Origin of the sequence: Desulfoluna spongiiphila (assembly GCF_900101345.1) — a bacterium.
GTDB classification, from domain to species: Bacteria; Desulfobacterota; Desulfobacteria; order Desulfobacterales; family Desulfolunaceae; genus Desulfoluna; species Desulfoluna spongiiphila.
This window is the reverse complement of the sequence record NZ_FMUX01000008.1, coordinates 1-57,671: the sequence shown is the minus strand read 5'-3', so window position 1 is coordinate 57,671 and position 57,671 is coordinate 1. Positions and strand designations below refer to the sequence as shown.

Here is a 57,671-nt window from a genome sequence, read left to right as displayed (position 1 = left end):
TTGCTGTTTTAATCCATCGTGCTCATTGCTCGATGAACGCTTGTAGTCACCGGAGAGGGCTGAGAAGCATGACAGGCAGGAAAATGGGTTCGCGTATTGACAGGAGGTTTTAAAGGCGGAAGTTCGGTTGTATCAACTGGATAGACTGTTTTTTGGGACCACAAAAGCCGTTAAGGCTCGGTTTGCCTCCGGCGAATGGTTATTTGAAAAAACCGCTTGTTTTCACTCCTGGCTACACCATGACAAGCGACAAAAACGGTTTGATAAAAATACAGAGGTCTCGCCTATCTCTACTTTTTTAAACCTGTTTGTGACGTTTTTCAAGACCATTGCAGCTGGCAGGGCGCCGTAGGTTTTTCAGGTGTCACCACCTCACCCCATCGGAAATCACCACCGCCACCCCTGCCGCCACCGCTTTTTCCATCTCCTCAGGCTCATCCACGGTCCAGGCGTTTACCCGCTTTCCCATGAGCCTTGCGGCTTTCATCCAGAGCGTTTCTCTGGCGCCGGGCCGTGGGAACAGGGAAATTTCGGGGTGGAGGGTGTCGGCCCCCACCAGAAAGCCCTTGATGCCGGAGCGGTTCAGCAGTGTGTTGATCTTGAACCGCCACCTCTTTTTGTCTTCGATCTGTACCGTGCGATCGTTGAGGCGAAAAAGATAGGCTGTCTCGATGGTATGGTGGAAAAAACGGGTGGTGATAAGGGTGTTGATATCAAAGGAGGAGAGTATGACCTGATCGTCGATGCCGTGATGGCGGATGACGTTGACGGCTTTTCGGGCGGTGTGGCAGAGATAGGGATGGCTGGATTTGATTTCGACGTTGAAGATGCTTTTTGGCTTTGATTTCATAAACCGACAGGCGTCGTGGAACGAAGGGACCTTGATCCCCTGCCCCTGGGCAGCGGCCCTTAAGCCTTCCAGGTCTTTCTCCCAGGGGAAAAAACCAAGCCGGGCCTTGCAAAACCAGCGGTTGATGACAATGAGCTTGCCGTCGGCCGTGGACTCCACGTCGATTTCGATGCCGCGGGCACCCCGCTTAAAGGCTTCCTCAAAGGCGGCAAGGGTATTTTCGGTGACCTCGGCGTTTCTGACGCCGCGGTGGCCCAGCACCATGGGGCCGCCTGGGGTTTCTTCTACCAGTGTATCGATGAGGGGGCTTCTCAAAATTCTTCACCTTTTTCGGTTGGGCCACGGTCCGTGGGAGATGGCCGGGTGTCTGCTCCTACTCCGTTGACCTTTTCATGGTGTTTACATGCATCTCAAGCAAAGGGTATCCGTCTTTGGTGAGGCTCATGATGGATTTGTCGAGGATCCACATCTCCACGATTCCCCAGGTAAAGGCGACCAGAGAGATACCGCACAACCTGGGGTCCAGGCCGGCTTTGAACTCACCGGCCCCTGCAAGATCGCTAAACACCTGACTCACGTTGGCAACCCCCTCTTCCGTTTCGAGCTTCTGGGCGGCCATAAGGGACTGGATCTCATCGGTGTATTCCACCTTGTACTTCAAGACGCGATAGAGTTTTGCATACTGGGTGTTGGTCTCCAGGAGTTCAAGGTAGGTACGGAGAGCACGCAGCACCGTCTCCCAGGAGGGGGTCTCCTCGTCGGTGATCTTAAAACGCTGGTCGTCGATGGTCCCTTTAATCCAGTCACAGCATTGGGACAAGATATCGTCTTTTCCCTTGAAGTGCCAGTAGATGGCCCCCCGGGAGACGCCCGCCTCGGTGGCGATGTCGCCCAGGGTGGTCTGGGAGTACCCTTTCATATCAAAAAGGGTCAAGGCGGCATCCATGATGCCGAGTCTGGTTTTTTCCGCGTCTTCCTTGGTTTTACGTGCCATGCAACGGTCTCCTGATGTTTTTGGCGTTGTATCATATTCGGCGAATCATTTCATCCGTCAACAGGCGACTTTTGTCTGGCCGGGGACCACGGTGCCCATGTCCCCGACCCCTTTGGCTACAACAGGGTCACCACCACACCCAGGTGACCGGCCACGATGTAGTCTTCGTTGACAATGGGGCTGTTGTGGATTTCATCGCCGAAGTACTCTGCCTTGACGCCCCCCACCATTTTCAATCTGGCTGCCAGGGGTACCTCAAATGCCATGGCGACAAAACCGCTTACGTCGGCCTCTGCTTTGTATGCCTTCCGATCGTCGGTGGCCTCGTTTTCCCGCACACCGTAATAGTAGTCCACCTGTTTGCCGCTGCGCCAGGTGCTACCCACCGAAGGAATCAGGGTGAACCGATCGGTTCGAACGGGAACCATGTACGCCAGGGAGGCTTCCCCGCCGTTGTAGGTGTCCGATGCGTCCAGGCTGCCGCTGAGCTTGATGCCGCCCACGGGGCTCCAGTACGTGATGCGTGCGCCGGCTTCGATGGCCTCTTTTCGCTCGGCCATGCCTTCAAGGTAGGGGCTGTCCGATGCCTCGTACCCGTTGAGGCCGCGGGCCAGGAACACATCAAAACGGCATTGCTCGATGTTTATGATCTTCACCCCTGCTTTGATGCCTTCCACAAAAAAGCGGCGGTCTTCTCCAAAAATCAGCGGCATGGGCAGATAACGCTTGTCGTTTTCCAGGCCCTTATAAAGTCGGGAGGAGGCGGCTCCCCCAAATCCGATACTGAGTTCCCGGCCGTTCTCGGCCGCGGTGGCTCCTCCGGCCCACAATAAAATCATCAGAACAACAAGGGCGCCTCGGACAGTGTGCTTCGTTACAGCTTGCATTGCAAAATCTTCCTTTGGTGGTGTGTAGGATACATTCTTCGGTGTATGTAAAATAAGCGGGCTCGTTATATACATTCGTGTATGTATGTGTCAAGATCTCTCTTTGATCAAGATCCCGCCATGGCCTGCCGTCGGTTGACAAATAGGTTTAGTGACTATACAGTCAGGCCATGGAATCAGACTATATTTATGCAAAGTTCGCAGCCTTCGATACCATCTTTCACAAAGTGATGAACAAGATGAAGCGCATCGAACAAAAACCCCGCTATTTCGGGACGGATATTCTTCTGTACCCGTCCGAAATCCACACCATTGATGCCATCGGGAAGAATCCCGGCATCAATGTCACGGACCTTGCTGTCCTGCAGGGCGTCACAAAGGGCGCTGTCTCCCAGGTGATCCGCAAACTGGTGGACAAAGAGATGGTGGTCCGGATGAAAGATGAAAAATCGGACCGCGAGGTCCTGCTCATGCTCTCCCCTGCCGGCAAAATCGCCTACACGTCCCATCAAAAGTTTCACTCCCGTATCGACCCCATCCTTCTGGAACTCATTGAAGAGGCCGACGAAGAGAAGATTGCCTTTATGGTATCTGTCTTTAAAGCCATCGAGCGGTTTTGCGACCAGGTCCTCGAAGAATAACAACCCCTTCGTACGTGTTCCGGGCTTTCGGTTAGAACGTGCGATGCACGGGCCGACAGCCCCCTGCATTCATTAAAGCCGCACGGCCGTGCGGCGCTCCATGTGACGTGTCATTGCCGAGGATGTGCTCTGGCTTTCAGGCCGCGCCATGGCTGCTGCCTTCTTGCGGTGTGCCGACATCACTCGGGCGGTGCGGGCGATCAAGACCCCTTGCAAACAAGCCTCTTGTCTCTCTCATAAAAAAGATCCCGTAAGGGGTGGACACCCTGCTCCGCTGCGGCATGGCCGTCTCCGCCCATAGAAGCCGCACCAGAACGCAGTGCTTCGGTCGAGCCTTTGCCCCCGCGAACCAATCCGTTTGAAAAAAGTGTGTGAAATTGTATTGACAGCTTTGTTTAGGTGCTATACCTTTTGGTTAAAGTTTAGCACCTAAACCATAACATCAAGGAGCAAAGCCATGAGCGAAAGCGTATGCCCTTTCTGGGTCGGATACCTTCTCTTAAACCCACTGCGGAAAAAGCTTCAGAATCCGGAGACCCTTTTAACCCCGTATGTGAAGCCCGGCATGACCGTGGGAGACATCGGCAGTGCCATGGGATTCTTTTCCCTTCCCATGGCCGACATGGTGGGGCCCAGCGGGCGGGTGGTCTGTGTGGATATCCAGTCGAAAATGCTCAAAAAGTTAAAAAAGAGGGCCGCCAAGGCCGGGGTGGACGCTGTGATGGAGTACCGGGTCTGCTCCCGGACGTCCCTTCACCTGGAGACCCCCGGACAACCCTATGATTTCCTGCTTGCATCGGCTGTGGTCCATGAAGTCCCCGACGCGAAGGCTCTTTTTGAGGAGTCGTTTCGAGTGCTGAAACCGGGCGGGCGGCTGTTGCTCTCCGAGCCCGCCGGACATGTTTCGCAGGCAACCTTTGATCATGAGGTCTTTGTAGCAGAAGAAAGCGGATTTCATGTGATTAAAGCACTTTCAGAGCGGCGAACCCTCGGCGTCGTGCTTGAGAAACCGGCCTGAGTTTTTTTTACTTTTATTGTTTAGTACCTAAACCCATACGGGCGAAAAGAGCACCACAGCCTCTGCAATTTCAGCAATAGATATGGCAGGCGCTTTTTCCCCACAACCCACAGGAGATAAATATGAACCTGATCACAGAGTACAAACGTCCGCTTTATACCGCAGCCTTGCTGCTGCTGGCCCTTTTTACCTTTATCTCCCCTGCGTCAGCGTCAGGCCTCGATTTTCTGTTCGGTCGCAAGGCAGCCCCGGGAACGGAACTCCACGCCCTGGGGACCCAGGCCATGGAGCATAACGGTGGAGAGGCCACGTACTTTACCAACGGAAAAGGCCGCGTCCTTGAGGTGCGTGCGCGGCACACCAAGGAGGGCTTCCTTCGGGTGTCTGTCAACCGGACCTACATTCCGGAAAATTACGACGGCAGCCGGACCGCAGAATCCCTCTATCATCGACTGGCCCGCCTGGCCGAGGCCGACGGTGCGGTGAAGGCGGGACGCTATACCCTCATCGATGATAAAAATGGTTGGGAAGCGTATCGCTACGGCGACATGGTGGCCAAAGCCCTCGACAGCGAATAGCTTGCGCCCAGCGGGCCGGGGCGCGTTTTACGACGCCCCGGCCCCTTGGCATTGCCTGCCGCCATCGTACCGACGGGTATCCCTCCTTACCTGTTACGGTTACCTGATCGTGGGCAGTATTCATTGTAACGCACTGTAAGGACAGCCTGATTCGACGCCAGGAACTGGGTCGTTTTTCTGTTTGATTTTTCATAATATGGAATCATAAATAAATATTACCATATTGTGTTGAACTCTCGTCATCCACGTGCCATAGTACCGTCGTTTCAAGGGGCATCGCCCCCTCTGCCCGAACCGTTGAATCCTTCGCCGAGTGGCGTTGTGGCACCGGGTAAAAAACATGACACCCCATAGAAAACCAGGAGGATGACGATGAATGGTAAAGCCCTTATATTGAAAGCTCTCAACCACGAAGACGTTCCCCGCACGCCCTGGGTCCCCTACACCGGAGCCCAGATTGCGAACCTTAAAGGGTATGCTGCCGATGAGATGTTTCAGGACGTCGATAAACTCGTTGAGTGCCTCTTGGAAGCCGAGGCACAGTATGCCCCGGACGGGCTCCCTGTGATGTTCGACCTGCAGGTGGAGGCCGAGATCCTCGGGTGCGATCTGAAGTGGTACCCCAACACCCCGCCCACCGTCAGCAGCCATCCTTTGGCCAACGAATTTACCATCCCCACCCGCCGCCTGACCAGAGAGGATGGCCGAATTCCCATCATCATGGAGGCCACCCGGCGCCTCAAGCAGATGAAGCCCGATATTGCCCTGTACGGACTGGTCTGCGGCCCCTTTACCCTGGCGTCTCACCTGCGCGGCACCAATATTTTCATGGACATGTACACCGCCCCGGACCAGGTCAAGGAGCTGATCAACTACTGTGAAGAGGTGGTAAGCGAATACTCGGGATTTCTCGCGGAGGCGGGATGCGACGTCATCGGTGCGGTGGATCCCCTGGTCTCCCAGATCTCCCCCGCCTCTTTCGAGCAGTTCCTGAGCGAGCCCTTTGCCGCCTATTTCAAGAAATTGCGGGACCTGCAGATCCCTTCCACCTTCTTTGTGTGCGGAGACGCCACCAAAAACATCCCGGCCATGTGCGAAACCCGGCCCGATGCCATTGCCATCGACGAAAACGTGGACATCGTGGAAGCCAAGAAGGTGACCGATGAGCACGGGGTCCTGATCTCCGGCAACCTCCAGCTCACCATCACCATGCTCTTCGGGTCCCAGCAGGACAACCAGAAGGCGGCCATCGATCTTATGGATACCCTGGGCACCAGGGATTTTATCCTGGCCCCGGGGTGCGACGTGCCCTTTAACGTGCCCCCGGAGAATATCGTGGGCATCGGCATGGCCGTCAACAACAAAGAAGCGGTGAGAAAAGCCCTTGAGACCTACGTGAAAAAAGAGGATCTTCCGGAGATCGAGCTCCCCGATTACGAAAACCTTGACCACGTCCTCATCGAGGTGGTCACCATCGACGCCCAGACCTGCGCGGCCTGCGGCTACATGCTCGCCTCGGCCCAGGACGGCTCAGCGTGCTTCGGGGACAAGGTCAAGGTGGTGGAACGCTCCATCATGTATCCTGAAAATGTCTCGTTTATGGGAAAGGTGGGCCTTGAAAATGCACCGGCCATGCTCATCAACGGGGAGATCAAGCACGTCTCCCTGATCCCCACAAGCGAAACCCTTGAAGCGGAAATCAAGGCTGCCATGAAGTAAAGGGGCATCGATCCTGTTGAGGGGGGCTGCGGCAGCAGATCCCCCCTTATTCATCCAGGCGTTTTAACCCGAATATTTCATAAGAAAACGATTGGACCAAAGCAATAAAGCGTTATTCCATGCAGTTACCGTGAAATATCCGGGTTAAGGCCTCCACATCCAATACGGCCCTTCCGGAGTTCATCCCCGGAGGGTAGCTCCCCTTCCTGAATCCCTCAATCAAGAATGCCGCCTCATGGCCGACGGTCGATGGGTCGCAGTCCCTCAGTGATGAATAGATGCTGTGCACGTTGGCGCATGGTTCCCGGGAATCCAGCCGTTCCTGCAACCGGGGGATGTGTTCCTTTTTCAGCCAGGTATCCGGTACCCCTGCAACGGCAAAGGTCGGGCAGGGGTCGTTTTTTTTGATCCGTAAAAACTCCAGAAAGGCAACGGGATCCCCGTGGGCCCATTCAAAGGCATCTTCGGTGTGTTTGGACTCTGTTTTTGCAGCACACGATGCGAGCATCACCGTGAGGAGAAGAGCCGGAAGGATCAGGGAACGGCGCTTGGATAGGGACATGGTGTTTTCCTGTGTGCGTTTTTGTGTAGAACAGTTTAGTGTTGTGGGTACGCAAAGGGCCTGACACCCATGGGACACAGTCGCCCTGCCAATGCAGGCAAGGTCCAATGGACCATAGATTACAGGGAAATACAACGCCAAAGGAATGGCTTTAAAGGAACCCGTTCATGGATACGCTCAAAGGGTACATACTGACGCGCGAAGGCGTGGACACGCGTGATGCTCACTGCCTCCGGTATGTCGGAACCAGTGCCCGGGGACCCTTTGAGATCACCATCACCACCCATCGCCCCCTGTTTTTTATCCACCGGGGAATCCCGCTTCCTTCGGAGCTGCCGCCATATGAACGGCGCGCCGTGGAGCTGACCGATTTCCAGGGCCATCCGGTGGATGCCCTCTACTTTGGGAGCCGAAACGCACACTACAAAGCCCGCAAGCTCTGTGAAGAGTCAAGCGTCCAGACCTTTGAAGCGGATGTCTACCCGGAGGACCGTTATCTTATGGAGCGGTTTGTTTACGGGGGCGTCGAAATCCATGGTCCCTCACGGGTTCAGGACGGGTTGATCCGGTTTACCGATCCCACAATCCGCAAAGCAGACGCGATGCCGTCTTTTTCCGTTCTCTCCCTGGACATCGAAACAGGCCAACGCGGCGAGCTGTACTCCGTGGCCTGTCACTTTACGGCCCCGGTGACCAGGGGCGATGACGGGCTCCCGGTCTCCGAGGGCATCGTCCTGATGCTGGACGGGCAGTCCCGGCAGCAGGGAGCCGCTGCACACACCCAATGGGACAGGCTCCCGGGGTGCCCGTGCGAGGCCCTTCCCGGCGGGGGGCTGATGTACCGGTTTCCAACGGAAAAGGCCCTTCTTCAGAGCTTTTTCAGGGTGCTGAAAGGGTTTGACCCGGATATCCTCATCGGCTGGCACGTCATCGGGTTTGACCTGCTCTTCCTTGAAGGCAAGTGCAAAAAACTGGGGATTCCTTTTCTGATCGGGCGAAACCGGAAGCCGCCCAGGATACGGGAGATCCGCAAAGGCATATACCGGGTCGAGGCCTGCGGCAGGGTCGTCATCGACGGCCCCCCTGCCCTTCGGGGAGCCTTTTATTCCTTTGACAACTTCCGGCTGGAGACCGTGGCCTCAGAACTTCTCGGCACGGGAAAAGACATCGGCGACGGGGTCGACAAGGTGGCGGAGATCGAGCGCCGTTTCCGGGAAGACAAGGTGGCCCTTGCCCGTTACAACCTGTTGGACTGTACCCTGGTTACGGATATCTTCGAGAAGACGGGGCTCATTGATCACCTGTTAAAGCGGGCCATCATCAGCGGCCTTCCCATGGACAGGGTGGGCATGTCCGTGGCTGCCTTCGATTATTTTATGCTGCCCCAGATTCACCGCAAAGGGCTGGTGGCGGCCAACGTCCGGGACGTGGAGAGCGCCGGCCACGCCAAAGGGGGCTTTGTTTTCTCCAAGGAGGCGGGTTTCTACGAGCATGTGGTGGTGCTGGATTTCAAAAGCCTGTATCCGTCCATTATCAGGACCTTTCACATCGATCCCCTATCGCGTCTCCGGGCGGAGACGGCACCTTCGGGCACCCCGCCGGGAATCTTTTTTTCCCGGTCTGAGCATGTGCTCCCCGGGTACATCCAGACCCTCATGGAAAACAGGGAGCAGGCAAAAAAGGCCGGTGATCCGCACCTCTCCCAGGCCATCAAGATCTTGATGAACAGCTTCTACGGTGTCATGGGGACCCCGGGCTGTCGTTTTTACCACCCTGACCTCCCCTCTGCGGTGACGGGCACGGGCCAGTGGGTCCTGAAGACCACCCGGCGGTATCTGGAAGAGCAGGGTTATGAGGTGATCTACGGGGACACCGATTCGGTATTCGTCTGCCTGAAGGCCTCGGAAATAGCCGAGGGCGAGGTCGCCCCCCGGAATCTGGTGGCCGAGCTAAACACCTTCATGGCCCGAAAGATCGAAGAGGAGTTCGGGGTGGTCTCCCGGCTGGAGCTGGAGTTCGAAAAGCACTTTACCCGGTTTTTCCTTCCCTCCTTACGGGGCGGCGGGGAGAGCGCAAAAAAACGCTACGCCGGTACGGTGCTTACAGGCGGAAAAGAGGAGCTTGTCATCACCGGCCTGGAATTTGTGCGGTCTGACTGGACCCGTTTTGCGCGGGATCTCCAGTTTGAGCTGTTCCAGCGGATTTTTAGCGACGACGAGGTGGAGGCCTGGATCAAGCAGAAGGTGACGGACCTAAAAAACCACGTTTATGACGCGGACCTTATCTACCGCAAGCGCCTGACCAAACCTCCCGGAGAGTACACGAAAACCATCCCGCCCCACGTGAAAGCCGCCCTCCTGCTGGGTGATGCCGGTGCCAATGCCCGGGAGAGCCGCTACGTCATGACCTTACGTGGCCCCATCCCCGTAGAACTCCCCCACCCCGACCTGGACTACCCCCACTACATCGAAAAACAGCTGGTCCCCATCTTCGATGCGGTGATGATGTTCTTCGGTACCTCCTACAATGAAATCATCCACGGTCGGCAGCTCAGCCTGTTCGACTGAGTTCTCTATATACTCCAATGCCTCCGGGCGATTTTTTCGAACATCATCACAATACCGGAGGCAACCGTGTAGATGGTATCGATGCCGCCGTTCTTATCAGCGGAGGCGTCAAAGAAAAGGTGCAGGTCCGAGTCCATCCCCTCATCGGGTTTCCAGTAGCAGACAAGGATGGGCAACCTTGGAAGGGGCCGAAGCACAAGGGAGATGTCGGATTGGAATCGCTCGTCGATGGCTTCTCCATTGAAGAGAACGATCAGCTCTTCAAACAGATCGGGATATGTGTCGGCAAGGGCTTTAAAGGGAAGCTCCGAGCGTTGCACAAAGAGCCCGTTTTTTTCTCTGCCATCTTTTAGCTCCCGTAAGGGGAGCCAGTCTCCTGTGAGTTCGGCTCCTTCGCAGGAGAGAATGTACTTGAATACCATAGAGGAAATCATCGGATTAAGGTGGATATCCGAGAAGAGGTTTCCCGCGTTATCCACCGAAAGGGGCTTGCCGAAAATTCGCAGGGTGAGCTTGCCGTTTTCATAGACACCGCCCACCCGCTCGGCTGCTGCGTTGAGGTCCAATGAGGCCAGTCGCGATTTCAAGGCCTTGAAGTGTTCTTCCCGTTGTTCGTCCAGGTTTTTTCCGCCGCCCTTCTCCTTCTCTCCCCCACCATCAGGGGCAGGCTTCGCATGGGGACAGCGATCCAGGGGCTTCTGGCCCAGAAAGACCTTGGAGGCAAAGGCCAGGCAGGTGGATTCGTTGCAGTCCCGGCAGTTTGTCCTGGGCAGGAGCTTGAAAATTTCCATGGCGTTGCTGAATTGACTCATGGCACCCTCCTTATGGGATGTGTTTCTCGGCAGATACGGAGCCGTTGAAGTTGCCCTCGCTTTTATCCAATTCCATAGAAGAGACGCCATGAAAAAACATCCCCCATTTGGGGGAGACGCAACAAAAAAGAGTGTTTACTGGTGAATTCAACATAGCCTCCGGCGGCCCTGCCGGGGGCTAAACTTTTGCCTGATTTATTACAAACAGGTTTTAAAAACAGACTCCGTTTAATCTGAATCAATAGCGAATGTGATTTTCCCTGAGGACCGAAGGGGAAAGCGCATTCACGACTTGTTTTCAACGTGTTTTCCCTAAGGGTCCAGACAAAAAATAAATAGGCACATCACACATGAATGCCGATGTGGTTTAAGGCCGCCGGAAATAAATAATCATACAATATCTTGTCAGAATTTCGCTGGGATTTGACCCGAGGAACGAGGGGAAAAGCCCAGGGGAAACCAGCTTTCAAGGTGGCTCACCTTGCCGCCGGAGGCATCTTTTTTTCTCTGAGGCCTCTGTGACTAACCCGCCTTTAACCATAGAAGGCATGCTTTTTCTGTCGCCCCGGACGGATCAGATTATCTTACGATGCGCGGCCCAGACCGCGGCCTGGGTGCGGTCGCTGACGTTCAGTTTATTGAAAAGATGGGTGACGTGGCTTTTCACGGTGTGGGGGCTGATACCGAGCTCGGCAGAAATTTCCGGGTTGGTGAATCCTTTGCCCAGAAGCGCCAGAACCTCGACTTCCCTCGGGGTTAGGGCGGCCATGAGGGTCGCGTTGGCCTCATCCATGGCGCGGGGAAACTGGGGCGGAGCCTTGGGAGGGGGGACGGTCTTTTGCGGGTCGTGGGCGGTGTCCACGTCAAAGGTAATGGCGTCCACGGGGCGCCCGGCAGCATCCAGCACCGGGTAGGTCACCTGCTCACTGACAGGAGGACCGATGTGGGGACAGCGACTTGGAAGGGCTTTTTGCCTTGAGACCATGGAGGCAAAGGCAAGGCAGGTTGGAAATCCGCAGGCCTTGCAGTTGGTCAGGGGCAGGAGTTTCAAGATATCCGGGACGGCAATGTGTTTGAACACCTTGTGTTTGGGAACGATGGAGTCTCTTGTGGCCTGAATCTCATTTAAACGCGACATCATCTTGTCTCTGAAGGCTCCGGCCTCCTCCCGATCTGCAAAGGGGGTGGCAAAACAGCGGGAGGGATAGAGCACGCAGAAGACCCCGTCCATTTCAAAACGGATCAATGAAGGCGCCTCATGGAGTTCGGCCCCCGGTATGACGGCGTTGATGTAGGGAAAGAGAAAGGCAAGATCTATATCGAAAAAAAAGCCCGCCATCACCGACGCGCGTTTGATGGAACCCGGCTTGGCCATGGGGCCCTCAAGGCAGGTGAAAAAGGTGTGGTATCGGATGCGTTGTTTCGTCACGGTGGGCCGTCCCTTACTCTGTTTCGTCTTGTAACAGGCCGTAGACAACAAGGTCCCGGTAGTGATCGTAGAACTTTTCAGCCCTGCGAAGGGTCCCTTCATTTGTGAATCCAAGTCTTTCGGGGATGGCCCTGCTTTTGCTGTTTGCAACGCCACACCTGATCTCCACCTTCTGGATGTCCCAATAGTGAAATCCGAGGAGGATAAGGTCTTTGACGGCCCGGGTCATGATACCTTTACCGGTGAACTCTTCGCCCATCCAGTACCCGATCTGCCCGATGCCGTTGGTGTGGTCCAACAGGTTGTATCCGAGGACCCCTGCGATGCGCCCTTCATAGAAGATCGTCTCATGCAGGGCCAGCCCCTTGCTGAAGCGATGCAGCTGAAGGTCGAGGAACCGGCGCGTGTCCTCCGGCTTTTGGATGGAGTCGAGCCAGGGAAGCCATGTTTTCAGGTAGTCGCGGTTTGTCTCTGTCAGTTGAAACAACTCGTCGGCGAATTGCGGAACGGACAGCCGGAGTTGAAGGTGCCTGTCGATCTGTCGGTAAAACATTTTTTGGTGTGCTTTCTCTTAAATGAGGTTGTTCTGTTGCCCGGCGGCTGAACAGCAACAAGGCCGACACGAGAAGCCCCTGGCCAACGCCTCGGCCCGCGCCCACAAAGACGGTAACCCATCTGCCGTGATCTGTCATGGACCTTTCCCGCCTGCCCCGTTTGCCCAGAGAGCCAGGGTGCCGATTCCGTACACGACCCCAATGATTAAAGAGAGCACCGAGGAGACAAATACAAACACGATTCTTGTGGTCATGTCGGCCAGGTACGGATGCTCGACAAAGACAATGACAGGGATGCTGCCTATGCCCCGTGTCAGGTAAACACACGAAGTAACCACAAGGGCCGCCTTCGTAAACGGAAGGCGGCGGACATACCCGGCACCGGAAAACGCATAGAGGCCGAACATCAGAAAGATCAGGATAATCGTCAGTGTGAGGCCCATGGGAATCCATGACCCGTTTTCGGCCATGGCGGCCATGTTCTTCCCAGCACCGACGAATCGGTACCAGTCGCCTCCCCCTAAGATAATGGCGACATGCAGCGCGGCGATGGAAACGCTGCACCACCCTGCCACAACAAGGCATGGATTGCCGGGTTTTCTCATGGGTGCCTTCGTGCCTGCCCGAGGGACCTCCCAGGGCAGGCTATTAGATAAAAAAGCTCAGCACATTCACCTCTAATCGATGAGGTGAAGCGTATCGACCAGTTCATTTGTGTCCCCGGGTTGAATGGGGAAGTGGCGGGCCAGGAGCTCGCCGCAACGAAGGATGCCCTTTGTCATTCCCTTCTCGGGCCTGCCCTCTTTAAACCCGCTGATAATGATGTCGCACAGGACCGTCCAGTCTTGCTGAGAGAGTGTGGCGTTGATGGTGTCGTCTCCGACCACGTGGACCATATGCTCGTACAGGGAGACATAGATGAGGATGCCGGTGGCGTGTTCGGTTTTTCTGACTTTCAGGCGTTGAAAGGTTTCACGTGCACGGCGCTCCACTTCTTCCTGCATCTCGCGCCTTGCGATGAGGGGGAGCCTCAATATAGGGAAGTGGCTTGCCAGGGCCATGCCGATAAAAAAGGAGACGGCAAGGACCACAAGAACCGCCGCAAGGGGAAGGCCGAAAGCCGGTGATTCTCCCCATGCGTCCGCAGCAGGTGCCATGCCGTGAAGCCATCCCCAGGTGCACCCGAGCACAAGCAGGGAGAACAGAAACCCGAACAGATCCTCGGCCCGGTCGTAGCGTCCGGAGGCGCTGGCGACCACGGGAACCACCTCGGCGGATGTGGTCTTTTCCACCTCGCCGATGGCGGATTCAATGGTTCGGATTTCGTCGTCTGTAAACAGATGGGTTGCTTTTTTCATGCTGGTCACCATGATCCCGTTGCACCGCCGCCGCCGGAGGAACCACCTCCGAAGCCCCCGCCGCTGCCTGCGCTGGAGAGCATGGCTCGGATGATAAAAAAGAGAATAACACCCAGCACGCCAAGGAGGGCCCAGGCCCATCCCTTTCGCCCTGAACGAAACAGGTTGATGATCATGATCACCACAAGGACAAGGCCCCCTGCCACTGCGGGAAAAACCCACCAGGGACTTTTGGGCTTGGGCAGGGCAAGGCCCCGGGCCATGGCATCAAGGCCACGCACCCCGTCGGCAATCCCGGTGGCGTAATCGCCGCGCTTAAACGCGGGGATGATGAGTTCGTTCATGACCTGTCGGGCCTGATAGTCGTAGCCGCCGCCCCAGTCGGCCCCCAGCTCGATGCGGGCCTTGCGGTCTCCCTGGGAGACGAGCAGCAGGATTCCGTAATTGCGGTCCTGCGAGCCAATGCCCCAGTGGTCGAAGAGATCCGCGGCATACTCTTCGATTCGCATGGTCACGGCATCGTAGCTGGCAAGAGAGGAGATGGTGACCACATAGAGCGGGATCCTCTCTTCTGCAAGGAGGGCCGATGCCGCCTCATCGATTCGGGTCCCTGATTCGGCATCGATCAATCCTGCCTCGTCCACGTAGAAGTGCTCCGAGGTCGGTTTTTCAGGAAAAGAGGCGGCGAAGGCCCATAGGGGCATCAGCAGCAGAATCGCCACCCATGTGAAACATCGTTTTTTGTTCATGGCTGGTTTCCCTTTGGGGATGGTCATAAATGATGCGTCTGACAGTTAGATGAGTAGCAGATATTTATCCGGATAACCACACGATTTTACAGCCATGGTCGTGTCAACGGAATACCGGCTCAGATCGTGGCAGGCGGGACGGTCGCGATTCGCTGCGGTACAGGTCCCTTGGGCAAAGGCCCGTGTGAGCCGTTGGCACCTGCCATTGGCGTGGGACAGAGCCAAGGGCTGAGGGCGCAGAAAGAACCTGTCCCTCTTTGTTGTTGTCACTATTCAGCTCCAAAAAGCAGCCTCCGGCGGCAAGGTGTGCCACCTTGAAAGCAGGTTGCGGATGCGCTTTGCCCCTCGTCCCTCGGGCCAAAGCGCATCCGCCTTTAAAACGAAATGCATTCAAGCAGTTTTTTTAAGACCTGTTTGTTAAACTTTTTAAAAGTTTAGCCCCCGGCAGGTCCGCCGGAGGCATAAGCTGAATAGTTACCCCTCTTTTTTAGATATGAAGTTTTTTCTTGATTTTGCTTCTCAATCGTTCCGGCAGTTTCAGGTAGAGGCCGAGCAGGAGGCAGGCAAGGGTCATGAGCGGGATAAAAACGATGACAGACCAGGACAGGGCCACGGCACCCGTGAGGTGAAGGTCGATAATCAGCTCAATGGCCGGGCAGAAAATCGAAACGCAGGTACACAGATAGATGGGGATGACCACGTATTGGTTTTTGTGCCTGAACCGCCTGTAGATCCGTATTACGGCCAGGGCCATGGCCGTTGCAAGGACGATCAGCGGCACGCCGATGCCCCGTGCCCAGGTTATCTGGCTGTCCATGGCATCGATTCCCGTGACAAGCAGGGCGCTGACAATGCCGAATCCCATGATCGTATGGTTGATGCCGGGGACATACCCAAGGATAAGCAGGGCGTAAAACCAGGCGGATACGACGCCGACAACTCCGTACTGGATGGACATGCTCTGCATATGAAGAAACGAATGAAGAAAGCCAAGGGTAAAAAGAGCACAGGCGACAACCAGGGTCACGCTGAAGAAAATCTGGTTTTTGAGTCGCCTCAGCTTTTTTCCGTAGATGTTTGCGGGGGCGGGAAATGTTTCATCCGCCCTCCCCTTTCCATCGTTTATTCCTTCAATGATAGGTATCTCCTGATCGCATAACGGGCAGCTTCGCACGACCGACTCCACTTCCACCCCGCATCCCGGGCAATATGGCATGATGATCTCCCTTACGGCTGAAGGAAAAAAGCCTGTGCCATGCCTTTTTCCTTCGTGTTGTTGCGTGTTTCGGCAGAAAAGCAAAGGGCCTTTATACCAAAGCGTTTGTCTCTATTTTGACGCGGATGCCCATCTTTCTGATCTTTCGAAAAAAATACCGCTCAATGATTTTATCCTCGGTGAGGCTCCCGAACGTCACATAGACCTTCCCCGCATAGGATACAATACCGATTTTGACTACATTCTGCTTTCCCGGCGGGGGGTAAAATTCAAATCGCTCCACAAAGGGAGCCAGCCCGTCGGGCAGGATGATGTTGCCGAGATTGGAGATGCTGCTCGTGTTGTTTTTTTCGCCGAACTCCCTGAAAATCAGTCGCGTCACCAATTTTTTGACGTACAGGGGCATGAGCCGGACCATCAGGGGCATTTCCGGCTTTACGTTTCGGCAGATGAGCTGCCTTAAATACTGTGTGGTGGCCATCATTCCCATGGCGTGCTTCACCTGCGCCAGGATTTCCTCAAAGGAGAAATGCCCCAGCCGGAAATCCAGGGACGGGGTGATGCTTACAAAAAAATTGCGCATGGTCCTGGAGGGAAAGAGTCGCCGCAGGTTCACCGGTACGTTAAGGACCACCGGACTGGGGTTCTTCTCCCCTGATACCTTAAGATACTGCTGGACGGCATCAAAATAAAGGGCCGTGAAATAATGCGTTACGGTGGCCCCATGGCGTTTGGATACCTCAAGGATCTCTTCGGTTTTCATGATCCCGGTGACAATGGAATATTCACCCTTGGGCAGGAGCTCAAAGGGAAAGAGATACGCCCTGCTCACCTGATGGGGCTGGGGGATATTTTTTTGGTAATAGGCGCGGAAAGAGTCTTCAAATTCTTCCGGGTCCGGCTCATCACCGGCATGGCATATCGTGTCGTCCCGGGCAAAGGAGACTCCGGCGATCCGTGCGTATTCTGCGACGAGTGATTTCAGAAACTCAAGGGCCCCGGTTCCGTCCGTCACGCTGTGGGAGATCTCAAGGCTGATCCGACGATTGAAATAAAGGACCCGAAAAGGAAACACCCCCCGCTTTTTGTACATCAGGAACATGCAGGGATAAAAGATCTCCTCCTCCACCCGGGGCTGCTCGTGGGACCGTTCGAAATAGTACCAGAAAAGGCCCCGTTTAAGGGTGACCTGAAAATAGGGAAACCGCGGGATGACGGCATCCAGGGCGTCCTGCAGCAGGCTCTTGTCCACGGGGGCCACAAGGGTCGCCGAGACCCTGAAGACCGTCGAAATTCGTGTCGAGGTGATGGAGGGGAATAATTTTCCGGCGTTATCCAGTCGATACCACGACTTGTCGGCGTCCTGTCGTTTCATTTTCTCTCGGCTTTGGACCGGGGTGTCAAGCAGGCTCATGGGCTCCCGTGTTGTTGAAAATCTGTTTATGCCCCAGGAGTCTTTTACGGCTCCCGACCGGATTGCCGGTGGCTGGCAATAGCACATTGTCAGTAGTAGGATATGGCTGTTTTGTCAATTGTTCTGACGTAGGCCGTGAGATTTTTTGACTGGCGGTCAGACAGGCCGTGATACCCCGTATACGGATCTGAACTGAAAGGGTATACACACCCCGTAAGCTGTCTATGACCCCGTCAAACGGGGCCCTGCGCTGCCACGTCCCCTTGCCTCATGGGGGCAATCCCTGTATTGGAATATGTCCGTGGTATAAAAAATGCATCATGTCTCCTTTTCTCACCTGATATGTTTTTCGCTCGGTTTGTAGCCGCTGCTACAGACAAGAGCTATCTTCTATACTTAATAGAAGCACCATCATTATCTACAATCCAGGTGGAGTAAGAAAGGGTTGAATCGTGTGTCGTGCTAAACAAATTGCAGGTAATGATATCAACGAACTATCAATAGATTTTAATTTTGAAAACACATATTCGCCAGAGTTTGAGGCCTTTATCGTCAAGGCAAGGAAAAAACGAGCGTCAAAAGGAGATACCCTGTTCCGTCAGGGAGCTGCGGCAGAGGAGCTTTTTCTAATTACCGCCGGACGCGTCAAGCTGAACAAGGTGTTTGAAGATGGCAATGAATTGACGCTTGAGATGCGGAAATCCGGGGATTTTGTCGGGGAAAATATTTTTCTTGCCGGGGCACAGTACCCCGTCACGGCCTATTGCATGGAAGATACGACCACGTGCGGTTTCAGCAAAACCGAGTTTGAACAGCTCATCCTGGATTACCCCAAGATAGGCCTGCAGGTGATCAAAAACATGAGCGAACGAATCTCATGGCTGACCCGGCGCGTGAGGAGCCTGTCCCTGCCCAATATTGAGGATCGTCTTTTTCATGTGCTCTTTAATATTGCCAAAGAGCACGGCACACAGAGTCCCAAGGGGATCATCATCAAATTCCCGCTGACCCATGAAGAGCTGTCGATTTTAACCGGTGCCCATCGGGTGAGCATTACCCGTGCCATGAAGGTGTTGAAACGAACCGGTAAAATCATATCCGAAGATCGTAAACTTATCCTTCCGATGGTCACAGAGACCCCGGGAGTCCACCCATGATCCTTCAGGGATACGTGCGGGTCGTACCGCATCAACGCGCCACAGGGGTCGGAATTGAAGCAAGGCGAAGACAAGGATGATGAAGCAAATCCACGTTCCCGAGCACATCAAAAAAATCTGGCAGGAGATGACCGACCTCATAACCGAAATCACGGGGGCTCCAGTGGCCCTTGTCATGCGGTTTTCCGACCCGTGCATCGATGTGTTTGTCTCAAGCATCGGCACACACAACCCCTATTCTCCCGGGGAGACGCAGGTACTCAACAACTCAGGGCTGTACTGCGAGACCGTCATTAAAACACAGGAGACGCTCATCGTCTGTAATGCCTTAAATGACGAGAGGTGGCAGGCCAGTCCGGCATTTAACCGGGACATGGTCTCTTATCTTGGATACCCGGTGCTGCTTCCCAACGGGGACATTTACGGGACCCTTTGTGTTCTGGACAGGGTCAGCAAGGGCTACTCCGAGTCCGTACGGCATCTTCTTCAGCATTTCTGCAAGTTGATGGAATCCCACCTTGAGCTTCTCTGTGTCAACCACGCCCTGGTGGAAAAAAACCGGGAGATCAACCGGAGCCTCAGCCAGCGCCGGGAGCTCCGAGGGTTTATCACCATGTGTGCCAACTGCAAAAGCATCAAAGATACCCAGGGCAATTGGCAGGACATCGAATCGTTTCATCCCGAGGCCAACTTCAGCCACGGCATCTGCCCTTCATGCCGTCGTGTGTTGTACCCCTATCTAAAATGATTGCTCGTGAAATCTCCGGGCTAAGGCACCGCAAGGACGGCGCAGTTGCAAAGGTCACTGCTTTCAAAGGCCGTCATGTCCCCTGCGCTGAGTCCCGGAACCGGGAAAAGACGAACGGTCAGGGGTTTGTTCAGGCGGAAGGCCATGGTCCCGGTGTCCCTCATCAGGGCTGCGATTTTATGGGCGGGGGTGTCGCCGGGGATGGGGACCGTATCCAGGCCGATACCGCACACCGAGCTGTAGGTTAAAAGAGACCTGATATCAAACTGCGAATGGACGGTCCCCTGCGCAAGGCCGGTGTCTTCCGTCAAGGCAAGCATGAGGCCGGAAAATCCGACAAGATCCACACCCTCAATGGATTTAAACACCCGGGTCAAAAGAGCCGACGCCTCAACGGTACCCGAGGCACCGAAGTAGGCGACCCCCATCTCTTCATAGACCTCTGCCATACTGGCACAGTTTTTTGACGGTGCCGCCGAGCTGTCAAATCCGGAAAAAGCAAAGCCGGCATCGATGCCTGATCGGTGGATGATGCCCTGTATTGCCGAGATGTGGTGTTGGAGTGCGTTGCCCATGGCCCGGTGGTAATTCTTGAATCGGGCGTTGTGTGAGGTGCATTCTGCACCGCTGTTGACCTCTTTTAAAACGCTTACGAGAAGATCCGGTGTTTCGAGCCCGATCACAAAACGGTCCCCGAGCTCTGCGTGATGATAACTCGCAGGAAAGTAGGGAATCAGCGGGTCGCAGTTGAAGTTCACCGTAAAGTTGAAGTTTCCCTCTCCCCGCGGGGTGAGTTTGCTGATTTTGATGACCGCCTCGGCCGACAGGTCAATCAACTCACTGTCTAAGATGCCGAAGTCGTCGAGCCCGACGTTTACGCAGACATTGCAGAGGTCCCCGAACGCCTTCACCAGCTCGGGAAGCATCGCGATTTCCCCTTTGGTCCGGGCCTCGCCGGTGGCAAACCGGACTCTGGGGCCGGTGGCATCGGAGGCGCTCAGCAGGCCGCTGAGATATGTAAGGTCATCCCTGGCACTTTCAAGGCTGTCGGTGTTGAGGTAATCGCCAAAGGGGTTGGTGACGATCCGTATGGATTGGACGGTGTACCCGTTTTCCAAAAACTCCCGGGACAGTTCGGCGCAAAAGCGGGATGCCCTGCCGATCTCTTTTTTCCAGGCGCTTTTGTCACGGTCCAGGGAGAGGAAGGTGGTGATGGTTCGGACTCTGCACAGTGCTTTGTTTTGATACGTCATATGGTGTTTGCTTTTTCTTTTGGGTTATTCCGGGGTGTAATTAAAATCCATGATGAAGGCATGTTCTGATGACTTCGAGGAGGTGTAGAGGTCATTGAGGACCTCCCGCGACGAAAAGATGTCGGGCTGGGTTGCTTTAATGGCCGCCCCGATGAAGTCAAAGGCCCCTGCTCCGGCCTTGGTCTTGCCGCTTAAAACGGTTTTGACAAGGCCAAAGGGGACGTCGGGATCGTACATATTCACCTGGGTCATGTCCGCATCCACGGTTCCGAAAAACGGGTCGCCGGAGTGATGGACCATCTGCTGGGTCTGGATGTATTTGACTGTGTAGCTTCTCCCCTTGGCCTCAAAGCGCTGTGGCACCGCGCACCGCTCAAAGGTGAGACGGCGGAAGTAGCCTGTCTCCGGGTTCTCCCCTTCCACCTTCAACGGGGTAATCTCTCCTTTGTATTCGAGTTGTGCCTTGATGACGATCCCGTCATCCGTGACCCAGTACAGCTTTCTGAAATTCAGCATTTTTCGGTTTTCAGGTTCCAGGGCCACCATGTTCACGCCCTCTTCCCGGGAGATGAGGGTGACCCGGCTCCCGTTGCCCTTCATGTGCTCGTTGTCCGAGGTGTAAAAGGCCGTATCGCCCACTTTGGGCTCCGGGTGGATATAAAACCGTTCGCAGACCGGCTCTTCTTTCATGTTTGAGACCACGTAGCCCTGCAGAAGGGGCATGCAGCCGGTGAGGGAGACCAGGGAAAAAATCGTAAAACTTAAGAAAACAGATCGTAACATGAACTCTCCTGCACAAGGGGGTGGGCAACATAGCTTGTTTCACTTATGGCGAAAGTACCTGAAAAAAACAAGCCTGACCGTCGGACCACGCTGAGCAACCTTGAATGTATCATTACCGTCACAGTGTGTTCCATGGATTAATAAGCAGATTGTTTGATCAATGCCCGAATCGTTGTGGCTGGCGTTCCGATAACAAGCAGTTTGACTTTGGTATTGACCCCTGCAACATTCATCGCCATGATTTCACCCTTCCCGTTCAGCATCGGAGCCCCGCTGGTAGCCGTAAGGTCAAGTGTTGAGTCTTCAAAAACATACGTTATTGAGTGTTCATTAACCGCGACTACACAGGCCGGGTATAGCTTTTTTTCAGGGTTTCTATTGAGTACGTGGGCAAGCATCCAAATTTTTTCAAGTCTGCGCGGTAACCGTTCAGCCAGGGGCAGGACAGGTACTTCAGGGGCATCATCGGTCAAGGGGAAGACAGCCAGATCATGCCCGGCGCCATGTTCATCAAAGGCGTGCGCACCAAATATCGGAAGGACATCGGACGTCTCTACCTGCAAAAATGAAGCCCCTATAGATCGTGCCGAAACTTTTCGAATTAAGCCAGGCACCTCATCCCATGGATACGTTTGCTCAAATCCTCCGGCAGGACCGAATAGATGGTGTGCCGTGACCAGCATGGTGCCGCCAGCTTCAGGCAAGCAGATAACATATGCACTTCCCGCCTCTTAGATCCCTTCTGTGGTATGGAACGTCGGACGCAGTACCGCATTTGTATCAATCTTCCACAGGGTCGTTTCAGCCCCTGAGTTCATGAGTTTCGGAATGACCACGGCAAGAAAGATGAGCACCATCAAAGCCAATGCAATGCATGCCGGTACTTTATAAGTGACGCCACCTTCCTCAGATAATGTTGGGCCGATATCACCCGTAGGACTTTCCATGCGCAGCTTGTGAATTTTTTTCTTTGCATGCCTGTAATATAGAAAATTTGCCGAAACGCCAATACCGATATGAAAGGGAAGGGTTAAGATCGGTGCCAATGCGCTAACGAGAATTCCTGCGCCAATCGAAACAAGCGCCCAAACATAAAGCTTGCGATAGAAAAACCACCATGCAGTTAAAAAAAAGGCTGGCCAGTTCCAGCTTATGACGTATGCCCCTTCATTTTCATCGAACCTCGCAAATAGTTCCATGTATCTCTGTCTGTTTTTATCAACATATTGAGACAGGTCGTTTTGGTAAGTGTGCTGTGATGGGCGCGAGGGCCTTGCAACCGAGTTCGAGTAAGGTTTATCTGTCATATGGTTTGCATGGTTTGGCTGCACGATCCCACACACACTGCATTCAGGAGCATCTTTCTTATCTGCGACGGGTAGCCCAGGTATGGAGCCATCCTGCCTGGTCAATTTGCAATCAGCACCGGCTTCCTCAAGAAGGCGCATCAACATGAGACCCTTTTTATGATCGATATTTTTTTTGATGGTGATGGCGTTCCCTGATAGAAACCACTCCGTTTTTTCAGGTGTGATTTTAAAAAGAACGGCCAGGTTGTCTCTTACCTCCTCATGATCCCACCCGGGAATGACTCTACCGTTTAGCACTACATTGTATACCTCAGTCATCGATTCCATCTCAGTTTGGTTAGAGTTCGATTATCTATTTAGGACAGGTCTGAAAACAAGTACACTTTCGATTCGGAAATTGTTGGCATTCATCGTGTGAGAACTATTTGAAACGGGGATGACCGGAAGAGAGAGCAAGGGCAATGGAGCGCACACCAAAATTCCGAAATAACCATGAATCACATCCACGCTGCAATACGCCATTCAGCTTTTTAGAAATCCGCAAGTCGTTTCAAGGAATACATGCCCTCTATACCCTTTACTCGTTTGGGAACTTTATCCCGTGTGGCATGAATCTTTTCCTTGAATGAGCCGTACGTTGTCTCAACGAACGCTTTCGAACCGATAATCCCTGAATCCGTAAAATACCGGGTTCGAAACCGGAATCGTCTCACCCGGGCAAGCTCAAACCCGTTGGCTGCCTCTTCATCAAAGACCTGTTTCGAAAGGGTCGCTTTTCCTTTTTTTTCTATGGAACCTACCTGGTAGAGAAATGTTCGGTACTCTTTCAGGCGAGTCAGGGGATCAGCCGTTCCGGAATCTTCCAGTCCTAAATCCAATGACAGGAAATCACTGTTGTTTCCCGTTTGAAGATGGTACCCGATGGAGCACCAGCGGTAATCTTCCGGTCGCTTCACAATTCCGGCACGCAGTGGGTTCAAATCTATATAAGCGAGGCAGTGGATCAGTGAGTTTCCCTGCTGCACGATGACACTTTTAAACCGCTCTCCCCAGAGGGTTCCTCTGCGATTTTTCCGTTTGTTGTAATAGTGGGAAAAACGTTGCTTGATGTCTTTGACATAGGCAGACAGGCTGCAGAACCTTTCCCGGTAGTCATTCAGCAATCCTTCCGGAAATTCCATGTCTTTGCCGTAGAGAAGCTGAAATCGTCGTTTCACCTCATCATCAGAAACCATGGATCCGGGGCTGACCTCCACAAGGAGGTGAAAATGGTTGCCCATAACGGCAAATCCCAACACGTCAACGACATAAACCGCCGAGAGTCGCTGGATAATGCTGAGCAGCTTGTCTTTTTCGATTTTTCCAAAGGGCAGACCGTCCAACGCGGTCCGACTGATCACATGGTAAGCGGTTTTTTGGCCTGAATCCGTGACAACCAAACGGGGAATTCGTGGCATAGCACCCTCCTTCCTGAATCTGGCTTTGATATTGAGACTGTTGAATGCGGAAAATCAATGTGTGGATATCGCCATTGGTTTAGCGGGCTACCGATGCGAACATTGTTCCATGGGTGTCGGGTAAAAGTCCAGCATAAAGAGCCTGTCCCTAAAAATACGATGCCCAGACATACGGACGCTCACGTATTATCGTATAGACGGTTTCATATTCCGCGCAGCTTAAATCTCACCGGAAGCGTAACCCAGGTGGGGTTGTCAGCTCCGCTGGCGGAAAATCGCCACTTCTTCACCCCTTTTACGGCGCTGCGGTCCAGCACGCCGTGTCCGCTTGATTTTTTCAGCTTTACCTCCTCCACGTGTCCGTCGCCGTTGACAAGGATATCCAGAAGGACCACTCCCTGGTAGCCACGCCGGATGGCAGCCTTGGGGTATCGGGGCTCCGGTGCGTAGACCGATGTGGGCTGGGCATCGGACTGGACGCCGCCCATGGCGGGGGCTGAGGCGGGCTCCGCTGTCTCTTCGGTGTCCTGGGTGGTGTTTTTTGCAACGGTGGCCTCCTCCGCCTCCCGTGCCCGGGTTTCGTCGGGCACAGGGGCCGGATCTTCAACAACCTCAGGGGGTGCGAGACGGGGGATTTCCTGTGCAGGCTGCTGCACAGGGACTTTCTTCTTTGCCACCTTGGGTTCCACGCGTTTGGGTTGCTTTCTCTTTTTTTCCTTTTTTTTCTTAACAGGCTTCTTGGGCTGTGCCTGTTTTTTTTGGGGGGGCGTCGTTTTCTTCGGGATTGGTTTTACAACCGCTTTGGCGGGTGCCGGTGCCTGCACCGAAGGCACGGTCATGGAAACGGAGATGGTTGTGCCGTGGGTGGGGGCAGACGGCGGGGCAACGGATGCTGTGGGCAAGGGAACCAGGAAAAATAACGCATGCAACAGGGCTGCTGCAAAGGCTGAAAGGGTCAGGCGATTCACGGCTTTGCGACCTCCGCCTGAAGGGCGATGTCACAGACGCCAGCTTCGCGGATGGTGTCCATGACGTGAAAAAGATTCTGGTACGACAACTCCTTGTGTCCGCTGAGGATGACCTGCTTTTTTGTCTTTCCCTCAAAGTACCGGGCTACCCTGGCGCCAAGTTCCGGCAAGGCCACCTCTTCTTTTCCCATGAACACACGGCCGTCTGCCTCCACGGACACGATGAGCTCCGTGGTCTCCTCCATGTGCTCGGCCTGTGCCGATTCCGGAAGCTCAAGCCGGATGCCGTTGTGGTAGCTCATGGAGAGCATGGCGTAGATAAAGAACACAAGCAGGAGAAATACCACGTCAATCAAGGGCAGCATGTCCGGTTTGTTTTTGATGCTGAAATCGCGTTTTACTTTCATCTGAAAACCCTTCTTTTTACAGACACCTCTGAGGTAAGGCGAATATCGCCCTTGTCTAAAGGCTTGCCAGCACGTCCAGCCCACCCCCCTGGTTCATGGGAGCGCTGCATGCTAAGTGAGTGTGCCTTTGTCACCTGCCCCCGGACACCTGCTTTTCTTTTTGGGGTCGGATCTCACCGGCGTTTGCCCTTTTTTCATAGGTAATCTCAAGGGATGTGGCGTATTTTTCGATGGAAAGGGCCGATGCTTCGGCGCAGGCGTTGAAGTAATTGCAGGGAAGAAGGGTCAGGATGCTGATGGAGAGGCCCGCCGCCGTAGTGATAAGGGCCTGGGCAATCCCCCCTGTAACCGCCTGGGGATCCCCGATGCCCTTGGCACCGAGCATATCGAAAGAGTGAATGATCCCCACCACGGTGCCCAGAATGCCGAGCAAAGGCGCCACGGTGACGATGGTTTCGAGAACCCCCATGAACCGGCGCATTTTGCGAAGCTCATCCGATGCCGCCGATTCCATGGCCATGGACATGGAGTAGTCGCGATGCAGGATCCCGTTGATGAGAATACGGATGATGAAGTTGTTGGATCCCCGGACAGCCAGGCGTATATCATCCCAAAGTCCCTTGTCGGCAAGGTCCAGGACCCGGTAGACGAGAGAGCGGTCCTTTTCCCGCCTGATGCGGAGCCAGAAGATGGTTCGTTCAATGATAAGGGTTAACGAAATAAAAGAACATAAGAGCAACGGAAGCATAAGGAATCCGCCGCTTTTCAATAAATGAATCATGTTGCCTGCACCTGTCCCGGAATGAAAAAACACCAAAGCCTCGCAGAAACAGAAACATTTCGGCAAGGCGCTGTGATAACAATGGATCAATCGATACTGACCGTTGCGATATATAGCATAGATCATGTACTAATGCGAGTTGATCCCATCAACAATAAATCTCCGGACCCGGCCCAAAATCATGGGAGGGGGGAGGGACGCCATTGTCCCTCCCCGGCCCCTGATTCCAACCACAGATCAGGAGATACACATGATGCTCCGAGTCAACGGGCGGAGCAACACCCCTTTCCGGCCCTTCCCTTTGCATTCGGCTCAAAAAGAACCGAACCGCCTCCGCAAGGAGGATCTCCCGCCCTCTTAGCAGCTGCCCAATCAAACAGCCAAAGACGGAAAAAAACGGGGGCGGCCTGCCCTGATGCGCCAGGCATGACCTTCATGGGGTTTTGAGGAGGCAACGATGCCACCTCGGTTCCCGCCGGTGTCACAGGTCCGGCGGAAAGTTGTATGCGAGGCAACCAGGCCCCGTCCGGGTCGTGGGGACCACCCGGATTAGTAGGACCAGGTTACCCCGGCAAAAAACTGGCGTCCTGGGATGGGATATCCCTGGATATAGGCTGCGTCTTCGTCAAAAATGTTTTTTACTTCTCCACGAAGGGACAGTGTTCCGAATGTATCGGTACTGATGACGCGTTTGGTTATGGTGAGGTTAGATACCGTGACACTGGCCAGCGTCACTTCCTCTTTTGTTTTAAACTGATGGTCGGTGACTTTCTGGCTACTGAGATACGAGACGCTCAGGTCGGCGAAAAAACCATCGAGATCGGTTAGGGAAATGCCTCCGGAAACCGTCGTGTCAGCGACTTTCTGAAGATCTTTATCTGTTTCGTCATCCTTGAACTCGTACAGATAGGTCACCGCAGCATAAGGTCGAAGCTCCCAAGCTCCGAACAGGTCGCCTATGGTGTAGGATACATCTCCCTCCACACCGCTGATGGTAGCTTCACCCAAGTTTTCCCAGGTGGAATCCCCGTCATCATTAACAGCGGAAACAATTTTGTCTTCGAAATCTGTCGTAAACAGAGTCAGGGCACTCCTCATTCCCCCTGCGTTTACGTCCATTCCTACTTCATACGTGCGGCTTTTTTCCGGGTCGAGGTCCGGATTCCCGACATAGTGTGTACCCGGATAGAATACCCCGCTCCAGGTTGACCCTGGAGTTGTGTGATCGTACGCAAGTTCTTTTGCAGAGGGCATGCGGAAGGCTTCCGCGACATTGGCCCTGATTTTTATATTTTTTGACACATTGTAGACGACCCCGAGGCTTGGGTTCATGTCGTCGTCACTTTCATCGCGTCCCTGTCCGCCAGAGACCTCAACTTCGTAGTGATCATACCGGGCACCACCGGTTATAATCATTTTGTTGTCAAGGAGTTTAGCCTTGGCAAGAGCAAATCCGGCCGTGTTGCTGAAATTTGTCTTCTTTGGGTCCCACGTTGCGTCAATATCGTAGTCCACCCAATCCACGCCGGTGGTCAGGCCAAAGGTCTCTCCAGCCCATGAAATTTGTGCCTGGGCGCCTTTACTGTCGGTCTCTTGGGAACTGACGTATCCTGAAGTCGGATCAGGATCAATCCATGAGTCTTTATCATTTCCACCGAACCAGCGTGCCTTCCATGCAAGCGATTCCGAGGCGTTGACACCGTCATAGGTGAGATCATACGAACTGTTTTCCGAATCTTTGTAGTTGTCCGGATCATTTTCGGTAATATAGCCAGGGTTCCCCACCTTGTCGGCGTCAAAAGCCGTGTATATCAGGCCGATGCGGTTGCCGGGCAAAAACTCAAAACCGGTGTTGATGCTGGCATGGAGAATCCCGTCGTTGCCTGTGTTGTTGTACTTGGTCCCGTTGCCGGTTTCGTAATCGCCCTCTTCTGAATGAGAAACCGCTGCAGAGAAATCGAATTTTCCAACCTGCCCGGATGCCCCCGATGCGAACTCTCTGTAGTGAGCAGAGCCGCCCTTGGCTTCAACGTAAACCGTGGGTTTGGCATCTCCTTTTTTGGTGATCACGTTGACGACACCACCCATGGCGGCCGAACCATACTGGACAGCTGCGGGCCCTTTAATAATTTCAACCCGCTCAATGTTTTTTGTGAGAATTTTTGCTGCGTTTCCGGTCCCTGCGCGACGCCCGTCGATGAGTATCAACACATGGCCCATGAGGTCATTCCCGTGTGATTCGGTGCTGAAACCGCGGATCGTTATACCGCTCAGTGCGCCGGGATACTGCAGAACCTGTACGCCGCCTTTTTCGGAGAGGAGTTCGCCCAAATCCTTTGCAGACGAGTTTTCGATAACTTCCGCATCAATCACGGTCACAGCCGCCGCCACTTCCGTAATGCTCTCCTTGGCCCGCGAGGCGGTGACCACATATTCATCCAGGGCAGTGTCGGTGGCCCAGGCCGGGGAGGTGCCAGCCACCCAGGCGGCGACGGCACCGATCATCAGACTTTTTCTCATTGCTTTTCCTTCCAAAAACATAAGACTTCGTTTTGCACCGGAGGTGTCGATCCTCCATGCAGAACGACCACCTGAACCATTGCTGTGCCAAATTTCGAGGGATTGTTTTCGTTCGAAGGGGATGGAAAGAGGAGAGAAAAGAGACACCTCGGGCGTATCGCCCAAAACAAAAAAGCCCCATGCCGTCCCTTGATGATGAAGGGGGCATGGGGCCGTTTTTCCCATGTCGTCTGATCAGGTCTCCAGTTCCTACCGCGAGAACGAAACCCCTCACATGTCACCGGCTGAGCATCAGCTTCAGGACATGTGAATTCACTCTGGCAGGTCTTCTGACTTCCGGATCATACGAACTCTCGCACCTTCCCGCCCTTTGAAGAGCAGTGGTGTATTTACGAAGTTCGTCCCCGGTTACAGCGGCGGGCCCGTCCCCGATTCTCACGGGGTTCCCTTTTAAGCAGCTTCCCTTCGTGGGGGAGAGCATGCACCAAAGATCAATTTGTATGTTTATCTACACAAGATATTCGACGTGTGTCAAACACTTTCTTGTCTTTTTTGTCACCTTTCGTGGTTGCAAAAGTCGGGCACGGTTCTTCTGTTTAGAAAAATCCATAAAAAACAGATACAAAGCACCAATATTGCTCCCAATGTCCACGTCACTGCCTTTGGTTTTTTTATAGTAAAAGCATCTTGAGAAATGTTGACTCAGCACTCCCAATGACCTGAACAAAAAAATAAGCGTACACATCGCACATGACAGTCGCTGTTATGCAAGGGAAAGGTGCGGCGGAAATCAGCGTTCAGGCGACTCACCTTGCCCCCAATCAGCCATCACACAGCTTCTGATTCAAGGACCATGTCCATGGCCTCTTCCAGGTGGCGGATAAAGAGGCGCACAATCTCCGGCATGTACCCGATGCCCCGATCGATGAGTGTGGCATCGATGCCTTCTGCGGCAAACAGATTTTTCCAGGAGTCCTCTTCATCCCCTGCCAGGTCTTCCAGGTAGTGCACCCCGGCCACGAGCATCAAAGGAACGATCTTCACCCGGGTAAAACCAGCCGCTTTGACGGCGCTTACCACATCCTCCGCCTCGGGGAAGCCCTCCACCACCCCCGTGAAGGTGCCGGGACCGTATGTGTTTTTCAGCATGGCATCCAGGGCAAAGTACGTGGTCCAGGCCGGGTGGTCGGTACCGTGACCGATAAACAGGGTCGCTTCATCCTCACGATCCGACACCAGGTGCCCCATGGCGTCCACCACCCAGCGGCAGTCTTCAGGAGAGGTGATGAGGGGGAGCCCCACGGAGATTCGAGGCGTTCCGGTATGGACTTCATCAAGGAGCCGGGTAAATTCATGGCCGCAGATGAGGTGCATGGATTGCATCACGGCCCAGTCTTTTCCCTCACCGGCCAGCTCGGCCAGCACCTCGTGGGGATGGGGAAAATGGCGTCCTTTTTTTTTCATGACATCCCGGACCATCCGTGATGACCAGGCCCAGCGCACCTCGTGTTCCGGAAAACGCTGTTTGATGGCCTCGTCAATGACGTTGTAGGTCTCAAGGGCCTTGCTGGTGGTCCCGAAGGCCACGGGTACGATGACCGGTTTCATATATTCCTCCAAAATGATGGTGTGTGACGGTTTGATTACGTCTAATTTACATTGCCTTCGCATAGGGTTTCAAGGCGCCTCCACCCTGCCCATGCCCCAGGCAAACAGCCCGATAAAACCCAGGAGAAAAATGGCAGCATACCACATCACCCCTGATGAGGAGAGTTTTGTGGTCTCTTCCTTGGTTTCGATTTTATCCAGTTTGTATCCCTGGACCTGCCGGGCACCGCTGCCGGTCTCTGTCACCTCAGGCTTTTCAGCTTCTGCCTTGCTCGCCGGATCCGTTGCCCGGGATGCCTCGGTTTTGTCTGTGTCTGTGCTGGATTGGGGACTCGCAGCTGCCAGGACCCTGTCGTGGAGGGCCGCCTGTTTTGCCTGCTGATCATCAAGGGTTGTGCCCACGGCCTCTTCCATGGCCAGGGTGAATTTTTCCACCATCTCCGGGGAGAGCATGCCGGGCATGGAGATGAGGGTCACCACCATCTGGTTCAGCATCGGATTGTTGCAGGTGTGATCGCAGCAGGCCACGCCTTTTTCCACCACGCCCACGGCATACTCTTTGGCCAGGTTTTTCGTCACGGCTTCATCCGGGGTCCAGTACCCTTTCCTGACGGACTCCAGCATGCGGGCGGTGAGGGACTGATACGCCCAGGGGTTGGCCTTGTTGAAAAATGTTTTCAGGTCGAGCCCGAGGCTGTCATTGACATAGACGTCGTAGGTCTGCTGCCAGGAGGTCTCCTTGACGGCGTGGGGAACGGTCACCTGCCAGCCCCACATGTACTCCACAAAATTGGACATCTCCCGGGCCCCGGCGTAGTCCTCTGTTTTCATGGCCGCGATCCATTTGGGATTGATGTAGCGGCTCCTGAGTTCCCGGCCGATGGTTTTGTCGATGCCCTCCACGGTGACGGTGTCCGGGCGGCCCTGGCGGGTCAGCACCACATCGGGGCGGGTGCCCGTCTCTTTTTCCACGGCAAGGGAGAGCCCCCCCAGGTACTGAAAGACATCGTCGTTGTCCATGGTGCCGTACAGGGTCGATGAGCTGCTGTGGACCGTTGCCGTCACGTTTTTCAGGTTTTCGGCCAACAGGTTTTGCGCCTCCACGCCCCAGAGCCCCTGCCCGAAGGCAAACCCGGTTCGTCGTTTCCAGACGTCGGCGATCTCCTGGTCGGATTCCCAGAAGCCGCTCATGCCGGTCATCTCCGAGACCCCGTTGCCGTAGGTCCCGGGTTTGCCCGTAAAAATGCGAATCCGGGAGAGGATCTCGGCGCGGTCAGGGGAAATCCCTTTGGCTTCCAGCGTTTTTCGGGTCCGTGCGCTGTGCTTTGCAAGGAAATTTTCCACGTCATTGGCTGCGATGGCCTGCTGAACAGCCTTGTCCAGAAGTTTCATCTTCTCCGGGAACAGGTCCCTGTAAAGTCCCGACGGGTTGATGAGCACGTCGATGCGCGGCCGTCCCAGCATGGCTCCGGGCACCACCCGCGTGCCGGTGACGCGTCCGGAGGCATCCCACACCGGTTCCATGCCCATGAGCCAGAGGATGGTGCCTTCGTTGATCCCCTCGTTGCGGAGGGTCTCCGTAGCCCAGAGGACCACGGCCACTTTCTCTGGAAAGCCCCCCTTTTCCTTTACCTGTCGCTGGAGAATCTGTTCCCCGGCTTTGGCCCCGAGTTCCCAGGCCTCTTTTGTGGGGATTTTCGCAGAGGAGATGCCGTAGAAATTTTTACCCGTGGGAACTGACGGCGGATTTCGAATGGGGTCGTTGCCCTCCCCTGCCGGGACAAAGCGACCGGCAAGGGCCCGCATGGTCCGCTCCAGCTCCAGCTCACCCGAGTCACGGATCCCTTTGGCCATGGCCTCGGTGTCAAGGCCGGGCCGCAGCTCCTTTGCCAACAAGGAAAAGTCTGCGGCCTCTTTACCTGAAGGCGACACGCCGAAGGTGTGGAGCCCGTGGGGCATAAGGGTCTCCTTCAGCTCCAGGATAGCGTGCTCCAGGGTTTCGACCTCGTCATCGTCGTAGCTGGAAAGGGAGAGCTCTTCGTGGAACCCGGTTTTGACGGCCAAGGCCTTGATCTCTTCCAGGATGGCAGGCACGGTGGCGCTGCCAACGGCCCGGCCCCGGGTGAGACGGTTGATGAGTTCGTAAAGGGTTGCGTAGTCGCTGTGGAGCCCCGCCTTCTGGAACAGGGGCGTCATGTGGTCGATGATCACCCCGCGGCCTCGCCGTTTGGCCTGGATCCCCTCCCCCACGTCATCGACAATGTAGGGATAGACATTGGGCAGGTCCCCCACCATCACCTCGGGCGGGCAGGAGGGGGAAAGTCCGGCCTGTTTGCCCGGAAGCCACTCGTAGGTGGCATGGGTGCCCAGGTGGATCATGGCATCGGCTTTAAACCCGTTCTGGATCCAGAGGTAGGCCGCGATGTACTGATGGTGGGGCCAGACGCTGGGATCGTGGTAGAGCTTCATGGGATCGTCCCCCCACCCCCTGGAGGGCTCGGGCATCATCACCAAATTCCCTGCGGTCACCACCGGAAGGATGAACTGCCCGTCCTTAACCATGATGGTGGAAGCCTCAGGAGCCCCCCACTGCTTAATCACCGCATCCTGAAAGCCTTGTGGCAGCTGGCGGAACCACTCCGCGTAGGTGGCCACCGGAATCCGCACCACCTTGCCCGCGGCCATCAGTTTGTCCAGCTCGCCGGGGGCCCAGGAGCCGATGTTGCGACCCGTGCGCAGGATCATCTCCTTGATGGCGGCCTCGGAAAGATCTCCGGTGGTCCCCATGTGGTACCCCTCCTGCCGGAACCGGGCCGTAAGGGCTTCGATGGACCGAAACACATTGAGGTAACTGGCGCCGATGTTCTGTTTGCCCTGGCTGTGGTTGTAGTAGAGAAGGGCCAGTTTTTTTTCGGGGTTGGGCTTGCGTTGCAGGGCGATCCACCGTTTGAGACGGGGCATGAGCCGAACCATGTTCTCCTCGATGGGAACGGTTGCAAACAGGGGTTTTCCCTTTTCGGGACCCTGGATTTTCACTTTGCCTTCCAGGGGCGTCGGCTCGATGAGGCCTGAAATTTCGGGATTTCCCACCGCCCACATCAGATCGGTGACAGGAATGCCCACTGGGTCCGTTCGCCAGGCATCTATTTTTAATGAATAGAGGGTAACGGCGTTGATCACGGGCACGTCAAGGTCCCGCAACCCGTTTTTCGTGGGCTCGGAAAGGGCCGAGTAGAACTTCATGGAAAAGGCAAGGACCAGGTCCACCCGGCCGTTTCGATGTTCGTCCAGGAGAAAGCGATCGAAGAGGACTTTCTCCCGTCCGAAACAGGGCAGGACATTAAAACCCTCTTTCTCCAGACCCTTGATGATGGTCGCAGCCGACCCATCGGCCCCTCGCAGCACCGACGGCGTGTAAAAGGTAACGCCGATCCATGGCGCGCCGGGAATTTCCCGGTACCAGGAACGATAGGCCTCCCACGAGTCGAAAAGCGTGGGCGCATCCGGATGGTAGATCCCGCTTTCGATACGCACCGGCTCCCCGGCGCAGCCCTCGGTGCGATTCAGGGAAACGGCCACAGCGCAGCGAACCATGGCGGCGACATTGGCCTCGGTGAGCACCGAATACCACCCCCGGATTTTTTCATCGAACCGGTACCCCTTCTTCTTGAGCCCCTCGGTGTCCCGTGAGCCGCGCAGGGCAAACACGGTTTTTTCGGAGAGGTCCACGTGGGTGTCCAGGTATGCGGGAAGCTCCCGGTGCATGACGTCCACCAGAATTACATCCGAGGAGCGCAGAAAATTCCGGGATTTCTCGGTGCTCGAAAGCTCGGCGTGTGTAAAATACCGGGCCTCAATGTCCTCGGTGTCGCTGAGTTCGGAGAGCCCGCGGCTCACCACACCGGTGTCCGACTCGCTGATGACAAGGGAGACGGTGGTGGCGTAGGCGGAGACCGCAAAAAAGAAACAGGCCAGACATGTGGCGACAAATACTCTCAATGACAATGCCTTCTTGTGGGTAAATCAGGTTAAAAAATACAAAAGCGATGCCTCCGGCGGCAAGGTGACGCCACCTTGAAAGCGGGTTTGCGAATGCTCTACGGCTGTCGGTACTCCGGGCGCCTCGCGTTCGCATTCGCGTGAAGGGTGAGGGGGATGCCTCGTACGTCGCAAATGCATGAGCTGCCGGTGCTCCCGTGTCAATTCATGGGTTAACAGTAACCGGAATAACTCCGGCGGCAACGTGTGCCACCTTGAAAGCAGGTTGCGGATGCGTTTTTCCCCTCGCTTGTCGCGCCGTAGCCCCCTGGATGTCGGTCGAACAATGACGCATACACATGGGCGTAGGCGGATTCCTCGGGGAAAATCACATCCGCCTTTGACCAAGGCTGGACAGAATCTGTTTTTTTAACCTATTTGTTAAACTTTTTAAAAGTTTAGCCCCCGGCAGGGCCGCCGGAGGCATACGCTGAACAGTTCCCTTATTTTTTGTATTCAATCCCCTTAAGCAGGGCGTCCACGGCAAGGCCCAGGGGTTTGGGCAGATCGGTGTCCCCGGTGAAGCTCCTGTCGGGAACCTGTCCCCCTGCGATCTCCTTTGCCATTTCGTTGCACCAGCCTGTGTAGGCAGACAGGTCTGTGACCAGCCCGCGTTCCCAGGCATCGGAGAGGGCCATGGCGGTCTCCAGAAAGGCGGCGTACCGGGGTTCCAGCAGGAGGGTTTCCAATTTGGCGTAGGCGGGGGTGCCCGTGCCGCCGGAGGTGGTGTTGCAGGGGCAGGAGCTGTCTCCCACAAGGTCGGAGACGGTGAGCTGCCGATCCTTGAGGCGCCTGAACACGCTGCGATGCGGGGTCAGGCCGTTTTGCTTGAAAATCGCCTCGGTAACGGCTTCATAGACCGCCGTGGCGATAAGCTCGCCCATCTTGGTGTGGCCCCCGGCGTTGTCAACGGAAACGCCCTCCCCTTCGGCAATGAGAATGTTGTCCGTGCCCGTACCCGTGGCAGAGTTCACCAAGGGGGTGTAGCTGCTTCGCACGTCCAGGTCCTGGAGGGCGGCGGTTTTCCCTTCGGTGGCCGAGATCACGGCGCGGCTCATGGCCCGCCTTGAAAGATGCATGTTGGGCAGGATCAGGATGTTGATGGTGCCGGGCTCGTAATAGCTGCCGGTGTCCTTGCCCATGCGCATGGCGTTGGAACAGACCCCGGCTGTTGCCAGCACCGTGACGCTCATGTCCCGGAAGGAGGCTGTTTTTTTGCTGAAGTTGTCCATGTCCGCGCCGGTGAAGAGAAAACTCGTGGTCTCCCCTTTGACCCCCAGCATGGCGAAGATGTCCTGCTTCATGCCCTCAAAGCCCCCTTCGTGGGCCAGCCGCCAGCACTGGGGCGGCATGTAGTTGTTGCCCACGGTGGATATGTTCTCCTGCCAGCCGTCCAGGGTCGAGAGGATTGTCTTCGGGGAGGTGAAGGCAACCTCCAGGCTCTTGGACGAAAAATCGTAGAGGATGGCGTGGTTCAGGGTCGCTTTTTTGACGTACTTCAGGTCAAGGGGGACCGGGATCCGATCGTTGACGGCATCGGGGTGGATCTGGTTTTTCCGAAGGGAGAATTCTGCGGAATAGAGATTTGAAGCCAGCCAGGAGACAAAATAGCCCACATGGGTGGATGCCCGGCAGGTGAGCTCGCAGGGGTAATAGTCGATGCGGTTGTTTTTAACGGCGGGAACCGAGCCGAAGGCCGGGTTGGCAAAGAGCAGCTCGGCTGCTTTTTTGTCCCCGCCGCATCCGTAGATCACGTCCGGATTAAAGGCGAGAAACTCCCCGTCGGTGAGGGAAATCACCGCGCCGTCTCGTTTGATACCGTGGGGGATGCCCCCGGCCAGTTTGATGAGCTCCTGCTGAAAGGAGTCGGCCCCGGGGGTCATGATGCTGGTGCGTCCCATGAGCCGCAGCACCCGTTTGCGTTTGGCTGGCGGAATGGCCGCCATTTTCTTTTGGATATCGGCAAGGATGCGCCGGTTGTCGGTGACAATTTTTTCCGCACCGGCCTCGCAGCCCATGATGCGTCCCATGAGCCTTATCTGCTCAAAGGCCTCTTCCACGGAGCCCGGGTCCAGGCGGACAACCGGGATATGTCCGCTTAAGGCGTCCATGACCTCCTTTTGGATGCCGGAGGCAAACACCAGGTCGGGATTGAGCGTGAGGACTTTGTCCACGGAGGGCTTGAAAAAACCTCCCACCACGGTTTTCGTGTTGGCCGCCGGCGGCCAGGTGTCGTGGAGGGTGACCCCCACCACCTGCTCGCCCGCCCCCATGACAAAAAGGGCTTCGGTGAGGGAGGGAACCAGGGACACCACACGGGTCGGCGGGTGATCAAAGGCAAGGGTGCTGCCTGTGGAATCGGTGACGGTGGCGGCCCAGGACGCCGGAAGGTAAAAAAAACAAAAAAGAGTGAGGATGGCCCCTGCCGCCCCCTTGCAAATCCATTTCATAGTCTGGTTCCCCGGTTGAGAGTCGTGTGAGTGTGCATGGCGCAGGCGGTCAATCCGATGCGGCTTCGGTTCCGTCGGGCACATAGACCATGGACCCGTCTTCCAGTTGATAGGCCACGCCCATGCGGTGCCCCTCTCCCTCTCCCATGCTTTTGGAGACTTTCAGCGCTTCGATTTTTCGCTTTGATTTGGTGATGATCTCCATTTCTCCGTTTTTGTTTTTTTTAACAATGGTCATCTCGCTCTCTTCGTTGAAGAGGTCGTGGAGGCGATAGGTGGAAAAAAGGGTCACGATGAGCCCCACGATAAAGACCAGGCCGATGTCAAAGAGGTTGGCCACCCCGTCCATGGGGTCCGAGGCCATGGGCCGGCCCTGCACTGCTCCGGTTGCATAGCGGCGTTTTTTCAGGTACCTCATGCCGCCTCCCCGGCGGACGCCCCTGTTGCACCGTTGTGCGGGGAACCGGCCAGGGCTTCGGTGGCCACCTCCATGTTCAGGAGGTCCTCATCTGCCCAACGGTTTTTCACCACAAGGAAAAGATAGGCCAGAAGCCCCACGGCAAGGCCCACCACCGTGGTGGTAAAGGCGATGACCAACTCGGAGGAGAGCATGGACAGGTCTCCCTGCCCTAAAGCGGCAAGGCCCGTTCCCATGGGTATCAGGGTCCCGATAAGCCCCAGGCCCGGACCCACGCGGACCACCAGGCGATACATGTCCAAGGAGGAAAAAAGTCGGCGCGTGGCCTCTTGCAGCAGGCTTTCGACCTCCAGATCGGAGGCGCCACCGTTTTTTTCAAGGAGCCCCTTTAACCGCGCCACATACCGGCTCACGCGGGGCGTGGTGTACAGGGCGTGGTCGGGCTTGAAAAAGAGATCCGGTCCGTCGGTGTCCCGGACGATCCGGTGGCGGCGCACCCATTCAGAAAAAAGAGCCCCCCCGCACACCACGGCCCAGAAGGTGAGAAAGGCCAGGAGGATAAGGACCGGGTAGAGAAGGGAGGAGGAGACCACATAGATGTAACTTTTAATCAAAGCTGCCGTTTGCACGTACGAATCCTTAAAAAACGTCAATGAGTATGAATAAACCGATCCGCGCAGACACCGGCGCTGAACAGGCAACATCCGAAAACGAGCACCCACAGGGGGGCACTTCCCGGGTCGCGGGCCGCGTCGGTGGCGCTGGACGCCATGGCAAACACATCCGGCAGTTCAGAGACATGGGGAACCACCAAGACGGTGAGGAGAAACCAGAGTGCTGCAAAGACCATCATCGTCCCCATCACATGGTGTGGGGTGTCAAACCGCTCGCCCAGGCCCCGGGCGATAAAAAATCCGGCAGAGGCCACAACAGCGAAAACGCCCCAGGCCATGGCGGTCATGGCAAAGGCCGTTTCCGGAAAAAAACTTATGACAAAGGCAACGGTGAGTAAAATCACCCCCATACACACCGGGCACGGCAGGGCAAAAAGCAGCCAGCCCCGGACGGGACCCGTTTCTGTTGAAGGTTTTTTCAGCAAGGCGGTGCCCCACACGAGGAGAAGCGAGGCCATGGCAGCGTGAACAGCCATGGCCCACTTCACCAGGTGCTCTACGATAAGGAGCTGGTTTAAGAGATTTACACGGGTAAGGAGCAGGTAACTCCCGGCAAACAGGAGGGTATAGGCAAGGGCCGCTGCCCCGAGAAAGGTGAATTGACGCCCCTTGTTCCCTTGTTCCGCCCACCCGCAGGCCAGGCCGATGCCGCATTTGGCGGCGTAAATTCCCATGGTAAAGACCAATCCGGCAATCAGGCTTTTCCATTCCATGGCAATTGACTCCTTCCTGTGATGCGGCAACGGCGTGGTATCCGTTGGAATACATATAAAAAAGGCCGGGATGGAGGGTGCGGGTCATAAAAACAAAAAATCCCCGCACCTCTGGTTCAAGGTGCGGGGATCCGTATTTTCCCACATAAAAAGGCGTGGCACACAAAAAAGCATGCATCGCAGCGCATCTCGGCCTTTACCACGGGCGTAGAGACAATCTCCATCCAGGCAGGTCTTCTGACTCGCGGATCACTCCGTTCGGCGCGCCTTCCCGAGTGTCTTGCAACACCCAGTGGCATGGTGGCCGAAACAGTCCCCACTTACAGCGGCGGGTCCGTTCCCGAATTTCACGGGATTCCCTATTCTCTTCCCCCCTTGCTCCGTGCAAAGGTGAAAAGCACCTGAATTTCTCGTTTACTATTCCATAGAAATGTCCTATGTCAAGGATAATTTTCCCTTGTGGGGAGAATCCGGCAATCAGGCTCGAACCCTTTGGATTCAAGCATATCCACGGATGTGCGGGGACCCGATCCCATGGGAGCTCACTGATAACATCATGAAAAATCGAGCCTTACGCGTTATCCTTATCCTCGCTTTGGGTATGTTCTGCAGCGGCCTTTCCGTTTCACCCGGAGAGGCAAAGACATTCACCGATACCACAGGCTGTACCGTCACGGTTCCTGACCGTCCCCTTCGGGTGGTGTCTTTGGCCCCCAGCATCACAGAGATCGTCTTTTCCCTGGAAAAGGGATCCTTCCTTACCGGTGTCACCCGCTACAGCGATTACCCGGAAGCGGCAAAAAAACTTCCCCGGGTCGGAAGCTACATTCGCCCCGAGCTTGAAACCATTGTCTCTTTAAAGCCAGATCTTTGCCTGGCGGTGAAGGACGGGAACCCGGAAAAAGTGGTGGAGCGGATAAAGGCCTTCGGCATTCCCGTGTACACGGTCAATCCGGATGGCATTGATACCATCATCCGTTCTATCAATGAGATAGGCGATCTCCTTAATGCAACCTATAAAGCACGGGCCATCACCGGAGCCATGGAGGCACAGCTGGCCTCCATCGACCGGGCCATTGCCGGGGTGGCCCACAAGCCACGCCTCTTTTTCCAGATCGGCATCTCCCCCATCGTGTCCGTGGGCACACACACCTTCCTCGATGAGATGATTCGGCGGGCCGGCGGAGAGAACATCGTCACCAGCAAGACCCCCTACCCCCGATTTTCCAAAGAGCAGGTGCTGGCACTGGCTCCTGAGATGATCATCATCACCTCCATGGCCAGAAACGACGACTTTGAGTCGGTGAAACAAGGGTGGGAGAGCTGGCCCTCCCTTCCCGCCGTTCAAATGAACAACATCCATATCGTGAACTCGGATATCCTGGATCGCCCCACGCCGCGCGTGGTGGACGGCCTGGCCATGCTGGCGGCCCTGATCCACCCCACCCTTTTCAAGGAGGCGGTTCGGTGAGCGACACATCCCGGGTACAGGGGCGCCTTTTTCGACGTATCCTCTCCATCACCGCCCTGCTCTCCCTGATTCTGGGGGCTGCGGTTGTCCTTGGACTGGCCACCGGTCCGTCCGGCATCGACCTTCATCCGGTGGTGCAGCTTCTGACGGGCAGTCTTGATGCGGACAGTCTGCAGCTCGCCATCATTGAGCGCATCCGCCTGCCCCGGGTCCTCATGGCCCTGTTCTGCGGGGCGGTGCTCTCCCTGGGGGGACTGGTGTTTCAGGCCCTTCTGGGCAACCCCCTGGCCGAGCCCTATATCCTGGGCATCTCCGGCGGTGCGGCCACCGGGGCCATCATGGGGATCCTTGCCGGGTTTGCACGGGTCCCGGGGGTGAGCCTCACGGCCTTTGCCGGCAGCATGACCACCCTGTTTCTGGTCCTTCTCCTTGCCAGGGGTGAAAGCCGGGTGGGCCGGGACGCCATGCTCCTGTCCGGTGTCATGGTCAACGCCTTCTGCTCGGCGGTGATCATGTTTCTCATCTCCATCTCCGAAGAGAACAAGCTCCACGACATCATGTTCTGGCTCATGGGGGACCTTTCGTCTGCAGACATGTCCCAGGTGGGGCTGGTGGCCCTTCTGGTGCTGCCCTGCTTTGTCGTGATCTTTCTTCTCTCCCACAAGATGAACCTGATGCTCATGGGGCGCGAAATGGCACGGGCCATGGGTGTTTCGATCCGCCGCACCACCCTTGTCCTTCTTGTAGCCACCTCCTTTATGGTGAGTGCCATGGTCTGCCAGAGCGGGCTCATGGGGTTTGTGGGCCTGGTGGTGCCCCATATCCTCCGGCAGGTGTTCGGCTCGGATCACCGGGTGCTGGTGCCTGCCACCATCGTGGGCGGAGGGGCCTTCATGGTGATCTGTGACCTGCTGGCCCGGTGGATTCCACGGGAAGGGGAAATTCCCGTGGGGGTCATCACCGCCATCCTGGGTGCTCCCTTGTTCATCATGCTTCTTAAAAGGAGGGGCCGATCGTGACAACGAATTGTGCGACGCCTTGCTCTCCCCTTTCCACATGCGGCCTCTCCACCGGTTACGGCGACCATGAGGTGCTCACGGACATCAGCCTCTCCATCAAAAGGGGCTCTTTTTTCATCATCGCCGGGCCCAACGGCACGGGAAAAACCACCCTGCTGAAATGCCTGGCAGGCCTTGCCCGCCCCCGAAAAGGCGAAGTCTCCATGGATGACACCCCACTTTCCCGCTTGAGTCGGCGGGAACTTGCGCGCCGCATCGCGTTTCTGCCCCAATCCGTTGAGAGTGCTTTTACCTTGACGGTACGGGAGGTGGTTCTCATGGGGCGGGCGCCCCATCTGGGCATGCTGGGCTTTCACAAAGAGGAGGACCTGGCCCTTGCCGAAGAGGCTATGGCCTTTACCGATGTGCTGCACCTGGCAGACCGGTCGGTGGATGCCCTCAGCGGCGGAGAAAAACAGCGGGTCTTCATCTCCCGGGCCGTGTGCCAGCAGCCCGAGTTCATTCTCCTGGACGAGCCCACCTCGGCACTGGATCTGGCCCATCAGGTGCGTATCATGGATTTGATGGAGCGGTTGAAGCATGAACGGGGAACGGGGGTGGTGATGGTCTCCCACGACCTGAACCTGGCCGCCATGTACGCCGATGCCCTCTGCCTTATCCATCGGGGAGCCGTGGCGGCCCTGGGGACCCCGGCGGAGGTTTTGGAGAAAAACCGGCTGGAAACCGTGTATGGGTGCAGGTTGTTTGTGGAAGAGAGCCGGGTGGCGGGGACCTTGCGCATTACCCCTGTTCCGGCCAGGGTGGCCGCCTCGACGGCATAAGGATGTTCACATGTTGCCTGGGGTATCCCTGCAACACTCCGGATAGAGTTTGTGTTTGCACTCCGGGCAGATCCCATGGGTAAAATCCGCCTCGGAATTATGGGAGATATAGGTCTCAAGGGGATGCCACTCCCCTTGCTCATCGCGGATTTTTTTGCAGGCGCTGCAGATGGGAAGGATTCCCTTAAGGGTTCGAATTTCGGCCAGGGCCTTCTCAAGGTCAGCCATGGCCCGGTCCCGTTCCAGTTCGACCTGCTTTTTTTCCGTGATGTTGATGACGGTCCACAAGATCAGCTCAGGTGGTCCCTCTCCGGTATGAAGGGGCGATATCCTTCCCTGGAACCACTGGAGGTGGCGCGGGCCATCTCCGGGATTGTTTTTCAGGGTGTCGGGCATGAGACTGTACTCCACCACTTGAATGGTTCCCGTATCAAGGGCGCTGTGAATCATGGAAAGGTAGTGGTCTGCCGACGCTTCGGGAAGCACCTCGTAGAGGGTTTTGCCCTTGAGGTAGCCCGGGTTGTCGTAAAGGCTGCGCTCCGTTCCCCCGAGTACGTCGAGGTAACGTCCCTGCCGGTCCATGATAAACACCGGATCCGGAAGAGAGTTCACCACGGAAACGATGTTCCGTTTTTCCTCTGTCGCCAGCCAACGAAATTTCAGCATACCCCTTTGCTCCCCCCACCGCCGTCACACCGCGGTAACGCCTTGCCCCCATGGCACACCCCTTGTTGACCCTGCCTGAACAGAAAGCTTACGTCAATCGGGAACTTGACGCGGAGTCCATGTGCACGTCCCGTTTTTTCCTCTTTTACCTGCCGTCGCCATGGTAGAATGAGTTGATTGTTCCCGGTACGGGTGGTTGTACGGACACCATCGACGGATCCAAACCCGGCTTGGCCTGTCAACCATATTGTTATTGCCATTCCCGGAGAGTTTGTTTAATGTTTGCAAAAACAAATGCCCTAATATGCAAGGATGCACACGTCTTTAGACGCCAGAGCGTCCATGCGGGCGACCGTTTTTTTATGTTGCCTTGATACGAATTTTGTATGTCAACCCAGCCATCTCCGGAGGGATGCATGGAGATAGAACAGAAACGCTACCTTAACAGGACGCGCTTCACCTTTGAAGATGAACGCCTGACTTACACCATGGGACATGAGGCCGGATCCCGCTCCTTCGGCGTGCACTACGCCGATGTGCCCATGGAGACAACGGTCATGGAGGCGCGAAGCCCCTGGTTTCTCAATGCCGCTGCCGTTATGCTCATCGTGTGGCTGTGCCGGATTGTTGCCGGGCTGGCCGGCCCAGTATCCGAATTGGACCTTGCGCTGCACTGGCCCCTGGCCGCCAGCATCTGCCTTCTTGTTTACCGGTATGTCGTCACGCCGTATACGGTCCTTAAAACCGACGCCGGAGAGGTGTACCTTATCCGTGACGACCGACACGAAGAGATCCTTGACGAGATCATGAAACGACGCAAAAGCCAGCTTCTCTCCTGGTACGGTGAAATCGATTACGCCAACGACCCCGGGGAAGAGATCCGGAAATTTCACTGGCTCAAGGTGCAGGGCGTCATCGGCGACGACGAGTTCGAATCCATCCGAACCCGCATCGAGGTGTTCCACGGCCCCATGCAGGAGACCGATTTCATGGAAGGGCCGAGTATAAATTAGGAAAAACAGGGAAACAGGAAAAACAGGTCATAAAAATCAAAGCGCCCCCACAGCAAATGTGGGGGCGCTTTTTATTTTTCGCTTATTTGTTCTATGACCTATGTCCTGTTTTTCCTATGACCTCTTTCACACCTTAAATCTCGACACCATGGACGTCAGGGACTCCGAAAGCCGGGAGAGCTCTTCCGCGCTGGTGCTCACCATGGTGCTGCTTGAGGCGATTTCGGCGCTGCCGCTGTTCACGGCGCTGATCTCCCGGGCGATGTTCTCCGACACCATGGAGGTCTCCGCCACGTTGCCGTTGACCTCTTCGATGCCCTGGGCGGCCTGGGCCACATTCCCGGAGATCTCCCGGGTGGTGACGGCCTGCTCTTCCACCGATGCCGCAATGGTGGAGACGATGTCGTTGACCTCCACGATGACATCGGAGATGGAACGGATTTCCGTTACGGTATCCCGGGTGGAGCCCTGGATGCCCTCCACCTGGCGCTTGATCTCCTGGGTGGCTTCCGAGGTCTGGGCGGCAAGGGCCTTGATTTCGTTGGCCACAACAGCAAACCCCTTGCCCGCTTCCCCGGCCCTTGCCGCTTCGATGGTGGCGTTCAAGGCCAGGAGGTTGGTCTGCTCGGAGATGTCGGTGATGGCCTCGGTGACCTTGCTGATCTCATTGGCCGACACCCCCAGGAGGTCAACTTTCTCTGTGGCTGTCTTGGCCTTTGTCACAGCGCCCTGGGTAATTCCGCTTGCCTTTTCGGAGTTTGACGCTATCTCCTGGACCGTGACGCTCATCTCTTCGGAAGCGGCAGCCACCATGCCCACATTGGTGGACGCCTGCTCGCTGGCTGCGGCGACGGAAGTCATGGTGACGTTCATCTCTTCGGCTGCCGCCGCCACGCTGTCCGATCGGGAAGATGCCTCTTCGGCTCCCTGGGAAAGCTGGGTTGCCACGGCAGAGAGTTCCGTGGACGCGCTGTTGAGCCCCATGGCGTTTTCCGCCACGTCACGGACGATGGACTGCAGGTTTTCGATAAAGACATTGATCCAGTGTGCCAGCTCGCCGGTCTCGTCCTCATTGGTGATGGCAAGCCGGGTGGTCAGGTCCCCTTCCCCTTCGGCAATGTCCCTGAGGCCGTTGATGGCCTGCCGCAAGGATCGGGTAATGGCAAGGGCCATCACCAGGGTGACGGGCAGGATGATCAGGAGAAAGAAGGCGCCGGCCACCCCGGCCACAAAGGTGACGCCGCGGGACACCTGGCCTGAGATGACCTTCTGGATAATGCCCTTCTCCACTTCGATGTTGTCGATATACACACCGGTGCCCACCCAGTAGGAGGTGCCGGGAATTTTCTCGGCATAGCCGATCTTTGGCTGGACCCCTTTTCCGGGTTTCTGGAAGCTGTAGGAGACAAACCCGCCTCCGGAACTGGCCGCCTTTTCGAGCTCGATGAGGTAATAGACGCCGTTGGCGTCTTTGGAGTTCTTCCTGTTTTGACCTGTCAGCGACAGGTTGGCTGCGTTGCACACGACTTCAAAGCCGTCGTACACAAAAAAATACCCGGATCTGTCCTCTTCATACCGGATGGGGGCGATGACCTCTCGGACCACATCTGAAACCACCTCCGAATCCGATGCCTTTTCCAGGGCGTTTCCAAGTGACAGGGCCATGGCATGGGTGGCCACCTTGATTTTTTCTTTTTGCCCTTTCAGCATCACCTCTCCGGCTTGTTGGATGCCGGCTTCCCTTGCCAGTGAACCGATTTTGAATGATCCGAACAACATGCCGCTGAAGAGGAGAAAGACCATACCGATGATGATATAGATCCTTGCTTTGATTGAGACCTTCTTGAACATTACAACTCCTTGTCATCATTGATGTGACATCCGTGTCACGGCAGCATGGAAAGCTGCCTACCAAATCTGAGGGATCCCTTCACCGGATCCGCAGCGAGACCGCTGGCATTCCCGCGCATTTAAGCATCTGCGTATATTTCTCTTGTTTATTCTTCTTTTCCTGCAATTCCCCCCGTGATTTCCCCCCGTTTAGAAGAATCCTTTTCCCTGAACGGGCACCAACTCCTGCCCTGTGCCAGGGGTTTGTGTGACTGCTCTTTTTGCCATTTTGTAAATGATAGTGATTAGAATACGTATCGCCAAAAGGAACGCGCAGTTTAGCAAAATTTAAGAAAATATTTCCGGAACAGCCCTATCTACCCTACGATAAAGGCAAAACAAAAACTGCCGGAACCGAGATAAGGGCAGGCCTGGCGGGGGATTTGTTTTTACCGGGGACGCGAGGTCTCCGTTGCTGCTTGGAGCCCTTCGGAATCGACACCGGTCCCGGTGTGATTATCTTATTCGATTGCTTTGTCAGGAAGACGCCGCAACCGTTGCGACAAAAAGACGATATGAATCCCATTCAGCTTTTATTGTCACCTCCCGTGTGTTGCCCCAGAACATCCAAGGGCCTTGAACCCCATATAAAAACCATGTCCCGCAGGCCCCCGGACCATGGTCACGGTGGCACGTATCATGCAAGATACCGGTGGGCATGGATGGCACCCCTTTCATCGATGCACGCTTTAAGGCTGGCCTTTTGCGGTAGCTGCAAAATTCATTTCGTCGATATCTCCCCATCGACCCATTAACTATTTCTATTTGACACATTTAGAATGTCTATATATCAATGGACCGATGCCCATGCGGGGCAGTCATTTGACCGGCGCCTGTTCCGGTCCCTTTACCCCAATGTCACAGGAGACGTCATGCCTTTTCCTTCCGGGTACAACTGACGGAGCGAACAGATCCGCCCGTGATCGGCGGATTTCCGTTGCTTATGAGCACGGCACACGTGCGTCAGGTGATACCCGGAAATGAGCCCTTTTCTCCTTTTTGCCTAAAGGCCCATTTCCTCTTCACCTCCCCTGCCCCCTCCCTCGTGGAGCGGGCACCCAAACCATTGCGGAGACAATTCCCGCCGGTGGCGGGAATCACACATCCCGTATGCCCGAGGTGCATACTGCGGGCAGCGGAATATGACGCTGTTTGAAGAGGAGACTAAGAGACAATGGCTGAAGTACTGGAAGTTACCGGAACCCCATCACGCATCCGGGACAAGGCGCTGGACATGATCCCCGACGGGAACCTGAGCGCCTGCCTCACCTGCGGCACCTGCACCAGCGGTTGCCCGGCATCGGGGCAGATGGAGATGGACCCGCGCAGGTTTTTGCGCATGGCGGTCCTTGGTATGGACGAGGAGCTGGAACGTCACCCCTGGGTCTGGATCTGCACCATGTGCAAGCGGTGTTACGATGTCTGCCCCATGAGCATCAACATCCCACAGCTCATCTACGACCTTCGGGCGGAGTGGCCCCGGGAGGAACGGCCCAAGGGAATCCTCGGCTCCTGCGACCACCACATCAACTCCGGCGGGGGCGCCATGGGCGTGCCCCTGGAGGATTTCGCCTTTACCATCGAAGACCTGGCCGAGGAGTGCCGCGAGCAGCCCGGTTTTGAAGACCTCAAAGCCGACCTTGACCGTGAAGGGGCCTACTTTGCCCTCAACCAGAACTCGCGCGAACCCGTCACCGAACCCGATGAGCTTCTCCCCTTGTGGAAAATCCTGCATACCGTGGGGGCCGACTGGACCTACTATTCCAAGATGTGGGGCGGCGAGAACTACTGCATGTTCCTTGCCGACGACGAATCCTGGGAGGCCATCATCCGCGCCCAGGTGGAACATATCGAAAAACTCGGCTGCAAGGTCTTCATCAACACCGAGTGCGGCCACTCCTTCTATGCCGTCTGGCAGGGCCTTCGCCGGTTCAACATCCCCCACAAGTTCGAATTCAGGAGCATCATCGAATACTACGCAACGTGGATTCGGGAAGGCAAACTGCCCGTCAACGCCGACTGGAATACCGGCGGGATAAAATTCACCGTCCAGGACCCCTGCAACGTGGTGAGAAAATCCCTGGGGGACAAACTGGCCGACGACCTGCGTTTCGTGGTGAAAAAAGTGGTGGGTGAGGAGAACTTCATCGACATGGTCCCCAACCGCTCCATGAACTTCTGCTGCGGAGGCGGGGGCGGCTCCCTTCAGGCCGGTTTCACCGAAGAGCGCCAGGCATACGGCAAGGTGAAATTCAACCAGATCCAGACCACCGGGGCCGACTACGTCATCACCCCCTGCCACAACTGCCACGCCCAGGTGGAGGACATCGGCCACCATTTCGACGGGACGTACCACACGGTGCACCTCTGGACCCTCATCTGCCTGTCTTTAGGTATCCTGGGCGAAAACGAACGCACCTACCTTGGGCCTGACCTGGCCGACTTCGGGCTGTAAGGAGAGACCAATGACTGTAAAGCAAACAATCGGATCGGTACTCATCGCCGGGGGCGGCATCGGCGGCATCCAGGCCGCCCTGGACCTTGCCAACTCCGGATACAAAGTCTATCTGGTGGAACAATCCCCTTCCATCGGCGGAGTCATGGCCCAGCTGGACAAGACCTTCCCCACCAACGACTGCTCCATGTGCATCATGTCCCCCAAGCTCGTGGAGGTGGGGCGCCACATGAACATCGAGCTGCTCACCCTCTCCGAGATCACAGGGGTTTCGGGTGAGAAAGGCGATTTTACGGTGGAGGTGTTCCAGAAGGCCCGCTACGTGGACATGGACAAATGCATCGCCTGCGGCGCGTGCACGGAAAAATGTCCCAAAAAGGTGGAGGACGTTTACAACCAGGGCCTGGTGAAACGCAAAGCCATCTATGCCCTTTACCCCCAGGCCGTGCCCCTCAAGTACTGCATCGATGCCGACAACTGCCTGAAGCTCACCAAGGGCAAGTGCGGCATCTGCGAGAAGACCTGCCCGGCCGGTGCCATCAACTATGAAGACACGGACAAGACCCTGTCCCTTACCGTGGGATCCATCATCCTCGCACCGGGGTTCAAGGCCTACGACCCCAGTGGAAAGGATATCTACAACTACGACGGGAGTCCCGATGTGGTGACCTCCCTGGAGTTTGAGCGGCTCCTCTCCGCCTCGGGCCCCAATCAGGGCCACGTGGTGCGCATGAGCGACCACGCCGAGCCCAAGAAAATCGCCTGGCTCCAGTGCATCGGCTCACGGGACATCAACACCTGCGACAACGGCCACTGCTCCAGCGTCTGCTGCATGTACGCCATCAAGCAGGCCATCATCGCCAAGGAGCATGACCCGAGTCTTGACTGCACCATTTTTTACATGGACATGCGCACCCACGGCAAAGGCTTTGAAAGCTGCTACAACGAGGCAAAGGAAAAACACGGGATCCGCTTTGTCCGCTGCCGCGTTCATTCGGTTTTCGGCCAGCCCGGCGATACCCCGGGCCAGGTCCTTGACTACGTGGACGAGGCCACGGGCAGCTTAACCCGTGAGATTTACGATATCGTGGTCCTCTCCGTGGGCATGGAGATTTCCCGGGAGGTGAAGGACCTGGCACACACCCTGGGCGTCGAACTCACCCCCGGGGGCTTTTGCAAAACCGGTTCCTTCAATCCCGTGGCCACCACCCGTGACGGCGTCTTTGTCTGCGGAGCCCTCCAGGGGCCCAAGGACATTCCCCAGTCGGTCATTGAAGCGGGCTCAGCAGCCCTGTCGGCGGGGGCGGCCCTCGCCTCGGCCCGCGGAACCCTGACAAAGGCCGTCACCGCGACGAAAGAGACCGACATCACGGGTGAGCGCCCGCGGGTCGGCGTCTTTGTCTGCCACTGCGGGATCAACATCGGAAGCGTGGTGGATGTGCCTGGCGTGCGGGATTTTGCAAGGGCTCTTCCCTTTGTGGAGTATGTGGGGGACAACCTCTACTCCTGCTCCCAGGACACCCAGGATGCCATGACCAAGGTCATCAAGGAGCAGAATCTCAACCGCATCGTGGTGGCGGCCTGTTCTCCGAGGACCCACGATCCCCTCTTCCAGGAGACCCTCATCAACGCAGGGCTCAACAAGTACCTCTTTGAGATGGTCAACATCAGGAACCACAACTCCTGGGTCCACAAGGACCATCCGGCCGAGGCCACGGAGAAAGCCATGGAGATGGTGCGCATGGCCGTTGCCAAGGTGGCTCTTTTTGCCCCATTGTCCGAGGCCGAACTCTCCATAGACCAGAACGCCCTTGTGGTGGGCGGAGGCCTCTCCGGCATGGCTGCGGCAAGGGCCCTTTCCGGCCAGGGGTACCATGTCTCCATCGTGGAAAGAGAAACGTCCCTGGGCGGACAGGCGGCGAGCCTGTTCACGACCTCCAAGGGGGAGTCGATCCAGGACGGCCTGAAAGCCATGGTGACGGACGTGGAGGCCGACCCCAACATCGACCTGTTCCTGGATGCCGAGCTCTCGGACGTGGACGGGTTCGTGGGCAACTTCAACTCCACGGTGACTCAAGGGGACCGCACGACCCAGACAAAACACGGGGTGACCATCATTGCCACCGGGGCCTCGGAGCACACACCCGATGAATACCTCTACGGAAAAGATCCCAGGGTCGTCACGGGCCTTGAACTCGACAGAAAATTCGTGGCCGGCGACTCCGGGCTGAGGGATGCAACATGCGCCGTCTTTATTCAGTGCGTAGGCTCCCGTGAACCGAACCGCCCCTATTGCTCGCGCATCTGCTGCACCCACACCGTGGTCTCGGCCCTGCACCTGAAAGAGCTGAACCCCGAGATGCAGATTTTTGTGCTCTATCGGGACATCCGTACCTACGGGGAGCGCGAAGCCCTGTACCAGGAAGCCCGGGAAAAAGGGATCATTTTTGTCCGTTATGACGTGGACAACAAACCCGTGGTGGAAAACAGCGGCGAGCACCTCACGGTCACCGTCACCGACCATGTGCTCAACAAACCCCTGGCCATCCACGCCGACCTCCTCACCCTGGCAACGGCCGTGACCCCCTACCGGGATGAAAAACTGGCCCGGTTCTTCAAGGTCCCCATCAACGACGAAGGCTTCTTTGCCGAGGCCCACGTCAAGCTGGCCCCGTCGGATTTTGCCGTGGACGGGGTGTTCCTCTGCGGGCTGGCCCACTATCCCAAACCCGTGGACGAATCCATCGCCCAGGCCCAGGCCGCGGCATCCAGTGCCACCCGGTTGCTTTCAGGAAAAACCATCAACACCAGCGGCAACGTGGCCGAGGTGAACCCGTCCCTGTGCAGCGGGTGCGGCGTCTGTGAGGCGGTCTGCCCCTACAACGCCCCGAGCCTCATGACCGAAGGCAAGGACACCGGCAAGGCACGCATCAACCCCGTCATCTGCAAGGGTTGCGGCGCCTGTGTTGCCTCCTGCCGCAGCGGTGCCCTGCAGCTCAAAGGGTTCGAAGAGGGCCAACTCATGGCCATGATCGACAACATTTAGGTTCGCCTGTTTGTCAAACGTTTCAAAAGCGTGTCCCCCGGCAGGGCCGCCGGAGGCATCTTTTTTCCATGCCCTTAATTGGAGATAAATATATGAGTTCGTTTGAACCGAAAATCGTCACCTTTCTCTGCAACTGGTGCAGTTACGGCGCCGCCGACCTGGCGGGCGTGAGCCGTTTTCAATACCCTCCCAACATGCGGGTCATCCGCGTCCCCTGCTCGGGCCGGATCTCACCCAAGATGGTTCTTGCCGCCCTGCGCAAAGGGGCTGACGGTGTCTGGATCTCCGGGTGCCACCCCGGGGACTGCCACTACATCGAGGGCAACTACTACGCCCGGCGCAGGTTTACCCTCTTGAAAGAGATGCTTGAGTTTAACGGCATTGAGCCGGGACGCCTTCACTTCTCCTGGATCTCCTCGGCCGAAGGGGTAAAGTTTGCCGAGGTGGCCAACAAGGTCATTGACGAAGTAAGAGAGCTGGGGCCTGCCACGGTGTTTATCAAAGAAAGCCCCGAGGAGAGTGCCGCATGAACCCATACGAAAAGACCATTCAGGCCAAGGCAAAAGAGCTCCTTGAAACCGGTGAGGTGACAGCGGTGCTTGGCTTCAGAAAAGGATCCCTCCCCATGACCACAGAGCCCTATCTGGCCACGACACCGGATGAGGCAGCAATGCTCTGCTGGGATACCAACTGCCGGTTGAACCTGGCCACGTACCTGCACAAAGGCATGGGCAAGGTGGCGGTGGTGGCCAAGGGGTGCGATTCACGAAACATCGTGGGACTCGTGGTGGAGAACCGGATCAACCGGGATGACGTGGTGATCATCGGCGTGCCGTGCACCGGTATGATCGACCCGAAAAAAGCCGCAGACGCCGCAGCCGGAGAGATCCTGGCAGCCAAAGAGGACGGGGACAACCTGATCCTTGCCACGGCAAGCGGCGAGGAGCGTATCGCCAAAACGGATCTGTTGCGCCGCAACTGCGCCCTGTGCACCCACCGCAATCCTGTGATTGCCGATTATATGGTGGCCGATGCCGTCCCCGAACAGACCGGTATCGACCGCTACGCAGATATCCGGGAGATCGAGGCCAAACCCAGCGACGAAAAGTGGGCATTTTTTGACCAGGCCTTTTCGGCCTGTACCCGATGCTACGCCTGCAAAAACGCGTGCCCCTTGTGCTACTGCCCCACCTGCTTTGTGGACGAGTCCAGCCCGCAGTGGGTGGGCAAAGGCACAGACCCCGTGGATGTGCGTACCTACCATATGCTCCGGGCCATCCACTGTGCCGGTCGCTGCACCGAGTGCGGCGCCTGCGAATCGGCCTGCCCCATGGGCGTGCCCGTGCAGTTGCTGACCCGTAAGATGGAAAAAACCGCAACAGAAAACTGGGGACTCGAAGCAGGGCTCACAACGGAGACCCGCCCGGCCCAGGACACCTTCCGTCTCGACGACCCGGAAGCGTTTATTCTGTAACATAAAAAAAGCCTCCGGCGGTTAGCCCCGGGCCCCGTGTTTCGGGCCGATCCCATGTACTTGACGGGATCAGGGGCGGGCAAAACCACACGGCAAGCCCGGTGTCATAAAGAGAAAACCCCGGCCACCGGAGGCATAAAGGATAATACCGATGACCATATTGCGTATCGATAAATCAGGCTGGAACCAGGGGTTGGACCGTACGCGGCGTACCTACGCCCTGGTGGGGCCCACAGCCGAGGGCGAGGTCCCGGGCTTTCGGGAACTCAAAGATGGCGAATACCCGGCCATGGACGGCAGGCAGACCCGCCTGTCTCCCAAAGGTGTTGTGTTTCCGGCTTCCCAGGTGATGATGACCTGCTCCTTCAAGGAGGGGGATCCGAAAAAAGACATGTACGAATCGGTGGAAATCGACACCCGGCCCCGCGCGGTGGTGGCCATCCGCCCCAACGATGCAAAGGCACTTCAACTCGTGCGCCTCAACTTCGACACCGACGAGTTCAGGGATCCGTACGTGGTGGCAGCCTATGGGGCCTGCACCTGGATCGGCCTTGCGGTCAACGCGCCTTCGGCCACCGACTTTTCCACCAGCTGCGGCACCGGGCCCTTTGATGAGTCCTGCCTGGACGTGATGCTCGTGGATGACGGAGACCATTACCTGGCAAGGGTCCTTACAGACAAAGGGGCAGCCTGGGCGGCCTGTGCCGGATTTGAAACAGAGGCCGGCGATGGAGCCGAGGCCCTTCTGGCGTCGAAAAAAGAGGCGGCGGAGAAAGCCATCACCTCTTCCCTCTCCTTTGATCGCATTCAGGACAAAACCGTCCTGGATCTCCACGGGGCGGCACATTGGGACCAGACCACCTTTGCCTGCCTCAATTGCGGTACCTGCACCTATGCCTGCCCCACCTGCTGGTGTTTTGACATCCAGGACGAGGTGCATGGGGACACGGGCTACCGCATGAGAAACTGGGACTCATGCATGACGTCCCTGTTTACCCGCCACGGCTCCGGCCACAACCCCCGGGAGACCCCCATGCAGCGGACCCGCCAGCGATTCATGCACAAGCTGAAGTATTTTCCGGAAAAATACGGGCAAGGCATCATGTGCGTGGGCTGCGGCCGATGCATCGACCAGTGCCCTGCGGGTATCGACATCCGCGAGGTGTGCGCCACCATGAACGCAAAGGCATAAGGGGAAAGAACCATGCACAATCCATACGTACCGTATCCGGTTCGCATCGATGCCATTGATGTGGCCACTGAAGATAAAAGCCTGAAGACATACCGGTTCAGCTTCCTGGACCCCGACCATGAAGCCGCCTTTGCCTATGAAGCCGGCCAGTTTGCGGAACTCTCCATTCCCGGGGTGGGGGAAATTCCCATCGGCATCGCCTCTTCTCCCACCGAGAAAGGGTTCCTCATGTTCACCGTGTTCAAAACAGGCAAGGTAACCGCCCACCTCCATGACATGAAGGTGGGGGAGGTCATGGGGGTCCGGGGCCCGTTGGGCAAAGCATACCCCTGGGAGACACTGGCCGGTAAACATATCCTCATCGTGGGCGGGGGGTTTGCCTTTACCACCCTGCGTTCCTCCATCAAGAGAATCCTGGAACCCGAACATCGGTCAACATTCGGGTCCGTGGACGTGGTCTATGGCGCGCGGAGCCCGGGTATGCTGCTTTACAAGGAGGAGCTCATGGCCTGGGAAAAACGGGACGACATCCGCATGCACATCACCGTGGACGCCACCGACGACCCGGACTGGCCCTATCACACCGGCTTTGTGCCGAGCCTGGTGGAAAAGGTGGCGCCTGCGGCCTCGGAGGACACCTACGCCATCGTCTGCGGGCCCCCTGTCATGATCAAGTTTACCCTGCCGGTGCTGGAAAAACTCGGGTATCGCCACGACCACATCATCATGAGCCTGGAAAACCGCATGAAGTGCGGCATCGGCATGTGCGGTCGCTGCAACATCGGCACGGAGCTGGTCTGCAAGGACGGACCGGTCTTCACCCTTGAGGAGATCAATATGACGCCCGGAGAATTCTAAATCAAACAGTTTAAAATCAAGGCATTGAAACCACAACCTGATGCGTTGGGTCAATAAACGACACAACACCTACATAACCCAGTAAAGGAGTACAACACCGATGTTTACCGTAACCGAAGCGGCGCAAAACGAAATCGCCCGCTACTTTGAGAACCGAACCCCTGCCCCCATCCGTGTCTTCCTCAACTCCGGAGGCTGCGGCGGCCCCCAGCTTGCCATGGCCGTGGATCAGCAGAATGACGGGGACACCCTCTTTACCATAGATGGCATGGCGTACATCATCGACACCGAATTGCTCAACCAGGCCCAACCCCTGGTGGTGGATTTCAAGGATGTGGGCTTTAAACTCAGTTCGAGCCTGAAGCTGTCAAGCGGCTGCTCATCCTGCGGCAGCCACGGTTCCTGCTGTTCATAACGGTTGTCCTGTCCGACCCGGCGGGCTCTCGGTTGACGGCTTACAGCCACGAGCCCTCCGGGGACGACACGGTTTCCGATCCGGAGGCACGATGATCCGCTTTATTCATCTTACCCATCAATTTGAAAAGCAGCTCAGCGCCATGAAACGGTCATCCAAAATGGCCGTTGCCGCAAGCCGCAAGGCAGATGCCATCATTAACCGCCTGGCGGCCAACGGCATGAGCCCCCTGAACGAGGCGGGAAAACTCAGCCACCACGGGGAGCGCCGAATCCGCCATGCCGTAAAGTTCGACATCGGCAAGGGGTACCGCATGCTTGCCGTGAAAAAAAACGAGCAGCTCTACCTGCTCTTTGTGGGGGCCCACGACAATTGTGCGGCCTGGGTAGAAAACAACAGAGGGCTGGAAAACCCCGGAGAGTTGACGCGCATCCGGACCCTTACGGCGGCCCTTCCCCGCAACGAGCCACCGGCGGGTCCCGACCTCTCCCCTGAACCCGACTACGACGACCTGCTCCTTGCCCGGGTTACCGAGCAGGATCTGTGTGTGGTTTTTCAGGGGTTAAGGCGGCGGAATAGTGAATAGTGAATAGTGAATAGTTTAGGGTGGATGATGCGTGTGCCAACCTTGGAAAAAGAAGCGGCGTGCATTGCCCGAAGGCATGCCTTGAGCTTTCTGTGACACGGCGGCTCACCCAACGTTCACCATAAAAGACCTCGCGTTTGCGATGCGTCTGTTTTTGTGCTGAGCCCCGGACAAGCGGTTCCCCTTCCCTGCCCCCTGTTTTCCTCGACAGCCCGCACGGCCCATGGTATCACTCATCTTTTCAGCCTTGACGCTGACGTCAAGGCAACTCAATGACATACAGGAATACCCCATGCCGTCTCGTTCAGAAACCGCCACCGGCCTGCTTGTTACCATGCAGGCCTTTCTCATTTGGGGGCTCTCCCCCATTTACTGGAACCACATCTCCCATGTCCCGGCCTTTGAAACCCTCATGCATCGGGTGGTCTGGTCCCTCGCCTTTCTCCTGCCCATCCTGATCTTCCAGAAAAAAATGGGCCCGTTTTTCAAGGCCCTGACCAACCTTCGTACCATGGCCGTCCTCACCCTCACGACCTGCCTTGTGGGGGGAAACTGGTTCCTGTTCATCTGGTCCATTAACCATGGGCACGTGATGCAGACCAGCCTGGGGTACTACATCAACCCCCTGGTCACGGTGTTCCTGGGGATGATCTTTTTAAAGGAGAAACTCACGGCCAGACAAAAGGTCGCGGTGCTCCTTGCCGGGCTCGGTGTGGCCTGGCTCACCATCGATTACGGCACCCTGCCCTGGGTCTCCCTGGCCCTGCCCTTCAGCTTTGCCTTTTACGGCCTCATCCGCAAAGTGGTGGATGTGGGGCCCCTGGTGGGCCTGACCGTGGAAACCCTTCTTATGGCCATTCCGGCCACGATTTATCTGGGGTACCTGGGGGCAACCGGAGAAGGCGCCTTTCTCCACTCGGGAAGAGCCACGGACCTGCTTCTTATAGGCACCGCCCTGATGACGGCCCTGCCGCTGCTTCTCTTTAACCTGGGGGCCAAGGCCCTTTCCCTTTCCACCATCGGGTTTATCCAGTACCTGGCACCGACCTGCACCTTTCTGCTGGCCGTGTTCTATTTCAAAGAACCCCTGGACCCTTCCCTTGTGCGCACCTTTGTTCTGATATGGAGCGCCCTGGCCCTGGTGACCTGGGATTCCATCGCGACCTACCGGGCCAAGGATACGGCGGTTCCGGCCGCCTGAGCCATCCTGCAACCACATAAAAAAAACGGGGACCCGGTCATCCAGGGTCACCCGTTTTTTTGATATAGCGAAACGCCCCGCCTGCCGGGGCGTTTTTCAGTTTAAAACTGGGGTTCCATCACGTCACCGCTGTAGGCCCCGATCAAGATGGTCAGGTCCCCGGAGGTGAAGTGATAGTAAGGCTCCTTGACATCGGGATGCAGGGCCCAGTACAGGTCGCAGGACGCGCCCTGGAGGTTGAACCCCGGAGGGAGTTTTTTAGCGGCATCAATGGCGCTGATCATGCGACTGACGTCAATGGGCCTCATGCCGATGGGAAGAGGGATTTTATCGTGCTGGAGCACCCCGCCGTAGCGCCAGGTTTCGGCCCAGGGCTCGGGATCGGGAACCACGGGGATGACTTTCATCATCACCTGGACCCAGTCATAGGGGGGTTGGGAGACATGGCTGTCCTTGGCGGACAACAATTGAACGCTCACGCCTGTCTCTCCGAACTGTTCGAATGTTTTTTTGATATCCTCATCAAATCGTTTGGCATCCATACACGGCACTCCTTTATTGTTTAGATGGAATGGTGGAATGGGCCTTACCGGGTAAGAGAAGGAGTCCGTGGGGTCGTCGCAATCGGCGGGATCCGGTTTTAAAAACGGATGAGAGGCAGGAACTGTCTGTCAGGGGCCCTTTTCGGGTGATCTGTTTCAGATCATTGCCTTTTTAACGAATTTTACCATACCGCCCCTGTGTTCCACAAGGAATGTTGGGGCAGAAGCCACGGGAGACAGAAAAAAATCCCCAATAAAAAAAGCCGAAGCATGGGCTTCGGCTTTCTTTAAATATGGTGGGTCGTACTGGGCTCGAACCAGTGACTCTCTGCTTAAAAGGCAGATACTCTACCAACTGAGTTAACGACCCGGATGGTGGGCGAAACAGG

The 57,671-nt window shown here is 56.3% G+C and carries 50 protein-coding genes, 1 tRNA gene and 2 riboswitches; of the genes, 20 read left to right on the top strand and 31 right to left on the bottom strand.

Annotated elements, in window-relative coordinates; genetic code table 11:
- Window positions 1-364 precede the first annotated feature (364 nt).
- From BLQ12_RS12090 to BLQ12_RS12080, 3 genes are all read right to left on the bottom strand, one after another.
- Window positions 365-1,165, bottom strand: a complete 801-nt coding sequence (locus BLQ12_RS12090; RefSeq protein WP_092210917.1) for a glycerophosphodiester phosphodiesterase — start codon at window positions 1,163-1,165, stop codon at window positions 365-367.
- A 58-nt stretch (window positions 1,166-1,223) separates the two neighbouring features.
- On the bottom strand, window positions 1,224-1,844 hold the full coding sequence (locus BLQ12_RS27445) for a TetR family transcriptional regulator (RefSeq protein ID WP_175469711.1): 621 nt from the start codon (window positions 1,842-1,844) through the stop codon (window positions 1,224-1,226).
- Window positions 1,845-1,960: 116 nt separating this feature from the next.
- Window positions 1,961-2,731 carry a MipA/OmpV family protein gene (locus tag BLQ12_RS12080; RefSeq protein ID WP_175469709.1) on the bottom strand — a complete coding sequence of 257 codons (771 nt, stop codon included), beginning with the start codon at window positions 2,729-2,731 and terminating at the stop codon, window positions 1,961-1,963.
- Between the two features lie 170 nt (window positions 2,732-2,901).
- Between BLQ12_RS12080 and BLQ12_RS12075 the strand changes: the two genes are divergently transcribed.
- The 4 genes from BLQ12_RS12075 (at window position 2,902) to BLQ12_RS12060 (ending at window position 6,687) form a co-directional block, all read left to right on the top strand.
- Window positions 2,902-3,372, top strand: coding sequence for a MarR family transcriptional regulator (locus BLQ12_RS12075; protein ID WP_092210915.1), 471 nt, complete (start codon window positions 2,902-2,904; stop codon window positions 3,370-3,372).
- A 457-nt stretch (window positions 3,373-3,829) separates the two neighbouring features.
- A complete protein-coding gene (locus BLQ12_RS12070; RefSeq protein ID WP_092210914.1) occupies window positions 3,830-4,390 on the top strand; it encodes a methyltransferase domain-containing protein in 561 nt (186 codons plus the stop codon).
- A gap of 122 nt (window positions 4,391-4,512) precedes the next feature.
- Window positions 4,513-4,968, top strand: a complete 456-nt coding sequence (locus BLQ12_RS12065; RefSeq protein ID WP_092210913.1) for a hypothetical protein — start codon at window positions 4,513-4,515, stop codon at window positions 4,966-4,968.
- Window positions 4,969-5,340: 372 nt separating this feature from the next.
- Window positions 5,341-6,687: a uroporphyrinogen decarboxylase family protein gene (locus tag BLQ12_RS12060; protein ID WP_092210912.1), complete on the top strand. Its 1,347-nt coding sequence runs from the start codon at window positions 5,341-5,343 to the stop codon at window positions 6,685-6,687.
- A 112-nt stretch (window positions 6,688-6,799) separates the two neighbouring features.
- Here the strand turns inward: BLQ12_RS12060 and BLQ12_RS12055 are convergent, their stop codons facing one another.
- Complete coding sequence (locus BLQ12_RS12055) at window positions 6,800-7,249, bottom strand: hypothetical protein (RefSeq protein ID WP_092210911.1); 450 nt, start codon at window positions 7,247-7,249, stop codon at window positions 6,800-6,802.
- Window positions 7,250-7,416: 167 nt separating this feature from the next.
- Here BLQ12_RS12055 and BLQ12_RS12050 point away from each other — a divergent pair, with 167 nt between their 5' ends.
- Window positions 7,417-9,816, top strand: a complete 2,400-nt coding sequence (locus BLQ12_RS12050; RefSeq protein WP_092210910.1) for a DNA polymerase II — start codon at window positions 7,417-7,419, stop codon at window positions 9,814-9,816.
- A gap of 5 nt (window positions 9,817-9,821) precedes the next feature.
- Here the strand turns inward: BLQ12_RS12050 and BLQ12_RS12045 are convergent, their stop codons facing one another.
- The 8 genes from BLQ12_RS12045 to BLQ12_RS12010 all read right to left on the bottom strand — a co-directional run bounded on the left by BLQ12_RS12045 (window position 9,822) and on the right by BLQ12_RS12010 (window position 17,309).
- The gene (locus tag BLQ12_RS12045; protein WP_092210909.1) at window positions 9,822-10,628 is read right to left on the bottom strand and encodes a DUF3786 domain-containing protein; all 807 of its coding nucleotides are present in this window, start codon (window positions 10,626-10,628) and stop codon (window positions 9,822-9,824) included.
- A 574-nt stretch (window positions 10,629-11,202) separates the two neighbouring features.
- On the bottom strand, window positions 11,203-12,057 hold the full coding sequence (locus BLQ12_RS12040; protein ID WP_175469707.1) for a LuxR C-terminal-related transcriptional regulator: 855 nt from the start codon (window positions 12,055-12,057) through the stop codon (window positions 11,203-11,205).
- 13 nt (window positions 12,058-12,070) lie between these two features.
- Entirely contained in the window at window positions 12,071-12,610 is a 540-nt protein-coding gene (locus BLQ12_RS12035) for a GNAT family N-acetyltransferase (protein ID WP_092210907.1), read from the bottom strand.
- Between the two features lie 135 nt (window positions 12,611-12,745).
- Entirely contained in the window at window positions 12,746-13,216 is a 471-nt protein-coding gene (locus BLQ12_RS12030) for a hypothetical protein (protein WP_092210906.1), read from the bottom strand.
- Window positions 13,217-13,288: 72 nt separating this feature from the next.
- Window positions 13,289-13,969, bottom strand: a complete 681-nt coding sequence (locus tag BLQ12_RS12025; RefSeq protein WP_175469705.1) for a TPM domain-containing protein — start codon at window positions 13,967-13,969, stop codon at window positions 13,289-13,291.
- A 5-nt stretch (window positions 13,970-13,974) separates the two neighbouring features.
- Window positions 13,975-14,718 (bottom strand): TPM domain-containing protein, encoded by a 744-nt coding sequence (locus BLQ12_RS12020; RefSeq protein WP_175469704.1) that lies wholly within the window; start codon window positions 14,716-14,718, stop codon window positions 13,975-13,977.
- Window positions 14,719-15,205: 487 nt separating this feature from the next.
- A complete protein-coding gene (locus BLQ12_RS12015) occupies window positions 15,206-15,934 on the bottom strand; it encodes a DUF6320 domain-containing protein (RefSeq protein WP_092210903.1) in 729 nt (242 codons plus the stop codon).
- A gap of 91 nt (window positions 15,935-16,025) precedes the next feature.
- On the bottom strand, window positions 16,026-17,309 hold the full coding sequence (locus BLQ12_RS12010) for a hypothetical protein (RefSeq protein ID WP_175469703.1): 1,284 nt from the start codon (window positions 17,307-17,309) through the stop codon (window positions 16,026-16,028).
- Window positions 17,310-17,800: 491 nt separating this feature from the next.
- Here BLQ12_RS12010 and BLQ12_RS12005 point away from each other — a divergent pair, with 491 nt between their 5' ends.
- Window positions 17,801-18,505 carry a Crp/Fnr family transcriptional regulator gene (locus tag BLQ12_RS12005; protein WP_226860220.1) on the top strand — a complete coding sequence of 235 codons (705 nt, stop codon included), beginning with the start codon at window positions 17,801-17,803 and terminating at the stop codon, window positions 18,503-18,505.
- A gap of 76 nt (window positions 18,506-18,581) precedes the next feature.
- Window positions 18,582-19,253, top strand: coding sequence for a GAF domain-containing protein (locus BLQ12_RS12000; RefSeq protein WP_092210900.1), 672 nt, complete (start codon window positions 18,582-18,584; stop codon window positions 19,251-19,253).
- 20 nt (window positions 19,254-19,273) lie between these two features.
- On the opposite strand, the gene BLQ12_RS11995 is transcribed toward BLQ12_RS12000, so the two are convergent.
- From BLQ12_RS11995 to BLQ12_RS11925, 15 genes are all read right to left on the bottom strand, one after another.
- Window positions 19,274-20,506 carry a DUF711 family protein gene (locus BLQ12_RS11995; protein WP_092210899.1) on the bottom strand — a complete coding sequence of 411 codons (1,233 nt, stop codon included), beginning with the start codon at window positions 20,504-20,506 and terminating at the stop codon, window positions 19,274-19,276.
- Window positions 20,507-20,530: 24 nt separating this feature from the next.
- A complete protein-coding gene (locus tag BLQ12_RS11990; protein ID WP_092210898.1) occupies window positions 20,531-21,289 on the bottom strand; it encodes a hypothetical protein in 759 nt (252 codons plus the stop codon).
- Window positions 21,290-21,426: 137 nt separating this feature from the next.
- On the bottom strand, window positions 21,427-21,972 hold the full coding sequence (locus BLQ12_RS11985; RefSeq protein WP_092210897.1) for a trypsin-like peptidase domain-containing protein: 546 nt from the start codon (window positions 21,970-21,972) through the stop codon (window positions 21,427-21,429).
- 48 nt (window positions 21,973-22,020) lie between these two features.
- On the bottom strand, window positions 22,021-22,917 hold the full coding sequence (locus BLQ12_RS11980) for a DUF2628 domain-containing protein (protein ID WP_175469702.1): 897 nt from the start codon (window positions 22,915-22,917) through the stop codon (window positions 22,021-22,023).
- A gap of 212 nt (window positions 22,918-23,129) precedes the next feature.
- A complete protein-coding gene (locus tag BLQ12_RS11975; RefSeq protein ID WP_092210895.1) occupies window positions 23,130-24,056 on the bottom strand; it encodes a transposase in 927 nt (308 codons plus the stop codon).
- A 203-nt stretch (window positions 24,057-24,259) separates the two neighbouring features.
- Window positions 24,260-25,024: an energy transducer TonB gene (locus BLQ12_RS11970; RefSeq protein WP_092210894.1), complete on the bottom strand. Its 765-nt coding sequence runs from the start codon at window positions 25,022-25,024 to the stop codon at window positions 24,260-24,262.
- On the bottom strand, window positions 25,021-25,431 hold the full coding sequence (locus tag BLQ12_RS11965; protein WP_092210893.1) for an ExbD/TolR family protein: 411 nt from the start codon (window positions 25,429-25,431) through the stop codon (window positions 25,021-25,023). The genes BLQ12_RS11970 and BLQ12_RS11965 overlap by 4 nt, the downstream gene beginning before the upstream one ends.
- 130 nt (window positions 25,432-25,561) lie before the next feature.
- Window positions 25,562-26,212 carry a MotA/TolQ/ExbB proton channel family protein gene (locus BLQ12_RS11960; protein WP_092210892.1) on the bottom strand — a complete coding sequence of 217 codons (651 nt, stop codon included), beginning with the start codon at window positions 26,210-26,212 and terminating at the stop codon, window positions 25,562-25,564.
- Window positions 26,213-26,761: 549 nt separating this feature from the next.
- Window positions 26,762-28,957 carry a TonB-dependent receptor plug domain-containing protein gene (locus BLQ12_RS11955; RefSeq protein ID WP_092210891.1) on the bottom strand — a complete coding sequence of 732 codons (2,196 nt, stop codon included), beginning with the start codon at window positions 28,955-28,957 and terminating at the stop codon, window positions 26,762-26,764.
- Window positions 28,958-29,034: 77 nt separating this feature from the next.
- Window positions 29,035-29,236: riboswitch (cobalamin riboswitch) on the bottom strand.
- A 324-nt stretch (window positions 29,237-29,560) separates the two neighbouring features.
- On the bottom strand, window positions 29,561-30,340 hold the full coding sequence (locus BLQ12_RS11950) for a sirohydrochlorin cobaltochelatase (protein WP_092210890.1): 780 nt from the start codon (window positions 30,338-30,340) through the stop codon (window positions 29,561-29,563).
- Window positions 30,341-30,409: 69 nt separating this feature from the next.
- The gene (locus BLQ12_RS11945) at window positions 30,410-34,339 is read right to left on the bottom strand and encodes a cobaltochelatase subunit CobN (protein ID WP_092210889.1); all 3,930 of its coding nucleotides are present in this window, start codon (window positions 34,337-34,339) and stop codon (window positions 30,410-30,412) included.
- Window positions 34,340-34,821: 482 nt separating this feature from the next.
- A complete protein-coding gene (locus BLQ12_RS11940) occupies window positions 34,822-36,828 on the bottom strand; it encodes a helical backbone metal receptor (protein ID WP_175469701.1) in 2,007 nt (668 codons plus the stop codon).
- Between the two features lie 49 nt (window positions 36,829-36,877).
- A complete protein-coding gene (locus BLQ12_RS11935) occupies window positions 36,878-37,246 on the bottom strand; it encodes a DUF2149 domain-containing protein (RefSeq protein WP_092210887.1) in 369 nt (122 codons plus the stop codon).
- Window positions 37,243-37,875: a MotA/TolQ/ExbB proton channel family protein gene (locus BLQ12_RS11930; protein WP_175469700.1), complete on the bottom strand. Its 633-nt coding sequence runs from the start codon at window positions 37,873-37,875 to the stop codon at window positions 37,243-37,245. The genes BLQ12_RS11935 and BLQ12_RS11930 overlap by 4 nt, the downstream gene beginning before the upstream one ends.
- Window positions 37,876-37,895: 20 nt before the next feature.
- Entirely contained in the window at window positions 37,896-38,633 is a 738-nt protein-coding gene (locus tag BLQ12_RS11925) for a DUF2162 family putative transporter (protein ID WP_092210885.1), read from the bottom strand.
- Between the two features lie 210 nt (window positions 38,634-38,843).
- Window positions 38,844-39,053: riboswitch (cobalamin riboswitch) on the bottom strand.
- A gap of 136 nt (window positions 39,054-39,189) precedes the next feature.
- On the opposite strand from BLQ12_RS11925, the gene BLQ12_RS11920 reads away from it, so the two are divergent.
- Genes BLQ12_RS11920 through BLQ12_RS11910 form a run of 3 tightly spaced genes read left to right on the top strand, consistent with a single transcriptional unit; the run spans window position 39,190 to window position 41,944 of the window.
- Window positions 39,190-40,104 (top strand): ABC transporter substrate-binding protein, encoded by a 915-nt coding sequence (locus BLQ12_RS11920; RefSeq protein ID WP_092210884.1) that lies wholly within the window; start codon window positions 39,190-39,192, stop codon window positions 40,102-40,104.
- Window positions 40,101-41,123, top strand: a complete 1,023-nt coding sequence (locus BLQ12_RS11915; protein WP_254782045.1) for a FecCD family ABC transporter permease — start codon at window positions 40,101-40,103, stop codon at window positions 41,121-41,123. The genes BLQ12_RS11920 and BLQ12_RS11915 overlap by 4 nt, the downstream gene beginning before the upstream one ends.
- Complete coding sequence (locus tag BLQ12_RS11910) at window positions 41,120-41,944, top strand: ABC transporter ATP-binding protein (RefSeq protein ID WP_092210883.1); 825 nt, start codon at window positions 41,120-41,122, stop codon at window positions 41,942-41,944. The genes BLQ12_RS11915 and BLQ12_RS11910 overlap by 4 nt, the downstream gene beginning before the upstream one ends.
- 6 nt (window positions 41,945-41,950) lie before the next feature.
- On the opposite strand, the gene BLQ12_RS11905 is transcribed toward BLQ12_RS11910, so the two are convergent.
- Window positions 41,951-42,610: a PAS domain-containing protein gene (locus tag BLQ12_RS11905; RefSeq protein WP_092210882.1), complete on the bottom strand. Its 660-nt coding sequence runs from the start codon at window positions 42,608-42,610 to the stop codon at window positions 41,951-41,953.
- A gap of 416 nt (window positions 42,611-43,026) precedes the next feature.
- Here BLQ12_RS11905 and BLQ12_RS11900 point away from each other — a divergent pair, with 416 nt between their 5' ends.
- The gene (locus BLQ12_RS11900; RefSeq protein WP_092210881.1) at window positions 43,027-43,623 is read left to right on the top strand and encodes a hypothetical protein; all 597 of its coding nucleotides are present in this window, start codon (window positions 43,027-43,029) and stop codon (window positions 43,621-43,623) included.
- A 126-nt stretch (window positions 43,624-43,749) separates the two neighbouring features.
- Here the strand turns inward: BLQ12_RS11900 and BLQ12_RS11895 are convergent, their stop codons facing one another.
- The gene (locus BLQ12_RS11895; protein ID WP_092210880.1) at window positions 43,750-45,474 is read right to left on the bottom strand and encodes a methyl-accepting chemotaxis protein; all 1,725 of its coding nucleotides are present in this window, start codon (window positions 45,472-45,474) and stop codon (window positions 43,750-43,752) included.
- 1,213 nt (window positions 45,475-46,687) lie between these two features.
- On the opposite strand from BLQ12_RS11895, the gene BLQ12_RS11890 reads away from it, so the two are divergent.
- From BLQ12_RS11890 to rarD, 9 genes are all read left to right on the top strand, one after another.
- Window positions 46,688-47,968: a (Fe-S)-binding protein gene (locus BLQ12_RS11890; protein ID WP_092210879.1), complete on the top strand. Its 1,281-nt coding sequence runs from the start codon at window positions 46,688-46,690 to the stop codon at window positions 47,966-47,968.
- A 10-nt stretch (window positions 47,969-47,978) separates the two neighbouring features.
- A complete protein-coding gene (locus BLQ12_RS11885) occupies window positions 47,979-51,014 on the top strand; it encodes an FAD-dependent oxidoreductase (RefSeq protein WP_092210878.1) in 3,036 nt (1,011 codons plus the stop codon).
- A gap of 92 nt (window positions 51,015-51,106) precedes the next feature.
- Entirely contained in the window at window positions 51,107-51,544 is a 438-nt protein-coding gene (locus BLQ12_RS11880) for a hydrogenase iron-sulfur subunit (protein WP_092210877.1), read from the top strand.
- Window positions 51,541-52,488, top strand: coding sequence for a 4Fe-4S dicluster domain-containing protein (locus BLQ12_RS11875; protein ID WP_092210876.1), 948 nt, complete (start codon window positions 51,541-51,543; stop codon window positions 52,486-52,488). The genes BLQ12_RS11880 and BLQ12_RS11875 overlap by 4 nt, the downstream gene beginning before the upstream one ends.
- A 151-nt stretch (window positions 52,489-52,639) precedes the next feature.
- A complete protein-coding gene (locus BLQ12_RS11870) occupies window positions 52,640-53,680 on the top strand; it encodes a 4Fe-4S dicluster domain-containing protein (RefSeq protein WP_092210875.1) in 1,041 nt (346 codons plus the stop codon).
- A 12-nt stretch (window positions 53,681-53,692) separates the two neighbouring features.
- Window positions 53,693-54,538 carry an FAD/NAD(P)-binding protein gene (locus tag BLQ12_RS11865; protein WP_092210874.1) on the top strand — a complete coding sequence of 282 codons (846 nt, stop codon included), beginning with the start codon at window positions 53,693-53,695 and terminating at the stop codon, window positions 54,536-54,538.
- A gap of 100 nt (window positions 54,539-54,638) precedes the next feature.
- Window positions 54,639-54,953, top strand: a complete 315-nt coding sequence (locus tag BLQ12_RS11860; RefSeq protein ID WP_092210873.1) for an IscA/HesB family protein — start codon at window positions 54,639-54,641, stop codon at window positions 54,951-54,953.
- A gap of 91 nt (window positions 54,954-55,044) precedes the next feature.
- A complete protein-coding gene (locus BLQ12_RS11855; protein ID WP_092210872.1) occupies window positions 55,045-55,539 on the top strand; it encodes a hypothetical protein in 495 nt (164 codons plus the stop codon).
- Between the two features lie 292 nt (window positions 55,540-55,831).
- Window positions 55,832-56,740 carry an EamA family transporter RarD gene (rarD, locus tag BLQ12_RS11850; protein ID WP_175469699.1) on the top strand — a complete coding sequence of 303 codons (909 nt, stop codon included), beginning with the start codon at window positions 55,832-55,834 and terminating at the stop codon, window positions 56,738-56,740.
- 101 nt (window positions 56,741-56,841) lie between these two features.
- On the opposite strand, the gene BLQ12_RS11845 is transcribed toward rarD, so the two are convergent.
- Window positions 56,842-57,282, bottom strand: coding sequence for a hypothetical protein (locus tag BLQ12_RS11845; protein WP_092210870.1), 441 nt, complete (start codon window positions 57,280-57,282; stop codon window positions 56,842-56,844).
- A 294-nt stretch (window positions 57,283-57,576) separates the two neighbouring features.
- Window positions 57,577-57,652, bottom strand: a tRNA-Lys gene (locus BLQ12_RS11840).
- Between the last annotated feature and the right edge of the window lie 19 nt (window positions 57,653-57,671).

What these genes read in the sequence shown, in the direction of transcription:
- BLQ12_RS12045 (WP_092210909.1), bottom strand. Translation starts at nt 10,628, where the DNA reads ATGAGTCAATTCAGCAACGCCATGGAAATTTTCAAGCTCCTGCCCAGG.
- BLQ12_RS11955 (WP_092210891.1), bottom strand. Translation starts at nt 28,957, where the DNA reads ATGGGAAAAACGGCCCCATGCCCCCTTCATCATCAAGGGACGGCATGG.
- BLQ12_RS12015 (WP_092210903.1), bottom strand. Translation starts at nt 15,934, where the DNA reads ATGCCATATTGCCCGGGATGCGGGGTGGAAGTGGAGTCGGTCGTGCGA.
- BLQ12_RS12080 (WP_175469709.1), bottom strand. Translation starts at nt 2,731, where the DNA reads ATGCAAGCTGTAACGAAGCACACTGTCCGAGGCGCCCTTGTTGTTCTG.
- BLQ12_RS12010 (WP_175469703.1), bottom strand. Translation starts at nt 17,309, where the DNA reads ATGAAACGACAGGACGCCGACAAGTCGTGGTATCGACTGGATAACGCC.
- BLQ12_RS11995 (WP_092210899.1), bottom strand. Translation starts at nt 20,506, where the DNA reads ATGACGTATCAAAACAAAGCACTGTGCAGAGTCCGAACCATCACCACC.
- BLQ12_RS11865 (WP_092210874.1), top strand. Translation starts at nt 53,693, where the DNA reads ATGCACAATCCATACGTACCGTATCCGGTTCGCATCGATGCCATTGAT.
- BLQ12_RS11935 (WP_092210887.1), bottom strand. Translation starts at nt 37,246, where the DNA reads ATGAGGTACCTGAAAAAACGCCGCTATGCAACCGGAGCAGTGCAGGGC.
- BLQ12_RS12050 (WP_092210910.1), top strand. Translation starts at nt 7,417, where the DNA reads ATGGATACGCTCAAAGGGTACATACTGACGCGCGAAGGCGTGGACACG.
- BLQ12_RS11940 (WP_175469701.1), bottom strand. Translation starts at nt 36,828, where the DNA reads ATGAAATGGATTTGCAAGGGGGCGGCAGGGGCCATCCTCACTCTTTTT.
- BLQ12_RS11900 (WP_092210881.1), top strand. Translation starts at nt 43,027, where the DNA reads ATGGAGATAGAACAGAAACGCTACCTTAACAGGACGCGCTTCACCTTT.
- BLQ12_RS11925 (WP_092210885.1), bottom strand. Translation starts at nt 38,633, where the DNA reads ATGGAATGGAAAAGCCTGATTGCCGGATTGGTCTTTACCATGGGAATT.
- BLQ12_RS12035 (WP_092210907.1), bottom strand. Translation starts at nt 12,610, where the DNA reads ATGTTTTACCGACAGATCGACAGGCACCTTCAACTCCGGCTGTCCGTT.
- BLQ12_RS12025 (WP_175469705.1), bottom strand. Translation starts at nt 13,969, where the DNA reads ATGAAAAAAGCAACCCATCTGTTTACAGACGACGAAATCCGAACCATT.
- BLQ12_RS11845 (WP_092210870.1), bottom strand. Translation starts at nt 57,282, where the DNA reads ATGGATGCCAAACGATTTGATGAGGATATCAAAAAAACATTCGAACAG.
- BLQ12_RS11920 (WP_092210884.1), top strand. Translation starts at nt 39,190, where the DNA reads ATGAAAAATCGAGCCTTACGCGTTATCCTTATCCTCGCTTTGGGTATG.
- BLQ12_RS12065 (WP_092210913.1), top strand. Translation starts at nt 4,513, where the DNA reads ATGAACCTGATCACAGAGTACAAACGTCCGCTTTATACCGCAGCCTTG.
- BLQ12_RS11870 (WP_092210875.1), top strand. Translation starts at nt 52,640, where the DNA reads ATGACCATATTGCGTATCGATAAATCAGGCTGGAACCAGGGGTTGGAC.
- BLQ12_RS11895 (WP_092210880.1), bottom strand. Translation starts at nt 45,474, where the DNA reads ATGTTCAAGAAGGTCTCAATCAAAGCAAGGATCTATATCATCATCGGT.
- BLQ12_RS12000 (WP_092210900.1), top strand. Translation starts at nt 18,582, where the DNA reads ATGATGAAGCAAATCCACGTTCCCGAGCACATCAAAAAAATCTGGCAG.
- BLQ12_RS11985 (WP_092210897.1), bottom strand. Translation starts at nt 21,972, where the DNA reads ATGCTGGTCACGGCACACCATCTATTCGGTCCTGCCGGAGGATTTGAG.
- BLQ12_RS12020 (WP_175469704.1), bottom strand. Translation starts at nt 14,718, where the DNA reads ATGAACAAAAAACGATGTTTCACATGGGTGGCGATTCTGCTGCTGATG.
- BLQ12_RS12075 (WP_092210915.1), top strand. Translation starts at nt 2,902, where the DNA reads ATGGAATCAGACTATATTTATGCAAAGTTCGCAGCCTTCGATACCATC.
- BLQ12_RS12030 (WP_092210906.1), bottom strand. Translation starts at nt 13,216, where the DNA reads ATGAGAAAACCCGGCAATCCATGCCTTGTTGTGGCAGGGTGGTGCAGC.
- BLQ12_RS11980 (WP_175469702.1), bottom strand. Translation starts at nt 22,917, where the DNA reads ATGACTGAGGTATACAATGTAGTGCTAAACGGTAGAGTCATTCCCGGG.
- BLQ12_RS11875 (WP_092210876.1), top strand. Translation starts at nt 51,541, where the DNA reads ATGAACCCATACGAAAAGACCATTCAGGCCAAGGCAAAAGAGCTCCTT.
- BLQ12_RS12060 (WP_092210912.1), top strand. Translation starts at nt 5,341, where the DNA reads ATGAATGGTAAAGCCCTTATATTGAAAGCTCTCAACCACGAAGACGTT.
- BLQ12_RS11975 (WP_092210895.1), bottom strand. Translation starts at nt 24,056, where the DNA reads ATGCCACGAATTCCCCGTTTGGTTGTCACGGATTCAGGCCAAAAAACC.
- BLQ12_RS11905 (WP_092210882.1), bottom strand. Translation starts at nt 42,610, where the DNA reads ATGCTGAAATTTCGTTGGCTGGCGACAGAGGAAAAACGGAACATCGTT.
- BLQ12_RS11855 (WP_092210872.1), top strand. Translation starts at nt 55,045, where the DNA reads ATGATCCGCTTTATTCATCTTACCCATCAATTTGAAAAGCAGCTCAGC.
- BLQ12_RS11950 (WP_092210890.1), bottom strand. Translation starts at nt 30,340, where the DNA reads ATGAAACCGGTCATCGTACCCGTGGCCTTCGGGACCACCAGCAAGGCC.
- BLQ12_RS11965 (WP_092210893.1), bottom strand. Translation starts at nt 25,431, where the DNA reads ATGAAAGTAAAACGCGATTTCAGCATCAAAAACAAACCGGACATGCTG.
- BLQ12_RS27445 (WP_175469711.1), bottom strand. Translation starts at nt 1,844, where the DNA reads ATGGCACGTAAAACCAAGGAAGACGCGGAAAAAACCAGACTCGGCATC.
- BLQ12_RS11860 (WP_092210873.1), top strand. Translation starts at nt 54,639, where the DNA reads ATGTTTACCGTAACCGAAGCGGCGCAAAACGAAATCGCCCGCTACTTT.
- BLQ12_RS12055 (WP_092210911.1), bottom strand. Translation starts at nt 7,249, where the DNA reads ATGTCCCTATCCAAGCGCCGTTCCCTGATCCTTCCGGCTCTTCTCCTC.
- BLQ12_RS11960 (WP_092210892.1), bottom strand. Translation starts at nt 26,212, where the DNA reads ATGATTCATTTATTGAAAAGCGGCGGATTCCTTATGCTTCCGTTGCTC.
- BLQ12_RS11880 (WP_092210877.1), top strand. Translation starts at nt 51,107, where the DNA reads ATGAGTTCGTTTGAACCGAAAATCGTCACCTTTCTCTGCAACTGGTGC.
- BLQ12_RS11885 (WP_092210878.1), top strand. Translation starts at nt 47,979, where the DNA reads ATGACTGTAAAGCAAACAATCGGATCGGTACTCATCGCCGGGGGCGGC.
- BLQ12_RS12070 (WP_092210914.1), top strand. Translation starts at nt 3,830, where the DNA reads ATGAGCGAAAGCGTATGCCCTTTCTGGGTCGGATACCTTCTCTTAAAC.
- BLQ12_RS11990 (WP_092210898.1), bottom strand. Translation starts at nt 21,289, where the DNA reads ATGTTACGATCTGTTTTCTTAAGTTTTACGATTTTTTCCCTGGTCTCC.
- BLQ12_RS11890 (WP_092210879.1), top strand. Translation starts at nt 46,688, where the DNA reads ATGGCTGAAGTACTGGAAGTTACCGGAACCCCATCACGCATCCGGGAC.
- rarD (WP_175469699.1), top strand. Translation starts at nt 55,832, where the DNA reads ATGCCGTCTCGTTCAGAAACCGCCACCGGCCTGCTTGTTACCATGCAG.